This is a genomic window from Streptomyces olivaceoviridis (genome assembly GCF_014650115.1).
GTDB classification, from domain to species: domain Bacteria; phylum Actinomycetota; class Actinomycetes; order Streptomycetales; family Streptomycetaceae; genus Streptomyces; species Streptomyces olivaceoviridis.
Genome location: NZ_BMUI01000016.1, coordinates 171,147 through 222,592 on the forward strand (window position 1 = coordinate 171,147; position 51,446 = coordinate 222,592).

47 protein-coding genes and 3 pseudogenes (1 of these 50 only partly in view) are annotated in these 51,446 nt (G+C 71.5%); 32 read left to right on the forward strand and 18 right to left on the reverse strand.

Annotated elements, in window-relative coordinates:
- Positions 1-214: the final stretch of a thioredoxin domain-containing protein gene (locus IE273_RS27465; protein WP_189817846.1), read on the forward strand. 1,820 nt of this gene lie to the left of the window's left edge; the window shows 214 of its 2,034 coding nt (coding positions 1,821-2,034); its start codon lies off the left edge, out of view; its stop codon occupies positions 212-214.
- A 58-nt stretch (positions 215-272) separates the two neighbouring features.
- Here IE273_RS27465 and IE273_RS27470 read toward each other — a convergent pair whose 3' ends face one another.
- The 3 genes from IE273_RS27470 to trhA form a co-directional block, all read right to left on the reverse strand.
- The gene (locus tag IE273_RS27470) at positions 273-983 is read right to left on the reverse strand and encodes a Mut7-C RNAse domain-containing protein (protein ID WP_189817847.1); all 711 of its coding nucleotides are present in this window, start codon (positions 981-983) and stop codon (positions 273-275) included.
- A 33-nt stretch (positions 984-1,016) separates the two neighbouring features.
- The gene (locus IE273_RS27475; RefSeq protein ID WP_189817848.1) at positions 1,017-1,649 is read right to left on the reverse strand and encodes a TetR/AcrR family transcriptional regulator; all 633 of its coding nucleotides are present in this window, start codon (positions 1,647-1,649) and stop codon (positions 1,017-1,019) included.
- Positions 1,650-1,997: 348 nt separating this feature from the next.
- Entirely contained in the window at positions 1,998-2,711 is a 714-nt protein-coding gene (gene trhA / locus IE273_RS27480) for a PAQR family membrane homeostasis protein TrhA (RefSeq protein ID WP_189817849.1), read from the reverse strand.
- Between the two features lie 279 nt (positions 2,712-2,990).
- On the opposite strand from trhA, the gene IE273_RS27485 reads away from it, so the two are divergent.
- Together IE273_RS27485 and IE273_RS27490 are read left to right on the forward strand one after the other, a co-directional pair.
- Positions 2,991-4,814, forward strand: coding sequence for a phosphoenolpyruvate carboxykinase (GTP) (locus IE273_RS27485; RefSeq protein WP_189817850.1), 1,824 nt, complete (start codon positions 2,991-2,993; stop codon positions 4,812-4,814).
- Positions 4,815-5,083: 269 nt separating this feature from the next.
- Entirely contained in the window at positions 5,084-6,763 is a 1,680-nt protein-coding gene (locus IE273_RS27490) for a WD40 repeat domain-containing protein (RefSeq protein ID WP_189817896.1), read from the forward strand.
- On the opposite strand, the gene IE273_RS27495 is transcribed toward IE273_RS27490, so the two are convergent.
- The 6 genes from IE273_RS27495 to IE273_RS27520 all read right to left on the reverse strand — a co-directional run bounded on the left by IE273_RS27495 (position 6,753) and on the right by IE273_RS27520 (position 13,238).
- Complete coding sequence (locus IE273_RS27495) at positions 6,753-7,394, reverse strand: hypothetical protein (RefSeq protein WP_229887609.1); 642 nt, start codon at positions 7,392-7,394, stop codon at positions 6,753-6,755. The two genes, IE273_RS27490 and IE273_RS27495, sit on opposite strands and share 11 nt — an antisense overlap.
- On the reverse strand, positions 7,381-8,919 hold the full coding sequence (locus IE273_RS27500) for a VWA domain-containing protein (RefSeq protein WP_189817851.1): 1,539 nt from the start codon (positions 8,917-8,919) through the stop codon (positions 7,381-7,383). The genes IE273_RS27495 and IE273_RS27500 overlap by 14 nt, the downstream gene beginning before the upstream one ends.
- Positions 8,916-10,079: a toxic anion resistance protein gene (locus IE273_RS27505; RefSeq protein ID WP_189817852.1), complete on the reverse strand. Its 1,164-nt coding sequence runs from the start codon at positions 10,077-10,079 to the stop codon at positions 8,916-8,918. Before IE273_RS27505 ends, IE273_RS27500 begins: the two co-directional genes overlap by 4 nt.
- A gap of 17 nt (positions 10,080-10,096) precedes the next feature.
- Complete coding sequence (locus IE273_RS27510; protein ID WP_189817853.1) at positions 10,097-11,173, reverse strand: substrate-binding domain-containing protein; 1,077 nt, start codon at positions 11,171-11,173, stop codon at positions 10,097-10,099.
- Between the two features lie 345 nt (positions 11,174-11,518).
- Positions 11,519-11,938 carry an SCO4983 family protein gene (locus IE273_RS27515; protein ID WP_189817854.1) on the reverse strand — a complete coding sequence of 140 codons (420 nt, stop codon included), beginning with the start codon at positions 11,936-11,938 and terminating at the stop codon, positions 11,519-11,521.
- Between the two features lie 88 nt (positions 11,939-12,026).
- Positions 12,027-13,238 (reverse strand): pyridoxal phosphate-dependent aminotransferase, encoded by a 1,212-nt coding sequence (locus IE273_RS27520; RefSeq protein ID WP_189817855.1) that lies wholly within the window; start codon positions 13,236-13,238, stop codon positions 12,027-12,029.
- Positions 13,239-13,364: 126 nt separating this feature from the next.
- Between IE273_RS27520 and IE273_RS27525 the strand changes: the two genes are divergently transcribed.
- Together IE273_RS27525 and IE273_RS27530 are read left to right on the forward strand one after the other, a co-directional pair.
- The gene (locus IE273_RS27525; RefSeq protein ID WP_229887611.1) at positions 13,365-14,159 is read left to right on the forward strand and encodes a hypothetical protein; all 795 of its coding nucleotides are present in this window, start codon (positions 13,365-13,367) and stop codon (positions 14,157-14,159) included.
- A 461-nt stretch (positions 14,160-14,620) separates the two neighbouring features.
- Positions 14,621-15,454 carry a S1 family peptidase gene (locus IE273_RS27530; RefSeq protein ID WP_189817856.1) on the forward strand — a complete coding sequence of 278 codons (834 nt, stop codon included), beginning with the start codon at positions 14,621-14,623 and terminating at the stop codon, positions 15,452-15,454.
- Positions 15,455-15,461: 7 nt separating this feature from the next.
- On the opposite strand, the gene IE273_RS27535 is transcribed toward IE273_RS27530, so the two are convergent.
- The gene (locus IE273_RS27535; protein ID WP_189817857.1) at positions 15,462-17,072 is read right to left on the reverse strand and encodes an N-acyl-D-amino-acid deacylase family protein; all 1,611 of its coding nucleotides are present in this window, start codon (positions 17,070-17,072) and stop codon (positions 15,462-15,464) included.
- Positions 17,073-17,081: 9 nt separating this feature from the next.
- A complete protein-coding gene (locus tag IE273_RS27540) occupies positions 17,082-18,353 on the reverse strand; it encodes an amino acid deaminase (RefSeq protein ID WP_189817858.1) in 1,272 nt (423 codons plus the stop codon).
- A gap of 171 nt (positions 18,354-18,524) precedes the next feature.
- Here IE273_RS27540 and IE273_RS27545 point away from each other — a divergent pair, with 171 nt between their 5' ends.
- The 5 genes from IE273_RS27545 (at position 18,525) to IE273_RS27565 (ending at position 23,121) form a co-directional block, all read left to right on the forward strand.
- The gene (locus IE273_RS27545; RefSeq protein WP_189817859.1) at positions 18,525-19,676 is read left to right on the forward strand and encodes a sugar kinase; all 1,152 of its coding nucleotides are present in this window, start codon (positions 18,525-18,527) and stop codon (positions 19,674-19,676) included.
- Positions 19,673-20,437: an IclR family transcriptional regulator gene (locus IE273_RS27550; RefSeq protein ID WP_189817860.1), complete on the forward strand. Its 765-nt coding sequence runs from the start codon at positions 19,673-19,675 to the stop codon at positions 20,435-20,437. The genes IE273_RS27545 and IE273_RS27550 overlap by 4 nt, the downstream gene beginning before the upstream one ends.
- A complete protein-coding gene (locus IE273_RS27555) occupies positions 20,434-20,844 on the forward strand; it encodes a RidA family protein (protein WP_030652279.1) in 411 nt (136 codons plus the stop codon). The genes IE273_RS27550 and IE273_RS27555 overlap by 4 nt, the downstream gene beginning before the upstream one ends.
- 125 nt (positions 20,845-20,969) lie before the next feature.
- On the forward strand, positions 20,970-22,448 hold the full coding sequence (locus tag IE273_RS27560) for a GntP family permease (RefSeq protein WP_189817861.1): 1,479 nt from the start codon (positions 20,970-20,972) through the stop codon (positions 22,446-22,448).
- A 37-nt stretch (positions 22,449-22,485) separates the two neighbouring features.
- A complete protein-coding gene (locus IE273_RS27565) occupies positions 22,486-23,121 on the forward strand; it encodes a hypothetical protein (protein WP_373309403.1) in 636 nt (211 codons plus the stop codon).
- A 1-nt stretch (position 23,122) separates the two neighbouring features.
- Here IE273_RS27565 and IE273_RS27570 read toward each other — a convergent pair whose 3' ends face one another.
- The 3 genes from IE273_RS27570 to IE273_RS27580 form a co-directional block, all read right to left on the reverse strand.
- Positions 23,123-24,466 (reverse strand): M14 family metallopeptidase, encoded by a 1,344-nt coding sequence (locus tag IE273_RS27570; protein WP_189817862.1) that lies wholly within the window; start codon positions 24,464-24,466, stop codon positions 23,123-23,125.
- Positions 24,467-24,662: 196 nt separating this feature from the next.
- The gene (locus IE273_RS27575; RefSeq protein ID WP_189817863.1) at positions 24,663-24,860 is read right to left on the reverse strand and encodes a DUF397 domain-containing protein; all 198 of its coding nucleotides are present in this window, start codon (positions 24,858-24,860) and stop codon (positions 24,663-24,665) included.
- Between the two features lie 6 nt (positions 24,861-24,866).
- A complete protein-coding gene (locus IE273_RS27580; RefSeq protein WP_189817864.1) occupies positions 24,867-25,718 on the reverse strand; it encodes a helix-turn-helix domain-containing protein in 852 nt (283 codons plus the stop codon).
- Positions 25,719-25,923: 205 nt separating this feature from the next.
- Here IE273_RS27580 and IE273_RS43870 point away from each other — a divergent pair.
- Both IE273_RS43870 and IE273_RS27585 read left to right on the forward strand, forming a co-directional pair.
- Positions 25,924-26,261, forward strand: a pseudogene (locus tag IE273_RS43870) (ATP-binding protein).
- 120 nt (positions 26,262-26,381) lie between these two features.
- Positions 26,382-26,873 (forward strand): hypothetical protein, encoded by a 492-nt coding sequence (locus IE273_RS27585; RefSeq protein WP_189817865.1) that lies wholly within the window; start codon positions 26,382-26,384, stop codon positions 26,871-26,873.
- A 643-nt stretch (positions 26,874-27,516) separates the two neighbouring features.
- Here the strand turns inward: IE273_RS27585 and IE273_RS27590 are convergent.
- The 3 genes and pseudogenes from IE273_RS27590 to IE273_RS27600 form a co-directional block, all read right to left on the reverse strand.
- Positions 27,517-30,701: pseudogene (locus IE273_RS27590) on the reverse strand (DUF6531 domain-containing protein); the annotation flags it as partial.
- Between the two features lie 22 nt (positions 30,702-30,723).
- Positions 30,724-31,181: pseudogene (locus IE273_RS45260) on the reverse strand (hypothetical protein); the annotation flags it as partial.
- Positions 31,182-31,303: 122 nt separating this feature from the next.
- Positions 31,304-33,022 (reverse strand): chitinase, encoded by a 1,719-nt coding sequence (locus IE273_RS27600; RefSeq protein WP_229887613.1) that lies wholly within the window; start codon positions 33,020-33,022, stop codon positions 31,304-31,306.
- A 323-nt stretch (positions 33,023-33,345) separates the two neighbouring features.
- On the opposite strand from IE273_RS27600, the gene IE273_RS27605 reads away from it, so the two are divergent.
- From IE273_RS27605 to IE273_RS27670, 14 genes are all read left to right on the forward strand, one after another.
- Complete coding sequence (locus IE273_RS27605) at positions 33,346-34,182, forward strand: hypothetical protein (RefSeq protein WP_189817900.1); 837 nt, start codon at positions 33,346-33,348, stop codon at positions 34,180-34,182.
- A 58-nt stretch (positions 34,183-34,240) separates the two neighbouring features.
- On the forward strand, positions 34,241-34,945 hold the full coding sequence (gene cpaB, locus IE273_RS27610; RefSeq protein WP_189817867.1) for a Flp pilus assembly protein CpaB: 705 nt from the start codon (positions 34,241-34,243) through the stop codon (positions 34,943-34,945).
- Positions 34,946-34,954: 9 nt separating this feature from the next.
- Positions 34,955-36,190, forward strand: coding sequence for a CpaE/TadZ family protein (locus tag IE273_RS27615; RefSeq protein ID WP_189817868.1), 1,236 nt, complete (start codon positions 34,955-34,957; stop codon positions 36,188-36,190).
- A 7-nt stretch (positions 36,191-36,197) separates the two neighbouring features.
- Positions 36,198-36,578, forward strand: coding sequence for a TadE family protein (locus IE273_RS27620; protein ID WP_014674670.1), 381 nt, complete (start codon positions 36,198-36,200; stop codon positions 36,576-36,578).
- A 1-nt stretch (position 36,579) separates the two neighbouring features.
- Positions 36,580-36,921, forward strand: coding sequence for a TadE/TadG family type IV pilus assembly protein (locus tag IE273_RS27625; protein ID WP_189817869.1), 342 nt, complete (start codon positions 36,580-36,582; stop codon positions 36,919-36,921).
- 18 nt (positions 36,922-36,939) lie between these two features.
- A complete protein-coding gene (locus IE273_RS27630; protein ID WP_189817870.1) occupies positions 36,940-38,277 on the forward strand; it encodes a TadA family conjugal transfer-associated ATPase in 1,338 nt (445 codons plus the stop codon).
- Positions 38,278-38,289: 12 nt separating this feature from the next.
- A complete protein-coding gene (locus tag IE273_RS27635; RefSeq protein ID WP_189817871.1) occupies positions 38,290-39,234 on the forward strand; it encodes a type II secretion system F family protein in 945 nt (314 codons plus the stop codon).
- A gap of 13 nt (positions 39,235-39,247) precedes the next feature.
- Positions 39,248-40,135: a DUF5936 domain-containing protein gene (locus tag IE273_RS27640; protein WP_014674674.1), complete on the forward strand. Its 888-nt coding sequence runs from the start codon at positions 39,248-39,250 to the stop codon at positions 40,133-40,135.
- Between the two features lie 8 nt (positions 40,136-40,143).
- Positions 40,144-41,697 (forward strand): sensor histidine kinase, encoded by a 1,554-nt coding sequence (locus IE273_RS27645; RefSeq protein ID WP_189817872.1) that lies wholly within the window; start codon positions 40,144-40,146, stop codon positions 41,695-41,697.
- Positions 41,698-41,707: 10 nt separating this feature from the next.
- Positions 41,708-42,466 carry a response regulator gene (locus tag IE273_RS27650; RefSeq protein ID WP_189817873.1) on the forward strand — a complete coding sequence of 253 codons (759 nt, stop codon included), beginning with the start codon at positions 41,708-41,710 and terminating at the stop codon, positions 42,464-42,466.
- A 107-nt stretch (positions 42,467-42,573) separates the two neighbouring features.
- A complete protein-coding gene (locus tag IE273_RS27655; RefSeq protein ID WP_189817874.1) occupies positions 42,574-42,759 on the forward strand; it encodes a hypothetical protein in 186 nt (61 codons plus the stop codon).
- A complete protein-coding gene (locus tag IE273_RS27660; RefSeq protein ID WP_189817875.1) occupies positions 42,756-43,367 on the forward strand; it encodes a pilus assembly protein TadG-related protein in 612 nt (203 codons plus the stop codon). Before IE273_RS27655 ends, IE273_RS27660 begins: the two co-directional genes overlap by 4 nt.
- 15 nt (positions 43,368-43,382) lie before the next feature.
- Positions 43,383-43,964, forward strand: coding sequence for a hypothetical protein (locus tag IE273_RS27665; protein ID WP_189817876.1), 582 nt, complete (start codon positions 43,383-43,385; stop codon positions 43,962-43,964).
- Between the two features lie 7 nt (positions 43,965-43,971).
- Entirely contained in the window at positions 43,972-44,595 is a 624-nt protein-coding gene (locus IE273_RS27670; RefSeq protein ID WP_189817877.1) for an OmpA family protein, read from the forward strand.
- Positions 44,596-44,607: 12 nt separating this feature from the next.
- On the opposite strand, the gene IE273_RS27675 is transcribed toward IE273_RS27670, so the two are convergent.
- A complete protein-coding gene (locus tag IE273_RS27675; RefSeq protein WP_189817878.1) occupies positions 44,608-45,006 on the reverse strand; it encodes a DUF192 domain-containing protein in 399 nt (132 codons plus the stop codon).
- A gap of 59 nt (positions 45,007-45,065) precedes the next feature.
- Here IE273_RS27675 and IE273_RS27680 point away from each other — a divergent pair, with 59 nt between their 5' ends.
- From IE273_RS27680 to IE273_RS27705, 6 genes are all read left to right on the forward strand, one after another.
- A complete protein-coding gene (locus IE273_RS27680) occupies positions 45,066-45,974 on the forward strand; it encodes an LLM class flavin-dependent oxidoreductase (RefSeq protein ID WP_268257521.1) in 909 nt (302 codons plus the stop codon).
- Positions 45,975-46,045: 71 nt separating this feature from the next.
- Positions 46,046-46,573: a GNAT family N-acetyltransferase gene (locus tag IE273_RS27685; protein WP_229887615.1), complete on the forward strand. Its 528-nt coding sequence runs from the start codon at positions 46,046-46,048 to the stop codon at positions 46,571-46,573.
- 69 nt (positions 46,574-46,642) lie between these two features.
- On the forward strand, positions 46,643-47,434 hold the full coding sequence (locus IE273_RS27690; RefSeq protein ID WP_189817880.1) for a class I SAM-dependent methyltransferase: 792 nt from the start codon (positions 46,643-46,645) through the stop codon (positions 47,432-47,434).
- Positions 47,435-48,128: 694 nt separating this feature from the next.
- Positions 48,129-48,902 carry an isoprenyl transferase gene (locus IE273_RS27695; RefSeq protein ID WP_014674685.1) on the forward strand — a complete coding sequence of 258 codons (774 nt, stop codon included), beginning with the start codon at positions 48,129-48,131 and terminating at the stop codon, positions 48,900-48,902.
- 348 nt (positions 48,903-49,250) lie between these two features.
- Entirely contained in the window at positions 49,251-50,576 is a 1,326-nt protein-coding gene (phoH2, locus tag IE273_RS27700; protein ID WP_189817881.1) for an RNA 5'-3' helicase PhoH2, read from the forward strand.
- A gap of 407 nt (positions 50,577-50,983) precedes the next feature.
- A partial coding sequence (locus IE273_RS27705; RefSeq protein WP_506005268.1) for a lytic transglycosylase domain-containing protein occupies positions 50,984-51,446 on the forward strand: 463 nt, incomplete at its 3' end.

Here is a 51,446-nt window from a genome sequence, read left to right on the forward strand (position 1 = left end):
CGAGCGGACGGCGGCCCTGCACCTTACGGCGCTGCTGAGCACCGCCCCGGGGGCCGTCGTCGCCTGCGGCACCCCGGACAGCGAGGAGTTCCCGCTGCTCGCCGACCGCACCCTCATCGACGGCGCGCCCACCGCGTACGTCTGCCGCGGCTTCGTCTGCGACCTGCCGGTGACGGATCCGGACGCCTTGCGCACGAAGCTGACCGCGCCCTGAGAGCCCCGGCCGCCGGCCCGGCGGACCCGGCCGTGGACCGCTGGGCCGTGAGGAAGCGTCAGCGCTTCTTCAGGGCGCGCGCCACGATGGCTTCCAGCTGGTCGTGGTGCGCGCCCTTCCAGTACGCCCGGCCGCAGGCCGTGCACTGGGCGAAGACGTCGTAGGAGCGTTGGGTGCCGTGCTTGAGCTGGGCGGCGACCTCGTCCTTGGCGGCCTGTCTCAGCAGGCCGTTGCAGGCGGTGCAGCGGGTCCAGGGGCTCAGGTCGGGGGCGAAGCGGTCGAGGACGTCGTGGAGCTGGTCGTCGGGGCGGGTGCTGTAGACGAACGCGCCGGCCCACAGTTCCCGGCGGCGCAGCAGGCCCCGGTCACGGCTGAGCATGACCCGCTTCTCGGCCGCCGAACGGGCGGCGAGCGCCGGGTCGCCGATGTCCGTCGACTCGTACGCCGTGTCCACGCCGAGCAGCCGCAGCCGGCGGGCCAGCGTGCCGAGGTGGACGTCGAGGAGGAAGCGGAGGGGTGCGCCGGGCACCCGCTGGGGGCGTTCCACCGGCCGGACGACCAGCCGCTCGGCCGGCTTCGGAATGTGCGAGGGCGGGACCTCGCGGCCGTCCACGACCAGCGCGCCGACCTCGGTGAGCGGTACCCCGAGGGACTCGACGACATGGCCGAGGGACGAGACTCCGTCGGTGACGAGCGTCCGGTGCGGTTTCCGCTGGACGAACAGGGCCAGCTCGGGGGCGAACTCGACGTGGATCTCGGGACCGTTCACCCGGTCAGGATGTCACGGGAGCGGTCCGCGGCTTCAGGGTTTTCCGGCGGGGAGGCCGTGCTCCAGGACGTCCAGGGCCCGGTCCAGCAGGTCGCGCAGGTCGTCCTGGAAGCCGTTCTCCGCCCAGGACATGCTGACCTCTATCAGGCCGCCGACGAGGGCCGTCGCGTAGACGCGCACTTCGAGGCTGTCCGCGGCCAGCCCGGAGCGTTCGGCGAGGGCCGCGCGCAGCAGGCGACCGCTCTCCGACATGCTCTCGACCATCCGGGACCGGACGGCGGGGACCTGGACCGCGAGGTGCGCCCGCACCCGCACCGCGTCGGGGTCCTCCGCCATCATCGTGTCGACGGCCTTGTGCACCACGTGCCGTACCGAGTCCGTCCACGGCTCTCCCGCGGGCCGGGCGCGCACCTCCTCCGGCGCCAGCGGGTCGTACTCGCCCGTGAGGACGATGTCCTCCTTGGTCGGGAAGTACCGGAAGACGGTCGACGGTGACACCTCGGCCCGGTCGGCGATCTGGTCGATCGTCGTGGCGTCGTAGCCCTGCTCCTCGATCAGCGCGTAGGTCGCGGCGCGGATCGCCTCGCGCGTCTTGATCTTCTTGCGTTCACGCAGGCCCAGCTGGGGGCGGTCGGCGGGGGAGAGCGGGGAACGTGCGGGCGTCATGCCGGTCATTGTCCGGCATCGGCCGTGGTGGGGGCCACGGCCGGGGACTCCTCCCGCGCCGGGCGGCCGGTGCGTCCGCCGTGCCCGCGAGACGGGCCGAGCCGGTCCTGGCGGCGACCAGGTGGGCGGCCACCACGGACTCCCCGGCGGTGTGCGCGGCGAAGGCGGGCACCACCGGACAGTGCGCTCGTCGGGGCCGGACAGCGAGCCCCCGGTGCCGAACGCCTCGGGGCACCCCGAGTTGCTGCCGGCCCGTGGCGGCCCCGAGCTGCTCCGCCGTGGTCGGCAGGGACATGAGAGCGGCCACGGCTCGGGTGAGCCGTGGCCGGGGAAGGCGAGGGGGGAGGGTTACGCGTGCTGGTACGCCACCAGCGAGATCCCGACGTAGTGGACGACGAACGCGGCGAGGGTGAAGGAGTGGAAGACCTCGTGGAAGCCGAACCAGCGCGGTGACGGGTTCGGGCGCTTGATGCCGTAGATCACGCCGCCGGCGCTGTAGAGCAGGCCGCCGACGACCACCAGGACCAGGACGGCGATGCCGCCCGTGCGCAGGAAGTCGGGCAGGAAGAAGACGGCCGCCCAGCCCATCGCGATGTAGCAGGGCGTGTACAGCCAGCGCGGGGCGCCGACCCAGAAGACGCGGAAGACGATGCCGGCCGCCGCGGCGGCCCAGATGCCCCACAGCAGCCACTGGCCCTTGGCGCCGGGCAGGAGCAGCAGGGTCAGCGGGGTGTAGGTGCCCGCGATGATCAGGAAGATGTTGGCGTGATCGAGGCGGCGCAGCACGCCGTCCATGCGGGGGCTCCAGTTGCCCCGGTGGTAGAGCGCGCTGACGCCGAAGAGGAGGCAGGCCGTCAGGACGTAGATGCCGCAGGCGACGCGGCCTCTGGTCGAGTCGGCGAGGGCGGTGAGCACGAGGCCCGCGATGAGTACGGCCGGAAACATGCCGAGGTGCAGCCAGCCGCGGAGCCTGGGCTTGACCGGATGCGGCAGGGAGAGCGCCACGGGACCACGGCCGGCGGCCGGCGTGTCCGTGGGCGCGTCGGAGGCGGACGCAGTCATGGCCGCATGGTACCGACGCTGCCGTAAGTCACTCGTCAATGCACGTTCAATCAAGTCATCCGGCAAAAAGTCCTTCAGCTGAACCCAACGTGGACGCAAAGAGTCGTGGTGACCGTGGCATTCCTCACGCCGCTCACTTGTGATGCCCTCTGGACAGATGGGCACTAGACTCGGATGATCAAATGAGTGCGGTCGGCACCGGATGAGCAGGCTACGAAGCATCCGGGTCGCGGCCCCCACGGGGCGAGAACACAAAAAATCCCTCACTTAGGAGCAATCGTGGCGCGCGACATCGCGGCTCCCACCGTCGTCCCCACCAACCACCAGGAACTGATCTCGTGGGTCAACGAGATCGCTGAACTGACGCAGCCGGACAGCGTGGTCTGGTGTGACGGCTCCGAGGCCGAGTACGAGCGGCTGTGCGAGGAACTGGTCGCCAAGGGAACGTTCAAGAAACTCGACCCGGTCAAGCGCCCCCACTCCTACTACGCCGCCTCCGACCCGTCCGACGTCGCGCGCGTCGAGGACCGGACCTTCATCTGCTCGGAGAAGGAGGAGGACGCGGGCCCGACCAACCACTGGAAGGCCCCCGCCGAGATGCGGGAGATCTTCACCGGCGACCAGGGCCTGTTCCGGGGCTCCATGCGGGGCCGGACCATGTACGTCGTGCCCTTCTGCATGGGCCCGCTCGGCTCCCCGCTGTCCGCGCTGGGCGTGGAGATCACCGACTCCGCCTACGTCGCCGTCTCGATGCGCACGATGACGCGCATGGGCCAGGCCGTCCTGGACGAGCTCGGCGACCAGGGCTTCTTCGTCAAGGCCGTCCACACGCTCGGCGCCCCGCTGGAGCCCGGCCAGGAGGACGTCCCCTGGCCCTGCAACCAGACCAAGTACATCTCGCACTTCCCCGAGTCGCGGGAGATCTGGTCCTACGGCTCCGGCTACGGCGGCAACGCCCTGCTCGGCAAGAAGTGCTACGCCCTGCGCATCGCCTCCGTCATGGCCCGCGACGAGGGCTGGCTGGCCGAGCACATGCTGATCCTCAAGCTCACCCCGCCGCAGGGCGAGTCCAAGTACGTCGCCGCCGCCTTCCCCTCCGCCTGCGGCAAGACCAACCTCGCCATGCTGGAGCCCACCGTCTCGGGCTGGACGGTGGAGACCATCGGCGACGACATCGCCTGGATGCGGTTCGGCGAGGACGGCCGGCTGTACGCGATCAACCCCGAGGCCGGCTTCTTCGGCGTCGCGCCCGGCACCGGCGAGCACACCAACGCCAACGCGATGAAGACCCTGTGGGGCAACGCGGTCTTCACCAACGTCGCGCTCACCGACGACGGCGACGTGTGGTGGGAGGGCATGACCGAGGAGTCCCCGGCCCACCTGACCGACTGGAAGGGCAACGACTGGACGCCTCAGTCCGCGACCCCGGCCGCCCACCCCAACGCCCGCTTCACCGTGCCGGCCTCGCAGTGCCCGATCATCGCGCCCGAGTGGGAGGACCCGAAGGGCGTGCCGATCTCGGCGATCCTCTTCGGCGGGCGCCGCGCGACGGCGGTGCCGCTGGTGACGGAGTCCTTCGACTGGAACCACGGCGTCTTCCTCGGCGCCAACGTGGCCTCCGAGAAGACCGCCGCGGCCGAGGGCAAGGTCGGCGAGCTGCGCCGCGACCCGTTCGCGATGCTGCCGTTCTGCGGCTACAACATGGGCGACTACATGGCCCACTGGGTCGACGTCGCCAAGGACAAGGACCAGTCCAAGCTGCCGAAGATCTACTACGTCAACTGGTTCCGGAAGAACGACGAGGGCCGGTTCGTCTGGCCGGGCTTCGGCGAGAACTCCCGGGTCCTGAAGTGGATCGTGGAGCGGCTGGAGGGCAGGGCCGAGGGCGTCGAGACGCCGATCGGCATCCTGCCGGCGAAGGACGCCCTGGACACCGAGGGCCTCGAACTGTCCGAGTCCGACCTGGAGTTCCTGCTCACGGTCGACAAGGAGGTCTGGCGCGAGGAGGCCGCGCTGATCCCCGGGCACCTGGACACCTTCGGCGAGCACACCCCGAAGGAGCTGTGGGACCAGTACCGGGCGCTGGTGGAGCGCCTGGGCTGAGCCGCCCACCGATGACCCCGCGGCCGGTCGCCGTGCCCTGACCAGCGATCGTCACGACCGGCCGCGGTGAACGACCCACCCCGGGCTCCGCACAACGGCGTGCGGGGCCCGGTCGTGCGCGCCCCCTTGCCCACGAGATCTTCACAGCTGTTTCATGGCCCCTACAGGCGTCTCACCGACACCGGTGAGGTGCTCGATTCAGCCTGTGGGGGGCACAGTTGAATACAGCACACCGTTCCAGACGTCTCGCGGCCACACTGCTCACCGCGGTGCTCGCCGGGACCGGACTGACCGTCGCCGCCGCGCCCGCGGCCCACGCGGCGGCCTCCGACGCCGTCGCCAAGCTGCCGATCTCGTCGTACTCGGGCCTGGCCGTCGACTCCGTGCACCAGCGCGTCTACATCGCCGACCAGCGCGACGGCCAGGCCGCCGGCACGGTGCTGGTCTACGACTTCCAGGGCCAGAAGGTCGCGGCGCTCCCGCACCCGGGCCCGGTCTCCGGCGTGGCGCTCAGCGAGGACTCCGCGACGCTGTACGTGGGCGAGAGCGGACGCGTCGTCGCCTACGACACCGGCACGCTCCAGCAGACGGGAGCGCACAGCGCCGCCTACGACACCTGCGGGCGCCAGCTCGCCTACGCGGGCGGCACGGTGTGGAGCACCGACGCCTACGTCTTCCAGAGCTATCAGTGCGCCACGGCGACGACGTCCCTGGACACGCTCACGAACGGCACGGTCTCCCGGACCGGCTGGAACGACGTCGGCCGGCTCCAGCTGGCCCCGGGTGCCCGCGCGCGGAACCGTCTCCTCATGGGCCAGCCCAAGGAGAGCGGCGCCGCGAACCCCTTCCTCGCCTCGTTCGACGTCAGCGGCGCCGCCCCGGTGCGGGAGGCCGCCCGCCGGTTCGCGGACGGCGACGGCAAGGGCGCCCTCGACCTGAAGGACATGGCGGCGAGCCCGGACGGCACCGAGGTCGCCGTGGCCGACGCCACCGCCGGCACCCGGCTGCTGAACGCCGGCGACCTGTCGGACGCGTCCGGCCAGTACCAGGCGCTGCCCGCCGGCGCGGCCTCCACCGCCGTCGCCTTCAGCGGCGACGGGAAGTACATCGCCCGGGGCGCCCAGGCCGCCGGCAGCACGCCCGATCTGCTGGTGCAGAGCGCAGACCCGGCCGACGGCACCCCGCCGCTGGAGTTCGCCTTCGAGGGCAGCCTCGACGGCAACGGCGTCACCCCGCGGGGCCTCGCCTGGTCCGAGGACGGCTCCCGGCTCTTCGCGGTCACCCGGGGAGGCACCGGCCAGGAGTACTGGCTGCACGTCATCCAGCCCCCGGCCGTCCAGTACGACACCCGCTTCACCGGCGACCTCACCCACAGCCCCTCCGGTGCCGTCGCGGGTGAGCCGCTGTCGGTGCGCGGCCGGCTGGAGTGGGACGGGCCCGCGCCAGCCGAGCCGCTGAAGGTGACCGCCGTGCGCGAGGACGCGAACGGCACGCACCAGCTGGGCACCGCCACCGTCCGGGACGACGGCACCTTCACCGTCCTGGACGAGCCCGACCTCGTCGGCGACGCCACCTACACCGTGTCCTTCCTCGGCGACCTCACCCATCGCCCCGCCACCGACATCACCCACACGGTGACGGTCGGCAAGGCGCCCAGCTCGCTCACGCTGACCGGGCCCGACGAGGCCACGATGACCGAGGGCGTCCACCTCACCGGCACGTTCACCGCACAGGGCAAGGCCCTGCCCGAGCGGGCCACGCTCACCGTGCGGCGCACGGACCGGCTCGGCACCGGCTCCCTGTCGTCGGTGACCGTCGCCGCCGACGGCACCTTCACCGTCGACGACCTGCCGCGCACCCGGCGCGAGGTGACCTACACCGTCGGCTGGCCGGGCGACGACCTGCACACCGGTGCCACGGCGTCGGTCACGGTGTACGTCAGGCGCTGAGCTCTCCGTCCCCCGTCCCGCCCCGGTCCTCCAGGTAGCGGGTGTGGGACTCCTGGCGGCGGGCCTCGGCCTCGCCGAGCTCCGCCGCCAGCCGCTCGGCCTCCTGCCGCAGCAGTTCGAGCTGCCGCTCCAGATGGCGTTCGGGCGGCTCGGTGCCCGGCGCCAGACGCGTCCACCAGCGGGTGCGGACGAAGGCGTCCACGGCCTCCGGGATGTCCTGCCGCACCGCCCGGGAGACGGTGTGCACGCCCTCCGGGTCCCGGGCCAGCGCCTCGGCGACCCAGCCCGGTTCCAGCAGCGCGCCCAGCAGCCCGGTCAGTCCGCCGAGCCGGGCGGCGGCCCCGGGCGGCAGGCCGACGTCCGCGAGGTAGCCGCCGAGCCGGCCGAAGTCGGCGCGGACCTCCTCCAGTTGGGCCGACGGGCTGGGGAAGTCCGGCAGGGCGGGCCGCTCCGGCGGGGCGATGAGCGCGCCCGCGCCGTACAGCCCGGCCACCACGACCGGCCAGTACGGCCCCGCGACCCCGGCGAAGGTCAGCACCAGGCCGAGCAGCCCGCAGGCGCCGCCGGTGAGGTTCTTGCGGGACTCCAGGTAGCCGAGGACCTTGTCGCCGGGGACCTTACTGGTAGCCACGGATCTCCTCGAAGGCGCCGTCCAGCGAGCCCTGCCGGGCGTCGAAGAGCCGGCCGCCGGTCAGGTCGGCGATGTGCTGGAGTTCGGAGCGGGAGGAGTCGCCGAACAGGATCGGGAAGACGGGGATGTCCCGCCGGTCGCGGCCGAGGGCGCGGTAGAAGCCGTCGAAGTCGCCCGCCTCGGCGCCCGCGGTGTTCTCGCCGTCGGTCATCAGCACGATCGAGGTGAACGTGTCCCGGTCGGTGCCGAGATGGTCGTACGCCTGCTCCAGCGAGGTGTAGACGGCGGTGCCGCCGTCGGCGCCGAGCGCGTCGGTGTCGCGGCGGATCGCGGCCAGGCCGGCCCCCGGGTCCTTCGGGTCGACGACGTGCGTGCGCACGCTCTTCACGTGCGAGCCGAACGGCATCAGCGTCACCTCCTCCCGGTCCCGGAAGTCGCCGGTGAGCCCGGTCAGCGCCTTCTTCAGCGCCGCGAGCCGGCCGCCCTCCATGGAGCCGGAGGTGTCCAGGACGTACACCGTGCGCGAGGGGCGGCGCAGTTCGTTCTCGTACGAGTCCAGCAGCCCGTCGGCCACCGAGCGGCTGCCGGGGAAGGGCAGTTCACGGCGCCGGCCGGTGTCGAGGCCGGCGGCGGGCCGCACCGAGGGCACGACCGGGCGGCGGTGGGTGGTGTCGGTGATCAGCTTCTGCACGGCGTCGGTGCGCAGGTCCGCGGTCACCTTGCGGACGTCCTCGCGGGTGCGGGCGTCGGTGGACGCGAGCGAGGAGAACGGGTAGTCGGCGGTGACGACGCCGTCGCGGGGGCGGATCACGGTGAGGCCCGGGATGCCCTTGAGGACGGACTCGTAGTTGAGCAGGGCGTCCACGGTGCCGCGCCGCCGGTAGGCGGTGGCGAGCCAGCCCGAGGAGCCCGAGGTCAGCTTCTGCCCCTGGAAGAACTCCTTCAGCCGGGGCGTGGCCTTCGCCACGTCGGCGTCGGTCAGCGCGGACTGGGCGCCGGAGAGGGCGGAGGCGACCGAGACCAGCGTGGCGAAGCCGGAGTTGGAGCGGGCCGGGTCGGTCATGCCGTAGGTCAGCTTCCCGTCCTGCACGGCCCTGTCCACCTGGGACCAGGTGACGTCCTCCGGCTTCCAGCCGAGCTCCCGCACGGTCGCCGGCCGGACGCCGACGGCGACCGGGCTGGACATGACCGGCGTCTCGGACACCACCTTCCTCGCCGCCTCGGGCCGCAGCCGCAGGTAGTCGTCCGACGACAGCCACAGCGCGTCGTACGCCCCGTCCGCCTTCCCCCGGGCCAGCAGGTCGACGGCGTCCAGCGTGCCCATATAGGTGGGCCGGACGGTGATGCCGGTGTCCTCGCGGACGCGGTCGAAGACGGCGGTCATGTCGCTGAGTTCGCTGGAGGCGAGGACCCGGAGGGTACCGGGCTTCGGCGCGTTCGAGTCGTCCTTCGGGTCCTCGGAGGTGCACGCGCTCAGCAGGCCGGCGGCGACGGCGAGCACGGCGAGCAGGGATCGTCGTCTCATCCGAGGCCCCCCTCCAGCGCGCCCTGGGCACGGCTGCGCTCCAGGTGGGCGGAGGCGCCGCGCAGTTCGTCCGTGAGGGACCGCACGGTGCTCGCCATGGCCTCGGTCGCCTGGACCTTGTAGCTGTCGATGGCGTCGAGGGTGCGGTAGATCTGCTGGAACGCGGCGCGCAGGGTCTCCGCGCCGACCGCCGGGTCGGCGGCGATGCGCTGGATCTCGCCGCTCTGCGTGGCGAGCATCTCGGCGTTGCCCCGGATGAGGTCCTCGGTGGTCCCGCGCAACGCGTTGACCTGCTCGACGACCTTCTTCTGGCTGTCCAGGGCGGAGGCCAGCATCACGGAGATGCGCAGCGCCGAGACGGTGGTCGTGGCGGCCCGGTCGACGCCCTTGATCAGCTCGTCGTTGTTGCGGCGTACGACGTCCATGGCGAGGTAGCCCTGCGCGCACACCGCCAGCTGGGTGAGCAGGTCCTGGTGCTTCTGCCGGACCGGGAAGAGCACGTCGGCGCGGAGGGCGTCGGCCTCCTGCGGGTCGCCGACCCCGGCGATGTGCTCCTCGACGGCGGTGTCCAGGGCCTGGGTGAGGACGACGTACTCCTGGAGCTTGCCCATCGTCTCCCACAGCCGGACCCGCTCGGTCTGCAACGCGGCGTTGTCCCGGCGCAGTTCGTCCTGGCCGCCGCGCAGCGCGCCCACGATCCGGTTCAGGTTGCCCTGCGCGGAGGCGTACTTGGCGAGGTGGTCGCGCAGCTTGTTGCCGCCGGGCAGCCGGGACAGGAACCTGCGGCCCCTGTCCGCGGGCAGGTCCCGCGGGTCCAGGTCCTCCACCGCCCGGCGCAGTTCCACGAGCGAGCCGGCGACCTTGCCCTGGGCGTCCCCGCCCTTGTCGGGCAGGCTGCGCACGGCCCGCTCCAGCATGCGGTTGGACTGGACGGCGGCGGTGCGCATCTCGCCCGCGCCGAGCGCGGTGATCTCGCCGACCTTGCCCGCGAACTCCGGCGAGCGGGCGTCGAGCGCGGCGAGCTGCTCGACGAAGGCGGTGGCCTTGCGGGCCATGTCGGTGCGCACCGCGTCCTCGACGGGCACCAGACCGCCGGCCTTCTCCTTGGGCACGGCCGGCACGGGATCGGGCGGGGTGAGCTGGAAGTCGTTGTCGGTCATGCGGTGGGTCCCCCGTGTCATCCGCGGGCCCGGCGGGCCATCTCGTGCAGCACCGCGGAGGTGGGCACGGGCGCCTGCCGGACACCGGTGAGCTTCTGGTTGAGGTAGGCGGCGCGGCCGGCGGTGGCCGCGACGAACTCGGCGGCGTCGCCCTGCGGCCGGAATCCGTGCCGGACGGCGAGCCCGCGCAGGGCCGGGTCGGTGCTGAGCAGCTCCCCGAGCGCCCGGCCGTCCGCGTTCAGCGGTACGACGGTGTGGTCGCTGTTGACGGTGGTGTCCGGGTAGAGCACCACCAGGTCGTCCACGCCGTGCCGCTGCGCGAGGAGCGCCGCGACCTGTGACTCGTACACCAGCACCAGCGGGTTGCCCGCGCCGCTGACGAAGTCCCGGAACACCGCGTCCGTGCTGGACTGCTGGGCGCCCTGGACGCTGACCAGCTTGTGCAGCAGGGGGGCGGTGCGGTCGAGGTCCGCCTCGCCGGCGACCACCTTGCCGCCGTTGGCCACGTAGGAGGCGGCGGCGAGGTAGAGGGCGCCGGAGTTGGAGGACTCGGGGTCGGTACTGGCGATGTACAGGGTGCCCGTCAGCTCGCCGTGGGCCTTGGCGCCCTTGAGCTGCTGCCAGGTCCGGTCGTGCCGGGCGGCGTCCACGTAGGCGCCCGTCCTCAGCGTGCCGCGGTTCTTCCCGTCGAGCACCGCCAGCCCGTTCGCGGCGAGCACGTCGGCCGCGGCGCGGTGTGCCACGACCACGAGCGGCGAGTAGAAGGGCCGGGGCAGCGGCTCCTGGACGTGGTACTTGCGCGCCAGCTGGTCGGCGGGTGCCTGGCTGGACGGGAAGGCGAAGTCGTACCCCTTGAGGTCCAGCCCCTCCATGGCCCAGGACCCGGAGGCCTCGGCCTTGACGGTGTAGCCCCTGGCGGCGAGGGCCTTCACCACGTCGGGATCGGCGAAGAAGTCGGCCTTCTCCGATCCGATCACGCCACGCACGGTCTTCGTTGCCGTGCCCTTGTCCTCCCCATGCCGGCCCGCTACGACGGCGGCCACCACGCCACCGATCAGCAGAACCGCGAGGACGATTCCCGCGATACGTCTCACGCCGGGGAGCGTGCTCCCGGAACCCCACGTTCCCCACGCATCGAGATGAACGACGGGTGACGTCCCGTTCCCGGTATGCAACCGGAGGTCGCCCCTCCGCAATGGGGCGGCGACGTCGGGTCGGCGGAGCGTGCCGGTCACCCCTTTTCCGCCGCGACGGCGCTCACCCCGCACACACCCGGTCGGCGGTCTGCGTAGCGCTCGGCCACGAGGGATCGGTGCCCCGCGGCAGGGAACACACGGCACTCCCGGCCCGGCCGAAGCCGAGCGCGGTGTGTGGCGCCCGGTCCGCGCGTCGCTGCGGGTGCGCGCGGACCGGGGCCGTTCGGGAGACCCCCGCGGGGGTCAGGCGGTGCTGAGTTCCTTCGGGTCGGCGGACAGCGCGGCGGCGTGCGCGTCCATCCGCTCGGCCGAGAGGATCGCCACCGCCGTGTCGGCGCGGGACGCGGCGACCACGAGCGCGCGCCCGGCGAGGGCGTGCGCGCGCCGGTGCAGGGCACCGGGGTCACCGGCCGCGGCCGGTGCCGCCCGCAGCGGCGTACGTCCTCCCCGCAGCCGGGCCACCTGCGCCGCGAGGCGCTCCGCGGCCGTCTCCAGGTCGGCGGACGGGCCCAGTGCGCGCAACTCGTCGGTGACCGCGAGCAGCGCGGCGAGGTGGCCGGCGAGCTGGATGTCCAGTTCCTCCTCGCGCGACCGGTGGGGGAAGTCCGAGGTGGTGCCGGCCATCGTGCTGTGGACCGACTTGGTGCGGATCGGCTCGTACATGGGGATGGCCTCCTGTGCTCTGACAGGAAGCCATCTTAGCTTGGATTTCGTCTAAAGTTGAGCCGGGTCACGGAACGGAGCCCGTCGACTACGGCTGGCTGTATCCGTCCAGGAAGTTCCCGATGCGGGTCACCGCGTCCCGCAGGTCTCCCACCGACGGCAGCGTCACCACCCGGAAGTGATCCGGCTCGGGCCAGTTGAAGCCCGTGCCCTGGACGACCATGATCTTCTCCTTGCGGAGCAGGTCCAGGACCATCCGCCGGTCGTCCTTGATCTTGAAGACGTCGGGGTCCAGCCGCGGGAACAGGTACAGCGCGCCCTTCGGTCGTACGCAGCTCACCCCTGGAATCCGTGTCAGCAGGTCGTACGCGGTGTCCATCTGCTCCTTCAGCCGGCCGCCCGGCAGCACCAGGTCGTTGATCGTCTGGCGTCCGCTGAGCGCGGCGACCACCCCGTGCTGCCCCGGCATGTTGGCGCACAGCCGCATGTTCGCCAGGATCGTCAGACCCTCGATGTAGGAGTCGGCGTGGGCGCGCGGGCCGGAGATCGACATCCAGCCGACGCGGTAGCCGGCCACCCGGTACGCCTTCGACATGCCGTTGAAGGTGAGGGTGAGCAGATCCGGGGCGACCTTCGCGGTCGGGGTGTGCGTGGCGCCGTCGTAGAGGATCTTGTCGTAGATCTCGTCGGAGCAGACGAGCAGGTTGTGCCGGCGGGCGATGTCCGTCAGGCCCCGGAGCACCGTCTCGTCGTAGACCGCGCCCGTGGGGTTGTTCGGGTTGATGATGACGATCGCCTTGGTGCGGTCGGTGACCTTGCGCTCGACGTCGGCGAGGTCCGGCATCCAGTCGGACTGCTCGTCGCAGCGGTAGTGCACCGCCGTACCGCCCGAGAGGGACACGGCCGCCGTCCACAGCGGATAGTCCGGGGCCGGTACGAGCACCTCGTCGCCGTCGTCCAGCAGGCCCTGCATCGCCATCACGATCAGCTCGGAGACGCCGTTGCCGATGAAGACGTGCTCGACGTCGGTCTCGATGCCGAGGGTCTGGTTGTGCATCACGACCGCCCGGCGCGCGGCGAGCAGGCCCTTGGCGTCGCCGTAGCCGTGCGCGGTGGAGACGTTGCGGAGGATGTCCTCCAGGATCTCCGGGGGGCAGTCGAAGCCGAAGGCGGCCGGGTTGCCGGTGTTGAGCTTGAGGATGCGGTGGCCCGCCGCCTCAAGCCGCATGGCCTCTTCGAGAACCGGGCCCCGGATCTCGTAACAGACGTTGGCGAGCTTGGTCGACTGGATCACCTGCATGTGCGTGAGCTTACGGCGCGGTAACGCCTCATGGCTCGTGTTTTCCGCCACGTGAGACACGGAGATTTGCCCGGATATCACCGCCGGCTGTCTCGGGAGTCGCTTGCGTCCCTACAATTCGCTGGCATGTCCACGGAACGGGAGTACGAGGTGGGGGCGGACGGCATGAACGGAGCGGGCGGCGCGCCCGAGACCCGGCCGAACGTGTACCACCCGCAGCCGGCTCCGGCCCCCGCGTACGAGCAGTACACCGACCCCGCCGCCGCGCACGGCTGGCAGGACGCCTACGACGCGACCCGCGAGCTGCCCGGCCTGTATGAGGCGGGCGAGGCCGACGGGGCCGAGGGCACATACGGGGCTCACGAGACCCCGGAGACCTCGACGGCGGCCGAAGCCGCGGAGCGCCCGGGGACGACGCCTCCCGACGGGCCCGGCGAGGGCCGGGCCGGGCGGCGGCGGGCCGCGCGCCGCGCGGGCGGACGGCGCCGGGTGGCGGTCGTCGCCGGGGTCCTCGGCGTGGCCGGCGCCGTGGCCGCGTTCGCCGCGCTGGGCGGCTCGGGCTCCCCGGCCGGCGCGCGTCCCGAGAAGGGCGGGAGCGCGAGCGCCGACTCCGTTCCCGCGAGCCCGAGCGGGGACACCGGCTCGCCGAGCGCGAGCGCGCCGGAGGCCGGCGACCCCGTGCCGTCGCGCTCGGCCGCCTCCTCGGACACCGGCGCCGGGGGAGAGGCGAACAGCGGGACGGCCGGCGGCCCGGCGGCCACCACCACGCCCTCGGCACCGGCCGTGTCGCCGTCCGGCGCGTCGGCACCGGCGCCGACCGCCACGGGGACGCCGACGGCCGGCCCGCCGACGGTGTTCCCGTCCGGCACCCCCAGCAGGGCCAACGGCCACGGCCACGGCACCACGAAGCACCCACGCTGAGCGTCGAGCCGCCGCGCGCTGCGCCACGGCGTTCTCGCCGCCGCCCGTCCCGTGGCGGTCGCCGCCCCGCCCTCGGTGCCGGCTGTGTCGCCGTCCGGTGCCCCCTGGCGGGGGCCCGGCACCGCCAACCACCCGCCCTGAGCGTCGAGTCGCCGCGTGCTGCGCCACGGCGTTCTCGCCGCCGCCCGTCCCGTGGCGGTCGCCGCCCCGCCCTCGGTGCCGGCCGTGTCGTCCTCCCGCGCCCCCGGCAGGGGCCCCGGCACTGCCAACCACCCGTGCTGAGCGTCGAGTCGCCGCGTGCTGTGCCACGGCGCCGCCGTCCGTCCGTCCGTACAGGGAAACCCCTATGACCTGACGCGGCGTCTTGTCCCCGCCCCTCCCCGGCGTTGAGAATGCGCATGACAATCGAGTGGGCGGCCGGAGGACTCCGGTCGCCCAAGTCGTCAGAGGGGACCCCCCACGTGAACAAGCCTCTCCTTGCCGCGCTCTCCTCCCTGGCCATCGCCGGGCTGGGCGCGACCCCGGCGGTAGCCGCACCGCACTCCGCCAAGGCCGCCGCGGTCACGGTCGACTTCGCCGGCACCGTGTCGCTCAGCAACTGCTCCGGTTCCGTCATCCGCTTCCCGGGCTCGGCCGACACCGACCCGGCCCTCGTGCTGACGAACGGTCACTGCCTGGAGACCGGCTTCCCGGACCCCGGCGAGGTCATCACCGGCCAGTCCTCCAGCCGCACCTTCGGCCTGCTGAACTCCGCCGGCACCAAGGTCGCCACCCTGCGCGCCAACCAGGTCGTCTACTCGACCATGACCGACACGGACGTCACGATCTACCGCACCACCACCACCTACGCGGCGATCAAGAGCTCGTACGGCATCAGCCCGCTCACCGTGCAGGACACGCACCCGGTCGCCGGCACCGCCGTCAAGGTGGTCTCCGGCTACTGGAAGCGCACCTACAGCTGCAACATCGACGGGTTCGTGTACCGGCTGAAGGAGGGCGACTGGACCTGGAAGGACTCGGTCCGCTACACCTCCGCCTGCGACACCATCGGCGGCACCTCCGGCTCCCCGGTCATCGACACCGCCACCGGCAAGGTCGTCGCCGTCAACAACACCGGCAACGAGGACGGCCAGCAGTGCACGGTGAACAACCCGTGCGAGGTCGACGCGAACGGCACCGTCACCGTCCGCCAGGGCATCAACTACGCCGAGGAGACGTACAACATCCCGGCCTGCTTCACCACCGGCAACAAGCTCAACCTGAGCGCGGCCGGCTGCACCCTGCCCAAGCCGTAGGCACGGTTCACCGTGGCGCACGGCGGACGGACCGTCCCGCCAGGACGTCCGTCCGCCTGCCGTCCTCGATGACGAACCGGCCGTCGACCAGCACGTACGGGATGCCGGCCGGCAGTCTGCGGGGCTCGTCGAAGGTGGCGCCGGGCGCGACCGTCTCCGGGTCGAACAGGACCAGGTCGGCCCGGTAGCCCTCGCGCACCAGCCCGCGGTCCGGCAGCCGCAGCCGCGCCGCGGGCCGGGAGGTGAGGTGGGCGACGCACTCCTCCAGCGTGAGCACCCCCAACTCCCGCACGTAGTGGCCGAGATACCGCGGGAAGGTGCCGTACGCGCGCGGGTGCGGCTTGCTGCCCCGCAGGATCCCGTCGGAGCCGCCGGTGTGCGCGCGGTGCCGCATGATCGCGCGGACGTTCTCCTCGTGGCCGACGTGCTGGAGGATGGTCGTCCCGAGCCGGTCCCCGACCAGCAGCCGGTGCGCCGTGGCCCAGGGGGTCTCGCCGCGCAGCTCCGCCGCCTGACGGACCGTACGGCCCACGACGTCGGCCAGGCCCGGATCGGTCACCCCGGAGATCTCGACCGTCTCCCACTCCACCGGCACGCCGTGGCAGCCGTCCGAGCCGGTGACCTCCAGGTCGTACCGGATCCGCTCGGCCGTCGCCGGGTCGGTGAGCCGGGCCAGGATCTCCCGCGGGCCGCCCTCGCTCGCCCAGCTCGGCAGCAGCGCGGCCAGCGTGGTGCAGCCGGGGGTGTAGGGGTAGGTGTCCAGGGTGATGTCCGCGCCCGCGTCCAGGGCCCGGTCGAGCAGGGCGAGCAGTTCCGGTGCCCGGCCCTCGTTGACGCCGAAGTTCATCGTCGCGTGCGCGAGGTGCAGCGGGCAGTCCGCCTCCCGGGTCAGGTCGACCATCTCGGCGTACGCCTCCAGGGCGCCGGCGCCGTAGGAGCGGTGGTGCGGGCAGTAGTAGCCGCCGTAGGACGCCACCACGCGGCACAGCTCGGTCAGTTCGGCGTTCTCGGCGTACATCCCGGGCGTGTACGTCAGCCCCGAGGACAGCCCGACCGCGCCCTGTTCCAGCCCCTCGGCCACCAGCCGCCGCATCCGGTCCAGTTCGTCGGGGGTCGCCTCGCGGTCCTCCCAGCCGACGACGAGCGCCCGGACCGTGCCCTGCGGGATCAGGTAGGCCGCGTTCACGGCGATGCCCCGGTCGAGCCGGTCCAGGTACTCGCCGACGCTCCGCCAGTCGAAGTCGATGTCCTCGCCGTACCCGTTCCAGCCGGTGATCGCCCGGCGCACCCCCTCCAGCGTGCGGTCGTCCACCGGGGCGTACGACAGTCCGTCCTGGCCGAGGACCTCCAGCGTGACCCCCTGCGCGGCCTTCGCGCTGTGGTCGGGGTCGCGCAGCAGGGCCAGGTCGGAGTGGGCGTGCATGTCGATGAAGCCGGGGGAGAGGACCAGGCCCTCCGCGTCGATCTCCCGCATGGCGCGCGGGCGCTGGCAGCCCGCGGCGGCGGCCTCCTTGACGATCGAGACGATCCGGCCGGCGTCGATCACGACATCGGCGCGGTACGCGTCCGCCCCGCTGCCGTCGACGACGTCGGCGTCCCGGATGACCAGGTCCTCCACGCGGGCCTCCTAGAAGAACGTACGGATGTAGTCGACGACCGTGCCGTCCGCCTCGGCCACCGGGATGAGCTGCCACTTGTCGAAGGACGTGCACGGGTGGGACAGACCGAGGCCGATCCAGTCACCGACCGCCAGGTCCGCCTCCGCCTCCGTGCGCAGCCAGGCGTGCTGGTCGGAGAGCCCGGTCACGGTGATGCCGTTGGCCGGGCGCTCCTCGCCGTTGCGGCGGACCACCTGGGCGGTGGGCAGGTCCAGGTCGTAGGCCGCGTCGCGCTTGCCCGCGTTGGCGAAGGCCTGCTCGGGGGTCGGCCGGGAGACGACCTGCGCCCACAGCCGGAAGGCGGGCTCCAGGGCGCCCTCCTCGGGCACCCGGCCGAACGGGGTGAGCCTGCGGTAGTGCCCGTCGTCGTGCGAGACGTACGCGCCCGAGCGCAGCAACTTCAGTACGGGCCTGGAGAGTTCGGGGATCCCGGCGAAGACGTCGGCGACGGCGTCGAACCAGGCGCTGCCGCCCGCGCTCACCACGATCTCCTCGGCCTCGCCGAACCGCCCGCCCTTGTCGAGCTCGGCGGCCAGCGCCACCAGCCGCAGCAGATACGCCCGCACGCGCTCCGGATCGGCCCGCGGCACCTCGCCCTCGTACCCCGCCACACCGACCAGGCGCAGGGTCGGTACGGCGGCCACGGCCGCGGCGACGGCCGCGCACTCCGTCTCCGTGCGCACGCCCGTCCGGGCCCCCTCGCCCGCGCCCAGCTCGATCACGACGTCCACCGGGCGGGCCGTGCCGGCGAGGGCCGCGTCCATCAGCTCCACCCCGCGCACGGAGTCGACGTAACAGACGAACCGGAACTCCGGGTCGGCGGCCAGCTCGCCGGCGATCCAGCGCAGGGCGGGCGCGTCCACCAGCTCGTTGGCGAGGAAGACCCGCTGGACACCGAACGCGCGGGCCACCCGCACCTGGTGCGGCACCGCGAGCGTGATGCCCCAGGCGCCGTGCTCGACCTGGCGGTGGAAGAGCTGCGGGGCCATGGAGGTCTTGCCGTGCGGGGCGAAGGCGAGACCGTGCCGGGCGGTGTACGTCTCCATCAGCGCGAGGTTGTGCTCCAGGCGCTCGGCGGACAGCGCGAGGACGGGGGTGGTGAAGCCGTCGCCGTCCCGGAAGAGGTTGCGGCGCTGGGCGGCCAGCTCGGCGACGGTCAGGCCGTCGGCGTCCGGGGGCAGGCCCTTGAAGCGGTGGTCGACACGTTCCTCGGCAAGGCGGGTGAGCGCTTCGGTGCCCATGGAGCCCCTCTCAGGCGTTGCATATTGTGCAACAGCCATTGCGTGTAGTGCTTACAGGTGTCTAGCATCTCGCCGAACACCGGGTCAACGGATCCGCCGGCCGGGCGATCGACAGGAGTCATCATCAACGACGCTGCTTACGCCTCGGCCGTTGCGCACCCGCGGAATGTCATGGACGTGGACGTGGTGGCGCTCGGTGAGTCCATGGTCACCTTCCTGCCCAGCCGCCCCGGCCGCCTCGCCGACGTCCCCTCCTTCGACCGGGCCATCGGCGGCGCCGAGTCCAACGTCGCCTGCGCCCTGGCCGCGTTCGGGCACACGGCGCGCTGGGTCAGCCGCGTCGGCGCGGACGGCTTCGGCGACCACCTGCTGGAGCGGATCGCCGGCTACGGCGTCGACGTCACCGCCGTACACCGGGACCCCGGCCGGCCCACGGGCGTCTACTTCCGCACCGCCGGGGACCGGGGGACGGGCGCGCACGAGGTGGCGTACTACCGGGCGGGCTCGGCGGCGTCGGCGATGTCGCCGGGGAACGTCGACCTGACGGCGGCCCGGTCGGCCCGCGTCCTGCACCTGACCGGCATCACGGCCGCGCTGTCGGACGAGTGCCGGGAGCTGTTGCACGAGCTGACGGCCCCCGCCCCGGGGCGTCCACTGATCTCCTTCGACGTGAACTACCGCCCGGGACTGTGGGGCGCCGGCGAGGGCGCCCCTCTCCTGCTGGAGCTGGCGCGGCGTGCGGACATCGTGTTCGTCGGCGCGGACGAGGCGGAGCAGGCGTGGGACGTCACGGGCGGCCCCGAGGCGATCCGCAGGCTGCTGCCGGAGCCGGCGGCGCTGGTGGTGAAGCAGGGGGCGGAGGGAGCGACGGCCTTCGCGCGTCCGCAAGGGCCGGAAGGGGCGACGGCCTTCGCGCCCGAGCTCCCCGCGGGCGGTCGTGCCGCTGGGGCGGTGTCCGTCCCGGAGAAGGACGGCACCCCGTCAGCGGCGGACCGTGCGGCCGACCCCCGGCCCGGTGCCACCCCGCCCACCTTCGTACCCGCCCTGAGCACAGCCGTCGTGGCAACCACCGGCGCGGGAGACGCCTTCGCCGCGGGTTTCCTCTCGGCGACCCTGCGGGGGCTGACCGTCAGGGACCGGCTCCGGTACGGCCACCTCTTCGCCGCCGCCGCCCTCACCACCCCGGGCGACCTGGCCGCACCCCCCGCCCGCGGCCACGCCGACCGCCTCGCCGCCCTGGACGACGACGCATGGGGGAGACTTCGACTCGGCCCCGGCTGGACGCAAGCCGAGCAGGCCGAGGAGGAGGCGAACATCCCATGAGTCAGACCGTCGACCGCGCGTTGAGCATCCTGCCGCTGCTCGCCGAGGGCCCCGCCGACCTCGGCCAGGTCGCCGACCGCCTCGGCGTGCACAAGTCCACGGCCCTCCGCCTCCTGCGCACCCTGCACGAACACGGCCTGGTCTACCGCCAGTCCGACCAGCGCTACCGCCTCGGCGCCCGCCTCTTCGCCCTCGCGCAGGAGGCGATGGAGAACCTCGACATCCGCGAGATCGCCCACCCCCACCTCGCACGGCTGAACGAACAGTGCGGTCACACCGTCCACCTCGCCGTCTACGAGGAGAACGAGGTGCTGTACATCGACAAGGTCGAGAGCCGCTACCCGGTGCGCATGTACTCGCGGATCGGCAAGCCCGTCGCCATCACCGTCGCCGCCGTGGCCAAGCTGCTCCTCGCCGACCTGCCCGAACCCGAGCGCCGCGCCCTCGCCCAGCAGCTCGACTACCCCCTGTACACGGCCCGTTCGACCCCCCACGCCGAGGCCTTCCTGAAGGAGCTGGCCACCGTGCGCGAACAGGGCTGGGCCACCGACCTCGGTGGCCACGAGGAGTCCATCAACTGCGTCGCCGCCCCCATCCGCGGCGCCGACGGCCGGGTGGTCGCCGCCATGTCGGTGTCCGCGCCGAACGTGGTCGTCACCGCCGAGGAACTCCTCACCCTGCTCCCGCTGGTGCGCCGTACGGCGGACGCGATCAGCGGCGAGTACTCCGGACGCACCCCAGTGAAGGACCGCACCGAATGACCGACAAGATCGCCCTCACCCCGAAGACCCACACCACCCCGCCCGCGAAGTTCTCGCACGGCGTGCGCAAGGGCAACATCCTCCAGGTCGCCGGCCAGGTCGGGTTCCTGCCCGCCGAGGAGGGCAAGCCCCCCACGCCCGCCGGCCCCTCCCTGCGCGAGCAGACCCTCCAGACCCTCGCCAACGTCAAGGCGATCCTGGAGGAGGGCGGCGCCGGCTGGGACGACGTGATGATGATCCGCGTCTACCTCACCGACGTCGACCACTTCGCCGAGATGAACGAGATCTACAACGCCTACTTCGAGGAGCAGGGCCTCACCCAGCCGCCCGCCGCCCGCACGACGGTCTACGTCGGTCTGCCGGCCGGCCTCCTCATCGAGATCGACGCCCTCGCCGTCCTCGGCTGACGTCCCCTCACCCCTCGTACCTCCCGCACCTCCCGCACGTCCAGTACGGCACGGCACCCCACGGGGCGCCGTGCCGCGCTCCCCCCTGCCCGAAAGCAGTATGCATTTACGTAGAGGACCCCCGTATGTCCTATCCGCTCGCTGCCCCCGCCCCTGCCGCACCACCCCACACCGGAGGCCTGCTCCTCCTCGTCGACGGCACGGCCGGACTGCTCACGGTCGCCGCCGTGGGCATCGCCCTGCTCCTCTTCCTGATCATCAAGGTCAGGCTCCAGCCGTTCGTCGCCCTGCTCGCCGTCTCCATAGCCGTCGGCCTGCTCGCCGGTCTGTCGGTCACCGAGCTCTTCGGCACGGTCCAGCGCTCGGACGCGGTGTCCACCATCGAGTCCGGCATGGGCGGCATCCTCGGCCACGTCGCGATCATCATCGGCCTCGGCACCATGCTCGGCGCCGTCCTGGAGGTCAGCGGCGGCGCGGAGGTGCTGGCCTCGCGCCTGCTCGCCCTGTTCGGCGAGCGCCGGGCCCCCTTCGCGATGGGCCTGACCGGCCTGATCTTCGGCATCCCGGTCTTCTTCGACGTCGGCATCTTCGTCCTGGCGCCGATCGTCTACGCCGCCGCCAAGCGCAGTGGCCGCTCGATCCTGCTGTACTGCCTGCCCCTGCTGGCCGGCCTGTCGATGACCCACGCCTTCCTGCCCCCGCACCCGGGCCCGGTGGCCGCCGCCGGACTGCTCCACGTCGACCTCGGCTGGGTCATCCTCATGGGCGTCGTCTGCGGCATCCCCGCCGTGCTGGCCGCCTGGGCGTACTCCGCGTGGATCGGCCGCCGCGTCTTCGTCGCTGTACCGCAGGACATGGTGGAGGCGGCGGCGGAGGCGAAGCAGGCCGTCCTCCAGGAGCAGCGCGCCTCGGGTGTCGAGCCGCGCGAGGAGCCGGTGCCGCTGGGCACGGTCCTCGCCATCATCGGTACGCCGCTGATCCTGATCCTCGCCGCCACCTTCTCCTCGATCGCCTTCGACCCCTCCACGGGCCGCTCGGTCGTCGAGTTCTTCGGCCACCCCTTCGTCGCCCTGACGATCGCCCTGCTCCTCGCCTACTACCTGCTCGGCATCCGCCGCGGCTGGTCCCGCAAGTCCCTGGAGACGGTGTCGACGGCGTCCCTGAAGCCGATCGGCAACATCCTCCTGGTCGTCGGCGCGGGCGGCGTCTTCGGCGCCGTACTGAAGGCGAGCGGGGTGGCGCAGGCGCTGTCGGACACGTTCCACGACGTGGGCCTGCCCGTCATCGTCCTGTCCTACCTGATCTCGGTGGTCCTGCGGGTCGCCCAGGGCTCGGCGACGGTCGCGATCGTCACGACGGCGGGCATCGTGGCGCCCCTGCTCTCCGAGGGCCACCACTCGCAGGCCTTCGTCGCCCTCGTCATCATGGCCATCTCGGCGGGCTCCATCTTCGCCTCGCACGTCAACGACGGCGGATTCTGGATGGTGGCCAAGTACTTCGGCATCAGCGAACGGGACACGCTGCGGACCTGGACGGTCCTGGAGTCGGTGCTGTCACTGGCGGGGTTCGTGGTGGCGGCGGTGGTCAGCGTGTTCGTGAGCTGACTGGTTCCGGCACAGGGAAGTCGTCCATACTGCCGCCGTGGAGCAGCGCATAGGATCGAGCAGCGAGCCGACCGAGACCGCGGAGCCGTTGAAGGCGGAGCCTTCGCAGGCCGGGCCGTCGAAGGCCGAACCCGTGAAGGCCGAACCCGTGATGGGCGCCGGTTTCGACCCGGCCTTCGTCCCGGGGATCACGGGTCCGACGCCGACGGACGGGGTGACGAAGTCACCGGAGCCGAAGGGGGCGCAGGAGCCGCCGTCCTCCGAACCGGTGTCCCCTGCACGGGTGGACGCCGATGGGGCGGACGCGGAAACCGTCGCCGGCGCGGACGCGGAAACCGGCGCCGACACGGACGCCGAGGACGTCGCCGACGCGGACGGAGAGGACAAGGCCGACGGCCCGGTCTTCGAGGCGTCCGACCGCCGGGCGCGGATAGTGGCCGACCGCAAGGGCGTCCGCCTCAGCCTGGACGAGGAGGCCTGCGAGTTCCGCTGGGACGAGATCGCGGCGGTGGAGACGGAGTCACCCCGCTTCGGCAAGCGCTACACGATCACCGTGCACACCCCTGACCGCCGCTGGTACCCGATCGAGATCGAGGCGGCGGCCAGGGCGCGCTTCAAGGAGTGGGACGAGCAGCTCGACGCGGTGCTCGACGCCTACTTCGAGGAGGCGTGACCTAACCGCAGTACTGGGCGGCCTTGCCGATCGACCGGTACATGCAGTCGGCGTTCTCCAGCAGCTGCAACACGGCGTCCTTGTTCCGGGAGGTCTCCCGCTCGATGACTTCGTCGGGCGGGTAGAACCCGCCTCCGGAACTGGACGTCGGATACATCTCGAAGGTGTAGTCGAAGATCTTGTGCACGCCCCAGAGGTAGTCGTCGATGGACCCGTCGGTGATGTACAGGTCGCTGGACTGCTCCGCCGTGTACCCGTTGGCGGCGGCCATCTTCTGCCCCACGGCCTTGAACGCGGCGGCGTCGTCCGCGGTCATTCCGGTGGCGGTGTCGTTGTACGTCCACCCGAACGGCCACAGCACCAGCTCGCTGTAGGTGTGGAAGTCGATGCCGGCCTTGATCTGCTGCTTGCCGCCGACGACCCGGCCGCGCACGAAGTCGGAGACGACCTTCACCTCGGGCGCGGACTCGGCGGCGGATCCGCGGTAGGTCTCGGAGGACGTCGAGCCCGACGACCCGCCGCAGCAGCCCCACTTGTGGTTCCAGTTCCGGTTCAGGTCCGTACCGACGTACGAGGAACCGGAGTTGGGCTGCCGGTTCTTCCGCCAGGACCGGTACGACCCGCTGGCGATGTCGTACTCGCCCCCGTCCGGGTTGAGATCGGGAACGATCCAGATCTCCCGGCTGTCGACAATGTTCGTGATCCGGGAGTCGGTCCCGTACCCCGCGCCGAGTTCGCGCAGCAGGTACAGCGCCATCTCCACGGTCAGGTGCTCCCGTGCGTGCTGATGAGCCGTGAACAGCACTTCCGGTTCGTCCTCGTCGGTGCCGACGTTGTCGCTGACCTTGATGGCGATGATGTCACGCCCTTGGTACGACTTCCCGATCACCCGCTTGCTCATGATGCCCGGGTAGGCGGCGAGCCGCTGGTCGATCTCGGCGTTCGTCTCGGCGTAGTTGTGGTACTTCGAGTCGGCGCTGGGGAAGTCGTAGAGCCGCGCTCCGGACCGCTGCGGCACGTCCCCCAACGGCCGCACGTCGTACCCGAGTCCCCGAAGCCGCCGGATCTGCTCGGCCCGCCCGGACACGACGACGGTCTCCTCGTCGGCCTCGTCGACGGTGACACCGGTCGCCTGGATGGCCGTACGGGTCACGGGTGTCGTGCTCTGGTGGATCTCGTACTGCCGGACGCCGTCGTCGGCCGGTCCGACCCTGCGCACGCTGTCGGCGGTGGCATGCTCGACGCCGGCCGGGACCGGGGCGGCGAGCGCGAGGGCCAGCAGCGCACCGAGAACGGCGGTACGTCTGCCACCACGCGCGCCGGAGCCGCGGATGCGAAGTCGCATGAACTCTCCTTGTGGGGGTGGAGGGGAGGTGGGGTGTTCCCGTGCGACGTGCGGATGCGAGCCGGCGGGGACCTTCTGGCCGGACTCCCTGTGAGCTCGCTGTGCGGGTTGGCGCTCATGGTGCGGGGTTGGCATGATCAGGTCAAGTGTGGGCGAAGGGAACGACCGGAAACGGCGCGGCGGGCCGACGGATCCCTCAGTCGGCGGACTGCCGCGCCTTCAGGGCTTCGATGAAGGGGGTGAAGGCGCGGACCGGGAAGGTGAGGGTGGCTCGGGTGGGGAACTTGGAGTCGCGGATGGATATGTGGGTGTCCATGTCGGCGACTTCGACGCAGTCGTTCCCCTCACCTCCACCTGAGAAGGACGACTTCTTCCACGAGGTGGGGGTGGTCACCGTTCCTCACAGCTCCTTCGCCAACTGGTGGATGAGGTCGCGCGACCGCTCAGGGGACAGCGCCTGCCCCCTCACCCTACGGAACAGCCTGCGGAAGTGCTCCAGCTGTGCTTCCGAGTCGATGAACGCGGTGCCGTGCGGGGCGTCGCGCACGACGGTGTCCAGCCGCGGCACCGCTCCACCCAGGTGCACCATGGCGCTTCCGGCTCCGGCGAAGTCGTCCAGGGCGAACGGGACGACCTGAACCGTGACGTGCCCGGCTTCGGAAACCTCAAGGACGCGGTTGAGCTGTGCCCGGGAAGCGGCGCGCCCGGCCACCCGGATGCGGAGTGCCGCCTCATGGATCACCGTCTCGTACGGGATGGGGTCAGACCCGTCGATGACGACCCTCCGCTTCATCCGGTGCTCCACCCGAAGGGTCACCTCGCTCTCGGGGAACTCCGGGTTCATGTAGGCGAAGAGGGCCCGGGCGTAGTCCTCCGTCTGGAGGAGCCCCGGCACGTGGATGACCGCCACGTCCTTACGGAACCGTGCGTGATGGTCCAGCTCGGCCAGGTCCTGGTAGGCGGCGGGGAGGGCGCCCCGGTACTCCTCCCACCAGCCGCGGGTCCGGTCCGTCGTCATGGCCACCAACGCGTCGATCAGAGCGCCGTCGGTACAGGCGTAGTTGGCGGCGAGTCGGCGTACACGCTCCTCGCTCACCCCTGCGATGCCGGACTCGATCTGACTCATCTGAACGGAGTTCGTCCCGAGCCGGGCCGCTGCCTCCGTCGCCTTCAGCCCCGCGGCTTCGCGAAGTCTGCGCAGTTCGGTGCCCAGCCGAACTTGGCGTGCTGTCGGGTTCCGTCGTGCCGGCACGGCGACCTCTCTCCTCAACGGCTTCGGCGAGGCGACTCGTTCGAGGGCAAGGTTACGCGACCGGCTTGCTGTGAATGAAATTTATGCCCTACCGTCGGTGACGTACCGCATACACAGCGGAAGCACACCGCGTCGTCCTGCCATGACGGCTGCGGCAATGCCACCGCGCGCGCAAACCCCACTCACCGACTGGAGTTGCTGAGCCATGCCCGAAAACGAACCCTGGGACTACACCCTCTGCATCCCCAACGACCCCAGAGCCGTCACCGTCTGCCGCCGCACCCTGCGCGCGATCCTGACCCTGCACGGGGGCCGGCGGCACTGCGGGTACGGCGCTTTCCGCAGGGCCTGGTGTGGATCGGGGCGTGGGACACGGACCCCGCACCACCGGAGCCGCCGGTGCCATTGGGGCAGGTACTGGAGTCGGAGGAGGGGAGGGGGCTTGGGCTGGTGACGGCCTGCGCCCAGGACTGGGGTCGGCAGCCGTCGGCGCGGTTCGGGGACCGGGGGAAGTGCGTGTGGTGTGAGCTGGGGGTGGCGTGATGGTGGCCCGGTTCGAAATCCATCCGGGCGAAGCCTCAGTCACGCCTCCATGATTCATGGCCCGCTGGAAGACACGATGAAGAAGCAAAAGCGCAGGAAAATTCACGGAATGAGTGCGATATGCCCTTCATCCGCCGCGGGCTGACCATGACCACGTCGCTTCTGGCCCTCACCAGCTTCATCGGTATGGGAACCGCCGCCCACGCCGCACAGATGGACGACGGGGATGGCTACAGGCCGTGTGTCATCACCAATCAGGGAAACCACAACGAGAACAGCTACCAGTCGTGTGGACAGATCCTCACCGGAACCGGCCACGTCACCGGTGACAACCACACGATCGGATCCGGGGCCCCGGGACGACCCAACTCGCTGCCGCAGGTCGGCGTGACACCGACCAACCTTCTCTCGGCACCGCAGGACAACGCCGACGTCGTGGCCTTTCTGCCCGGCGGTAGCGATGTCTCCGCCGCCTGCACCGTCAAGAGCCCGGCCGGCGACGGCATCTTCTATCTCGTCGTCACCACCGTCAACAACTACCCCACGGCCGGCTGGGTACCGGCCGAGTCGGTGCAAACCACCGCGGACTTCCCGGAATGTCTGCCGGACTGAGACGACGCCAGGTGCCCCACAGGAAAGCGCCCGGACCGGGAGGGTCCGGGCGCCGGGGACGGCTGGTGGGTCAGGTCACGGCAGTGCGTGGACGTGCGCTCCCGCCGAGTTGGACCACGCGTCGCCCGCCGTCGCGTCCCGGTCCGTCCACGCGGCGGACGTCACGGAGTTGTTCATCGGGCAGTGAGCACGTGACCCTTGGCTCGCTGGCCTCCGGGCCGTTGTCGTGCTTCCGCGACCCGCGGTCAAGGGCGCGTTCCGTGCCGTCTTCGGCGATGGGCCTCCGGCCCACCTTTGACCCGGCCCGTTCCAGCCCGGGGTAGAAGCGAGCGAGCGGCCCGGAGCGGCGGTGGCCCTGCCGGTACCGGGTCCTCGGGCAGGAGCCGCTGACGCGGAGGCGCGCTCGCGCCTCGCCGGCACGCCGGGCGTGGCTTGGCGGCCAACGGTCGGTGGCGGCGGGGATCGGCGGCGACGGGTGTGATTGGCGGATTTGGTCCAGGGGGCGCAGGGAGAGGTGGAGGCCGGGACCGTCCAGACACCTCGCCGCGTGGCTCAGGTCCGCCAATCATCTCGGTCTCGTCGGCCACGAGGCGGCTCGCCATGCTCGCTCGAACTCTTCAGGGCTGATCGAAGAAGCTGAGAAGTGTGGCTGATTGGCCACATCATCGATTGATCCGACGGGAACTTCGCTCAGACCGATTTCCGCGGACTCGTGAGGATCGGGGCTGAGGTACCGCGCCGTTTCCGGGTCGTAGTGGCGGAAGTAGTTGTAGTGGAGGCCGGTTTCGGGGTCGTAGTACTGGCCCGGGAAGCGTAAGGGGGTGTAGATAGTGCTGTTCGCAGCCCATGCCGTTGTCCCCCACAGGGTGCTGCGCGTGTGCCAGGCGATGTCGCCCTGTTCGTCGACGAGTTCGGTCGGGGGGTCGATCAGGTCGGTGACGATGGTGAAGAAGCGGGAGTTGGTTCCCTGCTGGGAGGCGTCGGCCGGGGTGATGCGTTCCGTCTGGGCCAGGGGGCGTAGACCCTGGTGGTCCCAGGTGAGGGTGACCGGGTGGGGGAGGTCGGCGGACGTCGTCGTCTGTTCGCAGAGGGTTGTGCCGTCCCAGGTGAAGTCCACCCGCTCCATGACCGTTTCGCCGTCCTCGGCGAGGCGGAGTTTGGCGGTGCGGCGGCCCAGGGGTCGTAGGTGTAGCGCCAGCGGGTGCCGTCCGGGGTGACCACGGACGTCAGGCGGTCCTCGGCGTCCCATGCGTAGCGCCAGGTGTCCGGCTTGCGGGACAGGCGGGTCTTCTGCCGGAGCGTGATGCGGCCGAGTGCGTCGTGTTCGTAGCGGACGTTGCCTGCCCGGGTGATGCGGGTGCCCGCGTACGCGCGCGGACCCCTTGCCTCCGCGCCCGGGTGGTCCGAGGGCCAGGACGCCTCGGTCTGGTTGCCTGCCTCGTCGTAGGCGTACCGCTCCGTCCAGCCGGCCGCGTGGACCGCCGTCACCCGGCCGGCCGCGTCGAGGTCGAAGCGGCGGGTGCCGGACAGGTGGTCGTCGATGCCGATCAGGTTGCCGTCGGCGCGGTAGGTGTACGTCCGGTGCTGGAGCCGGTGGCCCCGCGCGCCGGTCACCGACTGGGACGTCAGGCGGCCCATGAGGTCGAAGGAGTGCTCCAGAGCGACCGTGCCGTCGATGTGGCGGGCCAGTTCGCGGCCCGCCTCGTCGTACGTGAAGTCGATCGGCCGGCCCGACGCCACCATGCCCGTGCGGCGGCCCGCCGCGTCGTACGACCATGTGGATACGGCACCTGTCGACGTCGTGCGGCCCGTGCGGCGGCCCAAGGCGTCGTAGGTGTACGTCACCGTGCGGCTGTTGACGGTCTCCGAGTGCAGCCGGCCGTGGCGGTCTCGCAACAGGGTCAGTGTTGTGCCGTCCGGGCCCGTTGCCTGGGCCAGTTGGTCGGTCATGTCGTAGGCATACGTCGTGGTTTGACCCGCCACCTCCTTGCGTAATACTTGACCGAGTTCGTTCCGCTCGAAGGTCACCTCCTGGCCGAGGGCGTTGCGCCGCGTGACCAGGCGGCCCACCGGGTCGTACTCGTACGTCAGCGTGCGGTCGTCGAAGTCCGTCTCCGCCACCAGGCGGCCGGCCGCGTCATACTCGTACGTCCAAGTGAGGCCCTGCGGGTTCATGACCTTCGTCAGGCGCAGTTCCGTGTCGTGCGCGAATTCGTAGCGGACGCCGTCCGGGCCCGTGCGGGCCGTCAGCAAGTCGAAATGCGTGTACTCGAAGCGGCTGACCCCGCCCAACGGGTCTGTGTGGCTCGTGCAGTTGCCCTCGCCGTCGTACGTCCACGTCTCCCGTCGTGCCGTCCGGGGCCGTGCGGCAGGTCAGTTTGCCTTCAAGTGACCATTCCAAATGGGTCGTCGCGCCGGTGGGGTCCGTGAACGTGGTCGGGAGGCCCAGGGCGTTCCGTTCGTAACGCGTGGTCGCGCCCAGTGGGTCCGTCATCTCCGTCGGGAGGCCCGTGCGGTCGCAGACGACCGTCGACGTGTTGCCCAGCGGGTCCGTCACCGACGTCAGGTGACCGGCTTCGGTGCAGGTGAACCGGGTCGTCCCGCCCGCCGGTTCCGTCGCCGACGTGCGGTTGCCCCGGTCGTCGTACGTCTGGCGGATCACCGTGCCGTCCGGGTTCACGATCTTCACCGGCAGGCCGAGGTCGTTGTACTCCGCCCGCGCCTCGCGGCCGTCCGGGCGGACAACCCGCGTGAGGTTGCCGGCGGCGTCGTACTCGAACGTCGTCGTGTGGCCCAGTGGGTCCGTCGTGGACAGCAGGCGGTTGTAGCGGTCGCGGCTGTGGTGGGTCGTCGCGCCCAGTGGGTCGGTCTCCGCCACCACCTGCCAGGCGTCGTTCACCAAGAGCGGCGTGTGTGGCCCTCAGCCGTCGTTGCCGTCGTCGTCCTCAGGCCCGTTGTCGCGTCCGAGTCGCCGTACGTCAGGCGCAGCGCCATGTGACCCGCCGAGCCGCCTTCCGCGACGCAGCGGTCCTGGTCGTCGTACTCGTACGTGTAACTGCGGTCGTTCGTGTCCGTCCAGGAGGTGACGCGGCCGGCCTCGTCGTACGTGAAGCGGAGCGGCAGGCCGGAGGAGTTGACGACCTCCGTGAGGTTGCCGTCCGTGTAGCCGAAGCGCCTCAGTTCCTCGCCGGTCGCGGTCAGGTGATACGCCGTGACGCGGCCGGATTCCGTCGTGATGCGGACGCCCTGGCCGCCGCTCGTGTGGACGCCCAGCGGGGTGCCCTCGGCGTCGTACTCGAAGGTGCTCCAGTTGCCGTTGCGGTCGTCGATCTGTTCGAGGATCGCGAGGTCGGGGCCTTGGTCGGCGAAGTGCCAGGTGCGGTGGGTTCGGGGGTCGGTGATGGTGTAGCCGTCGTCCACGCGGTCCAGGGGGAGGCGGGGGCCGTGGGTGGGCAGGGTGGGCAGGCCGGGGGCGGGGTGGGGGTAGGACAGCAGGAGGCCGTCCTCCGTGATGTGGACGACTCCCTCCGCGTCGATCTCCAGGCGCTGGTCGAGGGTGGAGGACCAGGAGGGGCCGAACCAGCGGCCCAGGTGGTAGCCCGACTCGACGCGCCGGGTCAGTTGCAGGGGGAGTGTGCCGGGGAGGGTGACGTCCGTCTGGGGCAGGTACATCTTGCCGGTGGTGAGGTCGACAGGGTCGGTGCCCTTGCTCTCCACCGCTTCTCCGGTACGGGAAGGCTGGTGCGGGTCCTCGTTGACCCGGTCCCGGGCCGTTTTGCCGGCCGCGCCTTCCGCTCCGGCGCGGGCTTCCCGTGCGGCTGCTGTTTCCCTCGTTCACCGCGACCTCGCAGGCGTCCACCGCCACCTCGTCCGGCACGATCCCGCGCACCGGAGGAAAGACCATGCCGTCCTCCCCGTCCGCGCAGTCCAGCGCCACCCCGCACGGCACCCCGGCCGCCGGAACCGCCGCGTCCAGCAGACGCGCCCCCAGCCACCGCTGATACGGCCACTCCCGGTCACCCTCACCCCGCGCGAAGGCGAAACGCGCCAACGCCCCCTCGTTCGAGAAGGCGTAGAACCAGCGCACACCACCGAAGTCCGCCACGAGGGGCGCGTCGTCCTGGTCCACGGGTACGAGCACCGCGGTACGGCGGAACTCGCCCAGCAGCACGGCGAACCGGTGGCGTCCCCGCTCGGGGTCGTCTGTGGTCCCGGGTGGGTCGATTACGGATTACGGTCATGTCCGCGAAGTCATACAGGCGTGACCTGCGTGTACGCCCCCCCGTGTTCCGTCATGGGCGGGATCATCACACCGGCCTGACGGCAGTCGCAAAGCGATGCCCGGCCGACCGGTCAAGTCCGGCCGTCCCGCCGCACAGCACAGCGCCCGGACCGAAAGGCCCGGGCGCCGGGTGTGTCCGAAGGTCACGTCACGGGAGTGCGTGGACGTGGGGTCCGACCGTGTTCGACCATGCGTTGCCCGAGGTCGCGTCCCAGTTCGTGGACCAGGTCATGGCGCCCCGGAGCGCGGGGTACGTCTTGGACGGCTTGAAGGTGCCGCAGTTCGTGGCCGCCGTCAGGCAGTCCAGGGCGTTGTCGACCACCGTCGGGGAGACGTAGCCGCTGCCCGCCGCGCGGGTGGAGGCGGGGACGCCGAGGCCGACCTGGGACGGGGAGAGGCCGCCCTCCAGCTGGATGCAGGCGAGGGCCGTCAGGAAGTCGACCGTGCCCTGGCTGTAGACCTTGCCGTCGCAGCCCAGCATGGAACCGCTGTTGTAGTACTGCGTGTTGACGACCGTCAGGATGTCCTTGATGTTCAGGGCCGTCTGGAAGTACGTGTTCGACGTGGACTGCATGTCGATCGTCTGGGGGGCCATCGTGATGATCAGCGAGGAGCCCGCCTTCGATGACAGGGAGCGCAGCGCCTGCGTCATGTACGTCGCGTTCAGGCCGTTCTCCAGGTCGATGTCGACGCCGTCGAAGCCGTACGTCTGCATCAGGGAGTAGACCGAGTTGGCGAAGTTGGCGGCCGAGGACGCGTCGTTGACCGACACCGAGCCCTTCTCGCCGCCGACCGAGATGACGACCTTCTTGCCGGCCGCCTGCTTGGCCTTGATGTCGGCCTTGAACTGGTCGACGGTGTAGCCGTTCAGGCCGGCGGAGTCCAGGGTGAAGGAGACGGCTCCCGGGGTCGACGTGGCGTCGGCGAAGGCCACGGCGATGATGTCGTAGGACGACGGGACGTCCGAGAGTTCCTGGACCGTGGCGCCGTTGTTGAAGTTCTGCCAGTAGCCGGTCACCGCGTGCTTGGGCAGGGAGCCGCCGCCTCCGCCGCCCGGGCCGGAGGTCGTCGTGCCCGTCACCGTCGCCGACTTGGCCGACTCGCCGGCCGCGTTGGTCGCCGTGACCTGGAAGGAGTACGACGTGGACGCGGTGAGGCCGGTCACCGTCGCGGACGTGCCGGTCACGGCGGTGACCTTCGTGCCGTTCCGGTACACGTTGTAGCCCGTCGCGCCCGACACCGCCGACCAGGACAGGGAGACCGCGGAGGACGTCGTACCGGTCACCGAGAGGCCGGCCGGGGCCGCCGGGACGGTCGGGGCCGGGTCGCCGCCTCCGCCGCCGTCGGGGCCGTAGACCGAGAGGTCGTCGGCGTAGTAGGCCGCCTGGCCGTACCAGCCGTGGGTGTAGACCGTGACCGAGGTCGTGGACGAGCCCGTCGTGAACGTCGTCGACAGCTGCTTCCAGGACGCCGAGTCGGGGGTCCAGGTCGAGACGTCCGTCGTACCGGTGCCCGTCACGCCCAGGTAGGAGTAGCCGCCCTGGACCCACGCGCTCAGCGTGTACGTCGAGTTCGGCTTGACCGCGACCGCCTGGGTGCACTGGGCGTTGTCCTGGCCGGCCGGGGTCGCCTTCAGGGCCGAGGTGCCCCCGTGCACCGGGGACGTGACCGTCGTGCCGCTGCCGGCCGTACACGTCCAGTTGGCCAGGCCCGACTCGAAGCCCGCGTTCTTCACGTTGTTGACGTCCGCGGCGGACGCGGGGCCGGCCGTGGCGAGGCCCGCGACCGAGAGGGCCAGGGCGGTGGCGGCGGACCATGCCGCGAGCCGCCGTCCGCGGGGTCTGGGTATGCCTGGTGCGCGGTCCACTGGAGCCTCCGTGGGGAGTGGGCGGTGAGGGGAGGAGAGGGGCGGTGGCCACCGCTTGCGCCCTTAAGTTGGTCCAGACCAATCCGGGTGTCAAGAGGTCCAGACCAAAACCGTCTCCGACCGGTGGCTCAACCTGTCCAGGTTTGGCGGGACTTGCTCCGGGAGAGTTCACACCGGCTTCACCAACGCTGTTCTCCGGCCATACGCCCGTGGATACAGTGCTCAGGTAGTCACGCAATGAAGTCGTCCTGGCGCATGGGAGTTACACCGGTGGGCCGGAGGGTGTGAAGAGCGGGGAGCTGCGCGTGCCAACTGCCATTGCCGTGACCAGTGCCGACATGGCGCTGCCGGCGCAGGACGAGCGGACCATGCCCGCCGTCGTGCTGGCCGGCCTCGACCACAAGCCGCTGGACCAGGCCCTCACCGAACTCCAGTCCCTCACCGAGCAGTACGGCTATGTGGTCGTCGTCTGCTCACAGGCCACCCCGGAGCCGGTCGTACGGCGGCTCCACACCCTGCGCTCGCTGCTGGAGAGCGACCGCATCGCCCTGTTCCGGCCGGAGCTCCCGCCGCTCGGCATCGCCGTCCTGGCCCGGCAGCTGCGTCAGCTCGCCTCCTGCGACCTGAGTCCGGGCGTCCTCGCCTCCGCCGGCCGGCTGCTCACCCACTACATCCACGCCGGCGCCGTCCTCGGCTCCGTCGCCAAGCTGGACCGGGTCCCCGTCGGCCTCAAGGCGCACGCCAGGTCCTGGATGCCGGGCAGCCAGTTCGCCGTCCTCGCCCACCCCGAGCCCCAGCTCGTCAAGGTGGCCCCCGACGCCACGCTCAAGGGGCCCGAGTTCAGCACCTGGATGCTGGTCGCCAAGGGGCAGTTGCAGAGCGACTGGGCCGCCGGGCTCGGCACCCGGTGGGGTGTGCACGGGCTGCGCGAGGTCCCGCTGCCCGCCGAGTCCCCGGTGTGGTGGGGAACCGGCCGCGTGGTCGAGTTCTGCGGCTACCTCGCCGACCTGTCCGTGCTCTACCAACTGGTCACCTCCGTACGGCAGACCAGCTGTCACTGGTGCGGCCTGGACGTCATCGGCGACCGCTGCGTCTTCTGCTCCGCCACCCCGCCCGCGTACGAGACACCCCGCGCCCTGGAACAGCGAACGCCCGCCTGACCTGCGCGAACCTGACCCGTCCCGCTCGACCGATTCCCCCAATGAGGTTGCACGGTTCATGAACTCCCGTCAGCGCCGCGGCGTGATACTCCTGATCCTGTCGGTCCTGTGCGCGCTGGGCGCGTTCGCCGGCGTGCTCTCCGTCATCCACGACGCGAACTCCAAGGTCGGGCCCGAGGTCGCCGCCTACCGGGTCAGGTCCGAGGTGAAGCCGTACACCGCCCTGGACACGGACCAGTTCGAGAAGATCGAGATGCCGAAGCGGTGGCTGTCCGGCAACGCCGTCACCGACCTCCGGCAGATCCGCGGCAAGATCGCCGTGACCACCCTGCACGCCGGCTCCCTGCTCCAGACCGACATGATCGTGGACCGGCCCGCCCTCCAGCCCGGCCAGCAGGAGGTCGCCATCATGATCGACGCGGCGACCGGCGTGGCGGGCAAGATCACCCCGGGGTCGCGGGTCAACGTCTATGCCACCTTCGAGGGAAAGAAGGAGGGCGACCCCGACCAGTCGAAGATCATCGTGACCAACGCCCGCGTCATCGACGTCGGCCGGATCACCGCCCTCGAACCCGACCGCGACAAGGACCGGCAGCCCACCGAGGCCGTTCCCATCACCTTCGCGCTGTCCACCATCGACGCCCAGCGCGTCACCTACGCCGAGTCCTTCGCCCAGCGCGTCCGGCTCGCGCTCGTGGCCCCCGGCAGCGAGACCAGCGTCCCCGACAAGGACCGCACCTACGAACTCGCGACGGACAAGTGAGAGGCGGCCATGCCCACCAGGATCCTCCCGGCCGGCGCGGACCCGGACGCCGTCCGCTCCCTCACCACCCTGCTCAGCCAGCTCCCCGACGCCGAGCCGCAACCCCCGGTGACCGACTCCACCCAACTGGTCGACACCCTCGCCCGGCTCGCCGCCGAGTCGGTCGACGAACTGCCCGAGGTCGTGGTCGTCCACGAACGGATCGGCCCGGTCCCGGCCCTGGAACTGATCCGCGAGGTCGCCCTGCGCTTCCCGGCCGTCGGCGTCATCCTCGTCACCACCGACGCGAGCCCCGGCCTGTTCGCCGCCGCCATGGACTCCGGCGCCCGCGGCCTGGTCGCGCTCCCGCTGTCGTACGAGGAGCTCGCCAACCGCGTGCAGGCCGTCGCCCAGTGGTCGACGGGGGTACGGCGGCACCTCGGGCACGGCGCCGAGGTGCTCGCCGGGGCCGGCGGCACCGTCGTCACGGTCAGCGGCGCCAAGGGAGGCGTGGGCGCGACACTGACCGCCATCCAGCTCGCCCTCGCCGCCCAGGCCTCCGGCCGCGCCACCGCCCTGGTCGACCTCGACCTCCAGACCGGCGACATCGCCTCCTACCTGGACATCCAGTTCCGCCGGTCGGTGGCCGACCTGGCCGCCATCACCGACATCTCGCCCCGCGTCCTCGCCGACGCCGTCTTCCGCCACGACACCGGGCTCGCCCTGCTCCTCGCGCCCGGCGAGGGCGAACGCGGCGAGGAGGTCACCGACCGCGCCACCCGCCAGCTCGTCAGCGCCCTGCGCTCCCGCTACGAGGTCGTCGTCGTCGACTGCGGCGCCCAGCTCGGCGGGGCCGGCGCGGCGGCCGTCGAGATGGCCGACACCGCGCTGCTCGTCACCACCCCGGACGTCATCGCCGTACGCGCCGCCAAACGGACCGTACGGATGTGGGACCGGCTCCAGATCCGCAAGGCCGAGGAGACGACCGTGGTCGTCAACCGGCACACGCGCAGTACGGAGATCCAGCCCGCGCTGGTGCAGCGCATCACCGGGACGGCGCTGGCGCGTACGGCCGTGCCCGCCAACTTCAAGGAGCTGCAAGGGGTGGTGGACGCCGGGCGGGTCCACGAACTCGACGCCAAGAGCACGGTCAAACAGGCGCTGTGGGGGCTCGCGGGCGAGCTCGGGCTGGTGAAGGCCGCGGAGGGAGCCTCCCACCGCGGGAGCGGACGCGGTTCCGTGAGCCTGCGGCGGCGGAAGGAGTGAACCCCTGATGAGAAGGCCGGACGGGGACCGGGGACAGGTGAGCGTCGAGTTCCTGGGCATGACCCCGCTGATCGTCCTGACGCTGGTGCTCATGTGGCAGGCCGTGCTCGTGGGATACACCTTCACGCTCGCAGGGAATGCTGCCGACGAGGCGGTGCGGGCGGGAACGGCCGCGCCACGGGGAGGCGCGCGCCAGGCCGCGTGCGCGGAGGCGGGGATGAAGCACCTGTCGGGAGCGTGGAAGGGGGACGCGTCGGTGCAGTGCAGCGCGTCCGGCTATGTCACGGCCGATGTCTCCCTCAAGGTCCCCGTCCTCTTCCCGGGCGTGATCTCCTTCCCCGCCACCGTGCACGGCCACGCCGGCGCCGTAGAGGAGGTGAAGGACTGAGATGTCGTACCGCCCGGGACGCGACCGGGGCCAGGTCGCCATCGAGTACCTGGGGTTCATCCCGGTGCTGCTGATCGTCGGGCTGGCCGGAATCCAGCTCGGCGCCGTCGCCTACGCCGCCGAGCAGGCCGGTACGGCGGCCAGAGCAGGGGCGCGGGCGGCCTCGCTGGACCAGTCGTACGCCCAGGCCTGCGCCGACGCGGTGAGCGGCGGCCTGAAGGTGTCCTGCTCGTCCGCCCCGGGGGGTGACTCGGTCACCGTCACCGCGACCGTCCACATCCCCACCGTCGTCTGGGACCTCGGCTCCGCCACCAAGTCCGCCACCATGCCGCTCGACCACTGACCGAGGAGAGGCGACCCCATGAGTCTGCGGGCACGCATCAGCACCCCGGAGGAGCACGGCAGCCGGGGCGAGGACGGGCATCTCGTCGCCTCCTACCGGGCCAAGCTGCTGGAGGAGATCGACCTCGCGGAGATGAGTGCGCTGGCCGCCGCCGAACGCCGGGCGCGGCTGGAGCGGGTGCTCGGGCACATCATCAGCCGCGAGGGCCCGGTGCTGTCGACGGTCGAGCGCTCCCAGCTGATCCGCCGGGTCGTGGACGAGGCGCTGGGCCTCGGCATCCTGGAGCCGCTGCTGGAGGACGCGTCGATCACGGAGATCATGGTCAACGGCCCGGACGCCATCTTCGTGGAGCGCGGCGGCCGGGTCGAACAGCTCCCCCTCCGGTTCGTCTCCGCCGACCAGCTCATGCAGACCATCGAGCGGATCGTGTCGACGGTCAACCGCCGCGTGGACGAGTCGAACCCGATGGTGGACGCCCGCCTGCCCTCCGGCGAGCGGGTCAACGTCATCATCCCGCCGCTGTCCCTGACCGGCCCCATCCTCACCATCCGCCGCTTCCCGCGCTCCTTCACCCTCCAGGAGCTGATCGGCTTCGGCTCGCTGGACGAGCACATGGTGTACCTGCTGGCGGGCCTGGTGCAGGCGAAGTTCAACATCATCGTTTCCGGCGCGACCGGCACCGGGAAGACCACGCTGCTCAACGCCCTGTCCGGGCTGATCCCGGCGCACGAGCGCATCATCACCATCGAGGACTCCGCCGAACTCCAGCTCCAGCAGACCCATGTGGTCCGCCTGGAGTCCCGCCCGCCGAACGTGGAGGGCAAGGGCCAGGTCACCATCCGGGACCTGGTCCGCAACTCCCTGCGGATGCGCCCCGACCGGATCGTGGTCGGCGAGGTCCGCGGCGGCGAGTCCCTCGACATGCTCCAGGCGATGTCCACGGGCCACGACGGCTCGCTGGCGACCGTGCACGCCAACAGCGCCGAGGACGCGCTGACCCGGTTGCAGACCCTGGCCTCCATGTCCGACGTCGAGGTGCCCTTCGTCGCCCTGCACGACCAGATCAACAGCGCGGTCGACGTCATCGTCCAGCTCACCCGGTTCGCCGACGGCGCCCGCCGGATCACCGAGATCGCGCTGCTCGACAGCCACGGCGGGGAGCCGTACCGGCTGGCGACCGTGGCCCGCTTCGACGCGCGGCCCATGACCCCGGACGGCCGCGTGTACGGCGACTTCCGGTACTTCCCGCTGCCCCGCCGTACCGCCGACCGCCTCTACATGGCGAGCCAGCCCGTCCCGCAGACCTTCGGCGTCGCCCGTTCCGCCGACCAGCTCGCCACCCGAGAAGCCAGGTAGGACTCAAGGACCATGGAACTGCACACCCTCGTCCAGCTCACCACCGGCGTGACGCTGCTGACCTGCGTCCTGGCGGTGGCCGGCGTGCACGCCTACGCCTCCGGCCGGGCCCGGCGCGCCGCCCTCGTGGACCGCCTCGCGCACACCGGCGCGCCGCCCGCGACCGGCCGCACACGCCGCTTCCGCGACCTGGACCGGCGGCTGCGCCGCACCCGCCTCGGCCGCTGGCTGGAGCGGCGCCTGGCGGCCACCGGCCTGGACGTCACGCCGGGGGAGTTCTTCGCCGCCATGCTCGCGACGGTGGCCGCGCTCTGGCTGATCGGCCAGGCCACCCTGGCCCCGTTCTTCGGCCCGCTCGCGGGCCTGCTGGGCGTCTGGGCGGCGGTCCAGTTCCTCAACTGGCAGCGGCAGAAGCGCATCGAACGCTTCATCAACCAACTCCCGGAACTGGCCCGCATCCTGGCCAACGCGACCCAGGCCGGCCTCGCCCTGCGCACCGCGATCGGCATGGCGGCGGAGGAGCTGGAGGCCCCGGCCGGCGAGGAACTGGCCAAGGTCGCCGACCAGCTGGCCGTCGGCCACTCCCTGGACGACGCCCTCGGCGAGCTGGCCGACCGCCTTCCCTCCCGCGAACTGGTCGTGCTCGTGACGACGCTGGTCCTGTCGAACCGGGCGGGCGGCCAGGTGGTCTCCGCGCTCCGCAACCTGACCGAGACCCTGGAGGAGCGCAAGGAGACCCGGCGTGAGATCCGCACCCAGCTCTCCCAGGTGACCATGACGTCGTACGCCGTGCCCGTCCTCGGGGTCGGCGCGTTGTTCCTGATGAACGGCGTCAAGGACGGCGCACTGGACCGCATGACCGGCTCACCGGTCGGCCAGGCGTGCGTGATCATCGCGTTCGCCATGTACGCCGTCGGCTTCGTCCTCATCCGCCGTATGAGCCGGATCGACGTCTGAGGGAGGTGACCCGATGGCATACCTGCTCGCCCTGCTGATGGGCCTCGGCGTCTGGGGCGTCTTCGCCGGCATCCGCATGTACCGCGCGGACGCCCGGCTCCCCGGCGACCTCGCCGTCGCCCTGGAGGTCGGCGCCACCCGCACCGGCGCGGTCGGCTCGGTCGTCGACCGCATGGGCATGCGCTACGCCCCCGCCGTGCTGCGCCTGATGGGCCCGCGCCTGGTGGCCAGGTACCGCCGGAAGATCGACCTCGCGGGCAACCCCGGCGGCCTGACCATCGACCGCTACGCCGCCCGCCGCGCGGTCTACGGCGCCCTCGGCGGCGTCGGCTTCCTGGTGTTCCTCCTGCGCGGCCAGTGGTTCGTGGCCGTCCTGCTGCTCCTGTTCGGCGCGTTCTGGACGGAGGTCGGCCTCTGGTCGGCGATCCGGGTCCGCAAGGACGTCATCGAACGCACCCTGCCGGACTTCCTCGACGTCCTCGCCGTCGTGGTCAGCGCGGGGCTCGGCTTCCGGCAGGCCCTGGACCGGGTCGCCTCCCGCTACGAGGGCCCGTGGGCCGACGAACTGCGCATCACCCTGCGCCAGATGGACCTCGGCATGAGCCGCCGCGAGGCCTTCGCGGAGCTGCGGCGACGCAACGACTCCGAGCAGGTGGCCATGTTCGTCACGGCGTTGCAGCAGGGCGAGGAACTGGGCGCGCCCATCGTGGACACGCTGGTCTCCCTGGCGAAGGACATGCGCCGCACCGACGCCCAGAACGCCCGCCGCAAGGCCGCGCGGGCGGTGCCGAAGGCCACGCTGATGATCACCACGTTCATGGTCCCGGCGACGATGCTCCTGCTGGGCGCGGGCCTGCTCCTCGGCTCCGGCGTGGACTTCGGCTCGCTCACGGGGGAGTGAGGACGGCCGTGACGGTGACGGGCTCGACGGCGCTGAGGGGGCGTACGGGCCGGGGCGTGCACGCGGGGCTGGCGCGGGCCGGGGCGTGGCTGCGGGGGGTCGGGTGGAAGCGGGATCCGGGGGCGGCCGGGTGGGAGCGGGATCCGGGGGCGGCGGGGTCGGAGCGGGATCCGGGGGCGGCCGGTGCCGAGGCGGAGGTCCCACCGCACCCGACGGCCGCGGCGACGGTGTCGGCGGCGCCCCCGACCGAGCCCTCCGAGAAGCTCCAGATCCGTGCCCTCCAGGCCATGTGCCGCCAGGTCTTCGGCTTCCGCCTGGCGATGATCGTCCTGTCGGCCCCCGCCGCCCTGCTCAACGCGGCCCCCGGCCTGGGCGCCCGCCTGGTCGGCGCGGCCGTGGTCGTCACCTTCATGGTGTCCTACGTCCTCTTCCGCGACTGGGAACGCTTCGGCCCCCTCCTGCTGCGCCACCCCAGCCTCCTGGCCGCCGACACCCTCTTCGGCTCCTTCCTCCTCATCTCGGCCGGCCCGGACACCACCCTCGCCTACGTCAGCGTCTGCACCCCGCTCCTGGCCGGCCTGGTCTACGGCTGGCGCGGCGCCGCCTGCTTCGCCTCGCTCCAGTCCCTGATCCTGCTGCTGGTCCACGCCACGCTGAAGGCCGACCGCCACGCGCCCGTCGCCGAGGCCCTCCTCCTCCCCGGCCTCTGCGTCATCGCCGGTGCCATGGGCTCGACCCTGCGCAACCTGATGCTCCGCTTCGGCGCCGCGACCCAGGCCCTGACGACGGTCCAGGCCCGTCTCGCGGCGGCGGAGGCGGTGAGCGCGGAACGCGCCCGGCTGGCCCGCGAGATGCACGACTCCGTGGCCAAGACCCTGTACGGCGTCGCCCTGGCGGCGGACGGCCTGGCGGCCACGGCGTCGGCCGCGGCCCCCGACCCGGCCCGCATCAGGGAACAGGCGGAACTGGTGTCCCGCTCGGCGCGCAGGGCGGCGGCGGAGTCCCGGGAACTGCTGACGGACCTGCGCCGGGACCAGCCGGACGCGCCGGACCGCATCCCGCTCTGGCGGGAACTGGCACACCGGGCGACGGACTTCACGAGACGCACGGGCCTGGAGGCCACGTGCGGCTGGGAAGGGCGGGAGGAGGACGGCGGGGCGCGCGAGGGCGACGGCGGGGCGAGGGACTGGGACGGCGGGGCGAGGGACGGGACCGGCCTCCCCGCGCTCCCGGCCCCCCTGGCCCGCCACGTCCTCTCCATCGTCACGGAGGCACTGGAGAACGCCCACCGGCACGCCTCCGCGACCCGCGTGGACATACGGGCGGCGGTCGACGGCCACCTGCTCCGCGTCACGGTCCACGACGACGGCAGGGGCCTCCCGCCGGGCACCACACTCGAAGAGCTGCGTGGTTCGGGCCACTTCGGCCTGCTCGGCATGGTCGAGCGGGCAGCGCAGGCCGGCGCCCGGATCCGCATCGGAAGGGGCCGTCACGAGCGAGGCACGGAGGTCCGCCTGGAGGTCCCGTTGCCGACATCGCCACCCGGGCCCCGACATGCCTGAGAGGAGGCACATGCGCCCCGGACGACCATCAGAGCCATTTCCGCCGCAGGCGCCGGCGTCCCCGCCGCTGCGGTTGCTGGTCGCCGACGACAACCCCGTCGTCCGCGCCGGTCTGACGGCCCTGCTCTCGGGTCACCCGGACACCACGGTGGTGGCGGAGGCGAGGGACGGTCGGGAGGCGTACGAGGCGGCGGTCCGGCACCGGCCGGACGTCATCCTCCTCGACGTCCGCATGCCCGGAGTCGACGGAATCTCGGCGTTGCCCCACCTGGTGGGGCTGGCCCCCGTCATGATGCTCACCTACAGCCATGAGACGGAGACCGTGCGGGAGGCGCTGCGGCTGGGGGCGGGGGGATACCTGGTGCACGGCGAGTTCACGACGGAGCAGTTGGTGAGGGCGGTACGGGACGTACGGGAGGGGCGCCCGCATGTGACGCCGGGGGCGGCGAGGGCGTTGCTGTCGGAGCTGCGGGGGGATGCAGCTGCACACAACTCCGCACAACTTCCCGTCGCGGAGCCATCTTTATCCCCCCCAACGCTTTCGCAACTGCAACCATCTGTGGGACAGTCGTTCCGGTCACGGTTCCGGCTGAGCAGCAGGGAGGCGGAGATCATGGACCTCATCGCGTCCGGCATGACCAACCAGCAGATCGCCGCGGCCTGCTTCATCAGCGAGAAGACGGTCAAGAACCACATCAACCGCATCTTCGCCAAGCTCCACAGCACGACGAGGTCCCAGGCGACGGCGAAGTGGCTGGGGGTGGCCTGACATGCCACGACGGGAATGGGCCTGGGGTTGGGCCCTGGGGCCCTCTGGCAGGGGCTGCTCCGAGCTTTACGTTTCCGGAAGCCGAAGCGAAGCCGGAGGGGAGCGTCATGAGCGACTGGATGCTGAAGTTGATGGTGGCGATGCAGCGCCGCACCGACGACAAGGGACAGACCGCCGTCGAGTACCTCGGGATCATTGCGGTGGTTGTGGCGATCGTGCTGGCGGTTACGGGTACCAGCATCGGATCGGCGATCCTCGACAAGATCATGGCGCAGATCAACAAAATCGTGTGAGGCGCCTCCGTCATTACGGCGATGCCGGGCAGGCCTTCCCCATCTACATCACGGTGGTGGCGGGCCTGCTCTTTCTTGCGTTCGCCTACCTTGCGGTGGGCCAGGCCGCAGTGAACCGCGGCGGTGCACAGACAGCCGCCGACGCGGCAGTGCTGGCTGCTGCCCAGAACGGGCGTGACCAACTCGCGGCCGCATGGGTCGCGGATCTACTCCACCCCGACAAGTGGAGTGATGTCTTCGACGGCGAGTTGCCGGTCGACAACCCCTGTGCTCGTGCGGAGCAACTCGCGGCGCAGAACGATGCCACGCTGAATGACTGCAACTGGCAGCTTCTGCGGTACACGGTCGATGTCGAAACGAACAAGTCAGTCGGAGATTCCGTTGTCCCCGGCACGGAGGACATCCACTCCAAGGCCGCCGCCACGGCCGTGATCGAGCCACGCTGCACGTTCGACCCTACCGAGGAGGCAGCCGGGGGCGATGAGCTGCCCCCACTCGACTGTGACGGCAAGACCTGGAATCCGGACCCGGACGATGAAGCCACTCTGCCCGCGCCGGAGGATCTGTTCGACGTCCACCTGGCCGATGGAAAAGCCCACGATGATTGATGAGGAAGCGGAGCGATGAGCATGCGGTTCACTGCGAAGGCCCGCAGGGGGATGGTCGCGCTGACCGTTGCTGCTGGGCTGGCCGTTACCGTTGCCGGTTGTGGCGGCGGAGGGAATGACGACAAGAAACCGGAGACCTCTGCGTCGGCCTCCAAGACCGACGGCTCACAGCCGAGTGCCCAAGAGGGGCAGTCAGAGGCACCTTTGGCAGAGCTCAAGGGACAGGACGGTCTTCTCCTCCAGGTGACCTCCGCACAGCGGGATTCCGGTGGATTCGTCACTGTGAATGGCAACCTGAAGAATGACGGGGCGCAGTCGGTGGTCATTCCGTCCGCCCTTCGCGGGGACGAGACTGAGATCGTTCAACATGGGACATCTCTCGGTGGTGCCACCCTCGTGGACGCCAACGGAAAGAAGCGCTACTACGTGCTGCGGGACACGGACGGGCGCCCCCTCACCACGACCGGTCTTTCAACGATTCAGCCAGGTCAGACCATCCCGGTGTTCATGCAATTCCCCTCCCCGCCCCCCAACACCACCGAGGTGACCCTTCAACTGCCCACCTTCGCCAGTGCTTCCGTCAAGATCTCCGGGTGAGGCCCAAGTGATCACCGCGTCCCGGATCGCCCTCACGGCCGCTGTTCTGTTGTTCGTCGTGAATCTGCCCGCCACCTCCGCGATGGCCGACGACACCGGTCCCAGTGAACCCCCCGGTACCGAACCCTCCGCCGCCGCCCCGGTGAAGGTCGACCCCACGGATCCGGATCTGAAGCTTCCGGAAGGGGCCACGCTGGCCGAGGCCAAGGTGTTGGACATCAAGTCGGTCGTGGAGGACCAGAGCGGGGACGAACGGCGCGAGGACACCAACGCCGACGTGACCTTCGCCCTCCAGGCCGAGGTGCTGTTCGACAAGGACAGCGCCAAGCTCGGCGCGGAGGCGAAGGCCCGTATCGCCGGCATCGCCGAGGAGATCAGGAAGCAGAACGCGACCCAGGTCCGCGTCTTCGGCTTCACCGACAACCTCGGCTCCTCCGCCCACGGCGATACCCTCTCCAAACAGCGCGCCAACGCCGTACAGGCCGTACTGGACCAGGACCTGAACGCCCCGTCCATCACCTTCGACGTCCGCGGCTACGGCGAGCAGTACCCGATCGCCGACAACTCCACCGAGGCCGGCCGGAAGAAGAACCGCCGGGTGGAGGTGTCCTTCCCCCGTACCCAGCAGTGAGGCGGCACCCGGCTAGCACCCCGGGCCCACCCCCGTCTCCGCCTCCACCTCAACCCGCGCTCCCGGCCGCAGCCCCCACCCCGCCATCGCCCCCGCCTCCGCCTCCAGCACGTGCCGTGCCCGCGGGCGCGGCAGGCCCAGGCGGCCGGGGCGCATCGTGCGGACGGCGATGACGGTCAGGCGGCGGTCCAGGTAGGCGACGTCGATCGGGATCCGCATCCCGAACGTGTGCACCCCACTGGCCGGCGACAGCAGCAGCGCCCCGTCGACCGTGTCCCGGCCCAGGAGCCCCTTCGTCCGCGCCCGGTAGGAGGCCGCGATCTCCAGGGGGACGGTGACGGCGGCCTGCCGCCCGCCGGAGCCCGCCCGCACGATCAGCCGTCCCCGTCCGTCCCGCCAGCGCCGCCCCATGCCCCGACCTCCCACGCCCAGCCACCCGTGTCGTCAACTCGCCCGACCGCACAAACGCGTTGTCCTCAGCCGTCCTCCCCACTAGGAAGGGCTCCATGACAGGACTCGGTGTCGTATTCCGCCCCCAGCTTCCTCCCGAGCGGCTGCGGGCCATCGCCCGCCTCGCGGATGACGAGGGGCTCGAAGAACTGTGGCTGTGGGAGGACTGCTTCCTGGAGGGCGGGGTGTCCACGGCCGCCGCCGCGCTCGCCTGGACCGAGCGGGTGCGGGTCGGCATCGGACTGCTGCCCGTGCCGCTCAGGAACGTGGCCGTCACCGCCATGGAGGCCGCCTCGCTGGAGCGCATGTTCCCCGGCCGGGCCATCCTGACCGTGGGGCACGGGGTGCAGGACTGGATGGGCCAGGTCGGCGCGCGGGCCGCCTCCCCGCTGGGCCTCCTCGGTGAACACCTCGACGCCCTGCGCGCCCTGCTGCGCGGGGAACGGCTCAGCGTGCGCGGGCGGTACGTCCAGTTGGACGACGTCGCCCTCGACTGGCCCCCGGGGCGCCCGGTCGACGTCCTCGCGGGCGCCACCGGACCCCGTACGCTCCGGCTCTCCGGCGAGAAGGCCGACGGCACCCTGCTCACCGCCACCACCTCGGTGGACGGCGTACGGCGGGCCAGGAAGCTCGTCGAGGAGGGGCGGCGGGCGGCCGGACGTGACGGTTCGCACCGGATCGTGGTCTATCTGCTGGCCGCCACGGGCGCGGGCGCCGACGCCCGGCTGCGCGCCGAACTCGCCGCCGAGGGGGTGGAGGCGGGGGCGGACGTGGGGGTCGCCGGTGACGCGGGCGCGGTCGCCGAGGCGGTACGGCGGCTGGCCGGGGCCGGTGCGGACACCGTCGTCCTCCAGCCGACGGCGGACGAGCCCGACCCGGAGGGCTTCGTGCGCTTCGCCGCGCGGGAGGTCCGCCCGCTGGTGCCCTGAGCGGGCAGCGGGGGACAGGGAGTCGCCGCAGGTCAGAGGTGTTGTCAGTGGCGGGTGTCACACTCCCCGGCATGACCGACCGACACGAGCTGGACGAGACCGGTGACCGCGAGACCGCCGCGTCCGACCCGGATCTCCCCGTGGGTCTGCGGGTCGTCACGGACCAGGACCTGGAGGCCCTCTTCGCCTACGAGCACGACCCCGAAGCCGTCCGGCGGTCGAGGTTCACCCCCCGGCCGCGGGACGCCTTCTTCCGGCACTGGCGGGAGCGGGTGCTCGGTGACCCCGACTGCCTGGTGCGGACGGTCACCGTCGGCGGGGAGGCCGCCGGGAGCGTGGTGTCCTGGACGCAGGACGGGCGGCGGTTCGTCGGCTACTGGCTCGGGCGGCCGTACTGGGGTCGCGGGGTCGGCACGCGCGCGCTCGCCCGGTTCCTGGAGCTGGAGCCGGTGCGTCCGCTGTACGCGGACCCCTTCGCCGGCAACACCGCCTCCGTGCGGCTCCTGGAGAGGCACGGCTTCGAGCGGACCGGCACGGTCCGCCACGGGACGGACGAGCACGTCATGCTGGTCCTCGCGGCGCCGTCCGGGCAGAGCTGAGAGCGTTCCCGGCCCGGGGCGCGGAAAAACAGCGGGACCCGTCGGGGGTCCCGCTGGGATCATGGCCGTATGACTCCGCAGCGTTCCTTCGAGGACCTCGTGGCCGAGGGTGCCGCCGTACCGACCGAGGGCTGGGACTTCTCGTGGTTCGAGGGCCGGGCCACGGAGGAGCGGCCGTCGTGGGGATATGCCCGGTCGGCGGGGGAGCGGCTGGCCGGCGCCGAGGCCGTGCTGGACGTCCAGACCGGCGGCGGGGAGGTGCTGGACTTCGCGCTGAGCCGGGCCGAGCCCGCCCGGCCGGTGCTGGTCGCGGCCACCGAGGGGTGGCCGCCGAACGTGGCGAAGGCCACCGCCCTGCTGCGGCCCCGGGGCGTCGTGGTGGTCGCCGCCCCGGACGACGCACCGCTGCCGTTCGCGGACGGCGCGTTCGACCTGGTGCTCAGCCGGCACCCGGTGCGGCCGTACTGGGCGGAGATCGCCCGGGTGCTGCGGCCCGGCGGGACGTACTTCGCCCAGCACGTGGGGCCGAGCAGCGTCTTCGAGCTGGTCGAGTACTTCCTCGGGCCGCAACCGGAGGAGGCGCGCGCCGGCCGTGACCCCGAGCGGGAGCGGGCCGACGCCGAGGCGGCGGGCCTGGAGGTGACCGGGGTGCGGGCGGAGCGGCTGCGGATGGAGTTCCACGACATCGCCGCCGTCGTCCACTTCCTGCGCAAGGTGGTGTGGATGGTCCCGGACTTCACGGTCGAGGCGTACGAGCCGCGGCTGCGCGCGCTGCACGAACGGATCGAGCGGGAGGGGCCGTTCGTCGCGCACAGCGCCCGCCACCTTTTCGACGTACGCAAGCCGGGCCGTCGGCCGTAGTCCGACCGGAGTTCGCCCGGGGTTTCCACATCGTTATCGGGCGCGGTTCACATCGGTCGCCTCGATCACGTAAGTTCAGACCAAGGTTATTCGCGTGAGCAAAGCTGCGCGGGCGGTACCGCGCAGTGGAGGGGGCTGCGCGGTGCCGGGGAGCCGCGCGGTCCCGGCCCGGGGGTGTAGCGGAGGCGTCAAGTCCACCCTTCGCCGACGGCGTCGCCCGTCCGGGGGGACCCGGGGCAACTCGCCAATGAACCCCAAGATGGCCTAATCCTTACGAATCCATTCGTATCCGACCGGATTTCCCTGGAATTCCGCTGTGAACCGGCCATGAAGCCCCCATGAATCCCGCATTCCGCGACCACCGGGGCGTCGCCGGGTGATTCCGGTGAGTAGTTGTGGCCCGTCGATGCGCCCACCATCCCTTACGAAGGGTTATGGTGGAAACCCCCCCTCGGGCCGGTCCGTCTCCCCCCCCACGGACCGGCCCGTTTTTCTTCCCCGCTCCGGGAACCCGTTCACGGAACGCGCCACGGGAATCCGCTCGGGGAAACCCGCCGAGGGGGCCCGCTCCGGGAACCACACGGCCCCGGTCCGCCGTCCCCACGGACGGGGCGGGCCATGACCAACCCCCGAGCAGCGGTAGGCTCAACGGCTCCGGCACCCCATCCCCCGCGCCCAACCCCCGGAGGGTCACGTGAACCTGCGCGACAAGCTGCGCGGTCTGCTCGTCAGGCTCTACGCACGCCGGGTGGAAGGCCACCTGGACCACGCTCAGGTGCCCAAGCACATCGGCGTCATCATGGACGGCAACCGCCGCTGGGCGAAGGCGTCCGGCTCCAGCACCGTCCACGGGCACCGGGCCGGTGCCGAGAAGATCGAGGAGTTCCTCGGCTGGTGCACCGAGACCGACGTCGAGGTCGTCACCCTGTGGCTGCTGTCCACCGACAACTTCGACCGGCCGCAGGAGGAACTCGTCCCCCTGCTCGGCATCATCGAGGACGTCGTCCGCACCCTCGCCGCCGACGGCCGCTGGCGGGTGCACCACGTCGGCACGATGGACCTGCTGCCCGCGCAGATGCAGACGGCCCTGAAGGAGGCCGAGGAGGCCACCGCCCACATCGACGGGATACTCGTCAACGTGGCCATCGGTTACGGCGGCCGGCAGGAGATCGCCGACGCCGTGCGCTCCATGCTGCTCGACGCGCAGGACAAGGGCGTGTCCATGGAGGACCTCGCCGAGTCCGTGGACATCGACATGATCGGCCGTCACCTGTACACCGGCGCCCAGCCCGACCCGGACCTGGTGATCCGCACCAGCGGGGAACAGCGGCTGTCCGGATTCATGCTCTGGCAGACCGCTCATTCGGAGTACTACTTCTGCGAGGTCTTCTGGCCGGCCTTCCGGAAGGTCGACTTCCTGCGCGCCCTGCGCGACTACGCCGCACGTCACCGCCGCTACGGCGGCTGACCCGCCGGCCCCGCCCCGTCGCCGCTCGGTGACGGGGCGTTGTCGTTTACCCCGATTGGCGGGGACGTAACGAGGAGTTCACCAGCGCGCTGGTGGCCGCATTTGCATGGCCGCGCGTCATCGAGGGCATAAACCAAGCAGGTCGACGCCCGAACCACGGGCGTCGGATCTCAGCGGGCGGCACGGGGTCGCCCGCCCGGGAGGCCCTTTGCACCAGCCCGACCGTGCGGTCGCCGCACGGAAGCAGCCGCGGAGGGCCGGTTCACGGCCCGCCGTGCGCGGGGGCCGGACACCGGTCCAGCATCACTTCGTCGCTCCCCGACCTCATCCGAGGGGGTACGTCCTTCCGTGGTGACCAGCACAAAGCGCCACAAGCCCGACCGGCGCACGTATGTTCTCGACACCAGCGTCCTGCTGGCCGACCCGAACGCCCTGACCCGCTTCGACGAGCACGAGGTCGTGCTCCCCATCGTGGTGGTCACGGAGCTGGAGGCCAAGCGGCACCATCCGGAGCTCGGCTACTTCGCCCGCCAGGCGCTGCGCCTGCTGGACGACTACCGGGTGAAGCACGGTCGCCTCGACGCCCCCATCCCGATCGGGGAACTGGGCGGGACGGTCCGGGTCGAGCTCAACCACTCGGACCCCAGCGTGCTGCCCACCGGCTACCGCCTGGGGGACAACGACTCGCGCATCCTCGCGGTGGCCCGGAACCTCCAGGCCGAGGGGTTCGACGTCACCGTCGTGTCGAAGGACCTGCCGCTCAGGATCAAGGCGTCCTCGGTCGGCCTGCTCGCCGAGGAGTACCGGGCCGAACTGGCCATCACGGAGAACTCCGGCTGGACCGGGATGACCGAACTCACCCTGCCGGGCGAGCAGGTGGACGTCCTCTTCGAGGAAGGGCACGTGTACGTCCCGGAGGCGGCCGACCTCCCCGTGCACACCGGCCTGACCATCCAGTCCGAGCGCGGCAAGGCGCTCGGCCGGGTCACCCCCGAGGGCAACGTCCGGCTGGTGCGCGGCGACCGGGAGGCGTTCGGCATCAAGGGCCGCAGCGCCGAGCAGCGCATCGCCCTCGACCTGCTGCTCGACCCGGACGTCGGCATCGTCTCGATGGGCGGCCGGGCCGGCACCGGCAAGTCGGCGCTGGCGCTGTGCGCGGGCCTGGAGGCGGTCCTGGAGCGCCGCCAGCACCAGAAGGTGATGGTCTTCCGGCCGCTGTACGCGGTCGGCGGGCAGGAGCTGGGCTATCTGCCGGGCACCGAGGCGGAGAAGATGAGCCCGTGGGCCCAGGCCGTCTTCGACACCCTGTCGGCGGTCACCAGCCGGGAGGTCATCGAGGAGGTCACCGCGCGCGGGATGCTGGAGGTGCTCCCGCTCACCCACATCCGCGGGCGCTCGCTGCACGACGCGTTCGTGATCGTGGACGAGGCGCAGTCCCTGGAGAAGAACGTCCTGCTGACTGTTCTGTCCCGGATCGGCGCGAATTCGCGTGTCGTTCTCACGCATGACGTGGCACAGCGGGACAATCTGCGCGTAGGCCGCTACGACGGCGTGGTCGCCGTGGTGGAGAAGCTGAAGGGGCACCCGCTCTTCGCGCACGTCACGCTGACGCGTTCCGAGAGGTCCCAGATTGCGGCACTTGTGACCGAAATGCTGGAGGACGGGCACATCTGACGCATCTGGCGCACGCATGACGGCTGTTGGCGCCGTCCGGTAAAGGCCACGAGCCTAGCCGGGCGGCGCCTTCGTGCGTGGAGTTTTCCTGAAATCCCCAGGGCCAAACAGGATGTGAGCTTTCACACGCAACGCAGAATTGCCACGCGGCGTCCGGTTACGGCAGAGTCTCGTTCCTGTCAGGCCCCGCATACGACACAGCTGTACCCCCAGCGGTACGACGCCACCTGAGCACCACCAACTCCATAGAGTTCGTCGTATGCCGCCCGAGCACCACGCGGCGCTCCCTCCGGGGGAGTTGCCCACCGGGCCCGCGCCTCCGTGACCCCGCAGTTGGGAGGCCAGTGTCAGGGGCACGATCGCGTCCGCAAGGGTCACCGAAGCGGGCGATGCTGGAAGGAAACCGTGTGAGCCGGATTTCGGTCCGGGGATTCGCAGTGGCCTCCGCCACCGCGGTCACCGCTGTCGGAAGCGTCGTCGGCGTTGCCTCGGGCAGCACCGCGCAGACCAACGACGCCGAGGCGACGGCAGCCGACACCACGCTCCTCGCCGACATACCCGCGGGTCAGCAGGCGCAGGTGCAGACCGCGTCCCTGACGCAGCAGGCCGACGCACAGGCCATCGCCGCGGACGTGAGCGCCAAGAAGGACGCCGAGGAAGCGGCCCGCAAGGCCGCCGCCGAGACCGCGATCGCCAAGAAGGAGCTCGCCGAGAAGGCGGCCAAGGAGGCGAAGGAGCGCGCCGAGGCGAAGGCCGCGGCGAGCCGTGGGACCGACGTCCGCGACTCCTCCAGCTTCCCGGTCCAGAGCAATTACACCGTGGCGCAGATCCAGGCGATGGCGCGCCAGATGGTGGGCGGCGGCCAGTTCC

What these genes read in the sequence shown, in the direction of transcription:
- IE273_RS27475 (WP_189817848.1), bottom strand. Translation starts at nt 1,649, where the DNA reads ATGACGCCCGCACGTTCCCCGCTCTCCCCCGCCGACCGCCCCCAGCTG.
- trhA (WP_189817849.1), bottom strand. Translation starts at nt 2,711, where the DNA reads ATGACTGCGTCCGCCTCCGACGCGCCCACGGACACGCCGGCCGCCGGC.
- IE273_RS27500 (WP_189817851.1), bottom strand. Translation starts at nt 8,919, where the DNA reads ATGAGACGACGATCCCTGCTCGCCGTGCTCGCCGTCGCCGCCGGCCTG.
- IE273_RS27505 (WP_189817852.1), bottom strand. Translation starts at nt 10,079, where the DNA reads ATGACCGACAACGACTTCCAGCTCACCCCGCCCGATCCCGTGCCGGCC.
- IE273_RS27515 (WP_189817854.1), bottom strand. Translation starts at nt 11,938, where the DNA reads ATGTACGAGCCGATCCGCACCAAGTCGGTCCACAGCACGATGGCCGGC.
- IE273_RS27520 (WP_189817855.1), bottom strand. Translation starts at nt 13,238, where the DNA reads ATGCAGGTGATCCAGTCGACCAAGCTCGCCAACGTCTGTTACGAGATC.
- IE273_RS27525 (WP_229887611.1), top strand. Translation starts at nt 13,365, where the DNA reads ATGTCCACGGAACGGGAGTACGAGGTGGGGGCGGACGGCATGAACGGA.
- IE273_RS27540 (WP_189817858.1), bottom strand. Translation starts at nt 18,353, where the DNA reads ATGGGCACCGAAGCGCTCACCCGCCTTGCCGAGGAACGTGTCGACCAC.
- IE273_RS27545 (WP_189817859.1), top strand. Translation starts at nt 18,525, where the DNA reads ATGGACGTGGACGTGGTGGCGCTCGGTGAGTCCATGGTCACCTTCCTG.
- IE273_RS27550 (WP_189817860.1), top strand. Translation starts at nt 19,673, where the DNA reads ATGAGTCAGACCGTCGACCGCGCGTTGAGCATCCTGCCGCTGCTCGCC.
- IE273_RS27555 (WP_030652279.1), top strand. Translation starts at nt 20,434, where the DNA reads ATGACCGACAAGATCGCCCTCACCCCGAAGACCCACACCACCCCGCCC.
- IE273_RS27560 (WP_189817861.1), top strand. Translation starts at nt 20,970, where the DNA reads ATGTCCTATCCGCTCGCTGCCCCCGCCCCTGCCGCACCACCCCACACC.
- IE273_RS27570 (WP_189817862.1), bottom strand. Translation starts at nt 24,466, where the DNA reads ATGCGACTTCGCATCCGCGGCTCCGGCGCGCGTGGTGGCAGACGTACC.
- IE273_RS27585 (WP_189817865.1), top strand. Translation starts at nt 26,382, where the DNA reads ATGCCCTTCATCCGCCGCGGGCTGACCATGACCACGTCGCTTCTGGCC.
- cpaB (WP_189817867.1), top strand. Translation starts at nt 34,241, where the DNA reads ATGAACTCCCGTCAGCGCCGCGGCGTGATACTCCTGATCCTGTCGGTC.
- IE273_RS27615 (WP_189817868.1), top strand. Translation starts at nt 34,955, where the DNA reads ATGCCCACCAGGATCCTCCCGGCCGGCGCGGACCCGGACGCCGTCCGC.
- IE273_RS27620 (WP_014674670.1), top strand. Translation starts at nt 36,198, where the DNA reads ATGAGAAGGCCGGACGGGGACCGGGGACAGGTGAGCGTCGAGTTCCTG.
- IE273_RS27625 (WP_189817869.1), top strand. Translation starts at nt 36,580, where the DNA reads ATGTCGTACCGCCCGGGACGCGACCGGGGCCAGGTCGCCATCGAGTAC.
- IE273_RS27630 (WP_189817870.1), top strand. Translation starts at nt 36,940, where the DNA reads ATGAGTCTGCGGGCACGCATCAGCACCCCGGAGGAGCACGGCAGCCGG.
- IE273_RS27635 (WP_189817871.1), top strand. Translation starts at nt 38,290, where the DNA reads ATGGAACTGCACACCCTCGTCCAGCTCACCACCGGCGTGACGCTGCTG.
- IE273_RS27640 (WP_014674674.1), top strand. Translation starts at nt 39,248, where the DNA reads ATGGCATACCTGCTCGCCCTGCTGATGGGCCTCGGCGTCTGGGGCGTC.
- IE273_RS27650 (WP_189817873.1), top strand. Translation starts at nt 41,708, where the DNA reads ATGCGCCCCGGACGACCATCAGAGCCATTTCCGCCGCAGGCGCCGGCG.
- IE273_RS27655 (WP_189817874.1), top strand. Translation starts at nt 42,574, where the DNA reads ATGAGCGACTGGATGCTGAAGTTGATGGTGGCGATGCAGCGCCGCACC.
- IE273_RS27665 (WP_189817876.1), top strand. Translation starts at nt 43,383, where the DNA reads ATGAGCATGCGGTTCACTGCGAAGGCCCGCAGGGGGATGGTCGCGCTG.
- IE273_RS27675 (WP_189817878.1), bottom strand. Translation starts at nt 45,006, where the DNA reads ATGGGGCGGCGCTGGCGGGACGGACGGGGACGGCTGATCGTGCGGGCG.
- IE273_RS27685 (WP_229887615.1), top strand. Translation starts at nt 46,046, where the DNA reads ATGACCGACCGACACGAGCTGGACGAGACCGGTGACCGCGAGACCGCC.
- IE273_RS27690 (WP_189817880.1), top strand. Translation starts at nt 46,643, where the DNA reads ATGACTCCGCAGCGTTCCTTCGAGGACCTCGTGGCCGAGGGTGCCGCC.